General features: G+C 46.2%; 34 protein-coding genes and 1 other RNA gene. 18 read left to right on the plus strand and 17 right to left on the minus strand.

Annotation, left to right across the window (positions count from 1 at the left end):
* A partial coding sequence (locus tag BLR50_RS09860) for an integrase core domain-containing protein (RefSeq protein WP_143008092.1) occupies positions 1 to 297 on the plus strand: 297 nt, incomplete at its 5' end.
* Here BLR50_RS09860 and BLR50_RS09865 read toward each other — a convergent pair.
* From BLR50_RS09865 to BLR50_RS09875, 3 genes are all read right to left on the minus strand, one after another.
* Positions 294 to 968: a substrate-binding domain-containing protein gene (locus BLR50_RS09865; protein ID WP_242871740.1), complete on the minus strand. Its 675-nt coding sequence runs from the start codon at positions 966 to 968 to the stop codon at positions 294 to 296. The genes BLR50_RS09860 and BLR50_RS09865 overlap by 4 nt on opposite strands.
* A gap of 167 nt (positions 969 to 1,135) precedes the next feature.
* On the minus strand, positions 1,136 to 2,611 hold the full coding sequence (locus BLR50_RS09870) for a sensor histidine kinase (protein WP_092641398.1): 1,476 nt from the start codon (positions 2,609 to 2,611) through the stop codon (positions 1,136 to 1,138).
* A 40-nt stretch (positions 2,612 to 2,651) separates the two neighbouring features.
* Entirely contained in the window at positions 2,652 to 4,262 is a 1,611-nt protein-coding gene (locus tag BLR50_RS09875) for a response regulator (RefSeq protein WP_162840395.1), read from the minus strand.
* Positions 4,263 to 4,456: 194 nt separating this feature from the next.
* Here BLR50_RS09875 and BLR50_RS09880 point away from each other — a divergent pair, with 194 nt between their 5' ends.
* The gene (locus BLR50_RS09880; protein WP_092641404.1) at positions 4,457 to 6,019 is read left to right on the plus strand and encodes a ClC family H(+)/Cl(-) exchange transporter; all 1,563 of its coding nucleotides are present in this window, start codon (positions 4,457 to 4,459) and stop codon (positions 6,017 to 6,019) included.
* A gap of 259 nt (positions 6,020 to 6,278) precedes the next feature.
* Here the strand turns inward: BLR50_RS09880 and BLR50_RS09885 are convergent, their stop codons facing one another.
* The 4 genes from BLR50_RS09885 to BLR50_RS09900 all read right to left on the minus strand — a co-directional run bounded on the left by BLR50_RS09885 (position 6,279) and on the right by BLR50_RS09900 (position 12,502).
* Positions 6,279 to 7,121, minus strand: coding sequence for an Mrp/NBP35 family ATP-binding protein (locus BLR50_RS09885; protein ID WP_092641407.1), 843 nt, complete (start codon positions 7,119 to 7,121; stop codon positions 6,279 to 6,281).
* Positions 7,122 to 7,328: 207 nt separating this feature from the next.
* Positions 7,329 to 8,147: a putative ABC transporter permease gene (locus BLR50_RS09890; RefSeq protein WP_092641410.1), complete on the minus strand. Its 819-nt coding sequence runs from the start codon at positions 8,145 to 8,147 to the stop codon at positions 7,329 to 7,331.
* 58 nt (positions 8,148 to 8,205) lie between these two features.
* A complete protein-coding gene (locus BLR50_RS09895) occupies positions 8,206 to 9,537 on the minus strand; it encodes a 2-hydroxyacyl-CoA dehydratase (protein WP_092641413.1) in 1,332 nt (443 codons plus the stop codon).
* A gap of 67 nt (positions 9,538 to 9,604) precedes the next feature.
* Positions 9,605 to 12,502: an acyl-CoA dehydratase activase-related protein gene (locus BLR50_RS09900; protein ID WP_092641416.1), complete on the minus strand. Its 2,898-nt coding sequence runs from the start codon at positions 12,500 to 12,502 to the stop codon at positions 9,605 to 9,607.
* 447 nt (positions 12,503 to 12,949) lie between these two features.
* Here BLR50_RS09900 and BLR50_RS09905 point away from each other — a divergent pair, with 447 nt between their 5' ends.
* The 6 genes from BLR50_RS09905 to clpB all read left to right on the plus strand — a co-directional run bounded on the left by BLR50_RS09905 (position 12,950) and on the right by clpB (position 20,603).
* Positions 12,950 to 13,786, plus strand: a complete 837-nt coding sequence (locus BLR50_RS09905) for a sulfide/dihydroorotate dehydrogenase-like FAD/NAD-binding protein (protein WP_092641486.1) — start codon at positions 12,950 to 12,952, stop codon at positions 13,784 to 13,786.
* A 61-nt stretch (positions 13,787 to 13,847) separates the two neighbouring features.
* Positions 13,848 to 15,236: an NADPH-dependent glutamate synthase gene (gene gltA / locus BLR50_RS09910; RefSeq protein ID WP_092641419.1), complete on the plus strand. Its 1,389-nt coding sequence runs from the start codon at positions 13,848 to 13,850 to the stop codon at positions 15,234 to 15,236.
* Between the two features lie 146 nt (positions 15,237 to 15,382).
* Entirely contained in the window at positions 15,383 to 15,745 is a 363-nt protein-coding gene (locus tag BLR50_RS09915; RefSeq protein WP_242871741.1) for an ArsR/SmtB family transcription factor, read from the plus strand.
* 37 nt (positions 15,746 to 15,782) lie between these two features.
* Positions 15,783 to 16,004, plus strand: a complete 222-nt coding sequence (locus BLR50_RS09920; RefSeq protein ID WP_092641422.1) for a cation transporter — start codon at positions 15,783 to 15,785, stop codon at positions 16,002 to 16,004.
* A 12-nt stretch (positions 16,005 to 16,016) separates the two neighbouring features.
* Entirely contained in the window at positions 16,017 to 17,861 is a 1,845-nt protein-coding gene (locus BLR50_RS09925) for a heavy metal translocating P-type ATPase (protein ID WP_092641425.1), read from the plus strand.
* A gap of 141 nt (positions 17,862 to 18,002) precedes the next feature.
* Positions 18,003 to 20,603 (plus strand): ATP-dependent chaperone ClpB, encoded by a 2,601-nt coding sequence (clpB, locus tag BLR50_RS09930; protein WP_092641428.1) that lies wholly within the window; start codon positions 18,003 to 18,005, stop codon positions 20,601 to 20,603.
* Positions 20,604 to 20,675: 72 nt separating this feature from the next.
* Here the strand turns inward: clpB and BLR50_RS09935 are convergent, their stop codons facing one another.
* A complete protein-coding gene (locus BLR50_RS09935; RefSeq protein ID WP_092641431.1) occupies positions 20,676 to 22,124 on the minus strand; it encodes a glycoside hydrolase family 26 protein in 1,449 nt (482 codons plus the stop codon).
* A gap of 189 nt (positions 22,125 to 22,313) precedes the next feature.
* On the opposite strand from BLR50_RS09935, the gene sigG reads away from it, so the two are divergent.
* Both sigG and BLR50_RS09945 read left to right on the plus strand, forming a co-directional pair.
* The gene (gene sigG, locus BLR50_RS09940; RefSeq protein WP_092641434.1) at positions 22,314 to 23,084 is read left to right on the plus strand and encodes an RNA polymerase sporulation sigma factor SigG; all 771 of its coding nucleotides are present in this window, start codon (positions 22,314 to 22,316) and stop codon (positions 23,082 to 23,084) included.
* A gap of 656 nt (positions 23,085 to 23,740) precedes the next feature.
* A complete protein-coding gene (locus tag BLR50_RS09945) occupies positions 23,741 to 24,493 on the plus strand; it encodes an alpha/beta hydrolase (protein ID WP_092641492.1) in 753 nt (250 codons plus the stop codon).
* 209 nt (positions 24,494 to 24,702) lie between these two features.
* Here the strand turns inward: BLR50_RS09945 and BLR50_RS09950 are convergent, their stop codons facing one another.
* The 4 genes from BLR50_RS09950 to BLR50_RS09965 all read right to left on the minus strand — a co-directional run bounded on the left by BLR50_RS09950 (position 24,703) and on the right by BLR50_RS09965 (position 31,035).
* Positions 24,703 to 26,808: a HelD family protein gene (locus tag BLR50_RS09950; RefSeq protein ID WP_092641437.1), complete on the minus strand. Its 2,106-nt coding sequence runs from the start codon at positions 26,806 to 26,808 to the stop codon at positions 24,703 to 24,705.
* A 47-nt stretch (positions 26,809 to 26,855) separates the two neighbouring features.
* On the minus strand, positions 26,856 to 27,698 hold the full coding sequence (locus BLR50_RS09955) for a GNAT family N-acetyltransferase (protein WP_092641440.1): 843 nt from the start codon (positions 27,696 to 27,698) through the stop codon (positions 26,856 to 26,858).
* Positions 27,699 to 27,935: 237 nt separating this feature from the next.
* Positions 27,936 to 29,288, minus strand: coding sequence for an NADP-specific glutamate dehydrogenase (gdhA, locus tag BLR50_RS09960; protein ID WP_092641443.1), 1,353 nt, complete (start codon positions 29,286 to 29,288; stop codon positions 27,936 to 27,938).
* A 430-nt stretch (positions 29,289 to 29,718) separates the two neighbouring features.
* On the minus strand, positions 29,719 to 31,035 hold the full coding sequence (locus tag BLR50_RS09965; protein WP_092641447.1) for a D-alanyl-D-alanine carboxypeptidase family protein: 1,317 nt from the start codon (positions 31,033 to 31,035) through the stop codon (positions 29,719 to 29,721).
* 292 nt (positions 31,036 to 31,327) lie between these two features.
* Between BLR50_RS09965 and BLR50_RS09970 the strand changes: the two genes are divergently transcribed.
* Complete coding sequence (locus BLR50_RS09970; RefSeq protein WP_092641450.1) at positions 31,328 to 32,014, plus strand: metallophosphoesterase; 687 nt, start codon at positions 31,328 to 31,330, stop codon at positions 32,012 to 32,014.
* Positions 32,015 to 32,181: 167 nt separating this feature from the next.
* Here BLR50_RS09970 and BLR50_RS09975 read toward each other — a convergent pair whose 3' ends face one another.
* Positions 32,182 to 32,868, minus strand: coding sequence for a peptidylprolyl isomerase (locus BLR50_RS09975; RefSeq protein WP_092641453.1), 687 nt, complete (start codon positions 32,866 to 32,868; stop codon positions 32,182 to 32,184).
* Between the two features lie 863 nt (positions 32,869 to 33,731).
* Between BLR50_RS09975 and BLR50_RS09980 the strand changes: the two genes are divergently transcribed.
* The 4 genes from BLR50_RS09980 to BLR50_RS09995 all read left to right on the plus strand — a co-directional run bounded on the left by BLR50_RS09980 (position 33,732) and on the right by BLR50_RS09995 (position 35,170).
* Positions 33,732 to 34,031 (plus strand): DUF1292 domain-containing protein, encoded by a 300-nt coding sequence (locus BLR50_RS09980; protein ID WP_162840396.1) that lies wholly within the window; start codon positions 33,732 to 33,734, stop codon positions 34,029 to 34,031.
* A 30-nt stretch (positions 34,032 to 34,061) separates the two neighbouring features.
* Positions 34,062 to 34,260, plus strand: a non-coding RNA gene (ssrS, locus tag BLR50_RS09985) — 6S RNA.
* 155 nt (positions 34,261 to 34,415) lie between these two features.
* Positions 34,416 to 34,766 carry a sulfite exporter TauE/SafE family protein gene (locus tag BLR50_RS09990; protein WP_092641459.1) on the plus strand — a complete coding sequence of 117 codons (351 nt, stop codon included), beginning with the start codon at positions 34,416 to 34,418 and terminating at the stop codon, positions 34,764 to 34,766.
* Positions 34,763 to 35,170, plus strand: a complete 408-nt coding sequence (locus tag BLR50_RS09995) for a sulfite exporter TauE/SafE family protein (protein ID WP_092641462.1) — start codon at positions 34,763 to 34,765, stop codon at positions 35,168 to 35,170. The genes BLR50_RS09990 and BLR50_RS09995 overlap by 4 nt, the downstream gene beginning before the upstream one ends.
* 45 nt (positions 35,171 to 35,215) lie before the next feature.
* On the opposite strand, the gene BLR50_RS10000 is transcribed toward BLR50_RS09995, so the two are convergent.
* Positions 35,216 to 37,111 carry a glycoside hydrolase family 3 protein gene (locus tag BLR50_RS10000; protein ID WP_162840397.1) on the minus strand — a complete coding sequence of 632 codons (1,896 nt, stop codon included), beginning with the start codon at positions 37,109 to 37,111 and terminating at the stop codon, positions 35,216 to 35,218.
* 159 nt (positions 37,112 to 37,270) lie between these two features.
* The gene (locus tag BLR50_RS10005) at positions 37,271 to 37,648 is read right to left on the minus strand and encodes a YegP family protein (protein WP_092641495.1); all 378 of its coding nucleotides are present in this window, start codon (positions 37,646 to 37,648) and stop codon (positions 37,271 to 37,273) included.
* A 300-nt stretch (positions 37,649 to 37,948) separates the two neighbouring features.
* On the opposite strand from BLR50_RS10005, the gene BLR50_RS10010 reads away from it, so the two are divergent.
* A complete protein-coding gene (locus BLR50_RS10010; RefSeq protein WP_092641469.1) occupies positions 37,949 to 38,335 on the plus strand; it encodes a desulfoferrodoxin family protein in 387 nt (128 codons plus the stop codon).
* 49 nt (positions 38,336 to 38,384) lie between these two features.
* On the opposite strand, the gene BLR50_RS10015 is transcribed toward BLR50_RS10010, so the two are convergent.
* Both BLR50_RS10015 and metA read right to left on the minus strand, forming a co-directional pair.
* A complete protein-coding gene (locus tag BLR50_RS10015) occupies positions 38,385 to 38,978 on the minus strand; it encodes a VanZ family protein (protein ID WP_092641473.1) in 594 nt (197 codons plus the stop codon).
* Positions 38,979 to 39,004: 26 nt separating this feature from the next.
* Positions 39,005 to 39,922: a homoserine O-acetyltransferase MetA gene (metA, locus tag BLR50_RS10020; RefSeq protein WP_092641476.1), complete on the minus strand. Its 918-nt coding sequence runs from the start codon at positions 39,920 to 39,922 to the stop codon at positions 39,005 to 39,007.
* Between the two features lie 487 nt (positions 39,923 to 40,409).
* Here metA and BLR50_RS10025 point away from each other — a divergent pair, with 487 nt between their 5' ends.
* A complete protein-coding gene (locus tag BLR50_RS10025; protein WP_092641480.1) occupies positions 40,410 to 41,708 on the plus strand; it encodes an MFS transporter in 1,299 nt (432 codons plus the stop codon).
* A gap of 40 nt (positions 41,709 to 41,748) precedes the next feature.
* A complete protein-coding gene (locus BLR50_RS10030) occupies positions 41,749 to 42,564 on the plus strand; it encodes a glycerophosphodiester phosphodiesterase family protein (RefSeq protein ID WP_162840398.1) in 816 nt (271 codons plus the stop codon).
* The last annotated feature ends 538 nt before the right edge of the window (positions 42,565 to 43,102 follow it).

Genomic DNA, 43,102 nt, shown 5'->3' on the forward strand with positions numbered 1-43,102 from the left:
GGTTTTGAATTTACCAATCGTTTCTCCAGCAGCAAGCGAGATAGTTTTACCCTGTTTGAACAAACGGCACTGAAACTGGGTATCAGACATAAACTTATTCGTCCTTATACACCCCGACACAACGGCAAGGTAGAACGTAGCCACCGTGAAGACCAAAAGCGTTTCTATGACATACACCACTTTTATTCACTCGCCGATTTTGATGTGCAGCTAGCTGCACATCAAAATCGTTCCAATAACATACCGATGCGCCCACTTTGCTGGCTTTCGCCACTTGAAAAGCTTGCTCTTTCCTAACACTGTCCAAGATGTTTGACAAACCTACAGCCATCAGTACGGCCAATCTGAGCGGAAGAGCCCATGGTTCCCTGCAGTGTAACAATATTCAGTTCCTTAGTGGGGTCAACGCCCTTGGCTTTCAGTGCGCCTTCAAGAGCCTTAACGGCATCGTAGCCCTCTTGCTTGAAGTTTGAACCAACCCAAGCGGTGAAGAGACTCTGGTCAGCGGTTTCTACCATACGGTCAACGATAATAACGGGGATACCGGCATCCTTGGCTTCGCCCAGAACCGTGTCCCATCCGGCCTCGGTATTAGGGGCAAGTACTATGTAATCTACATCCTTTTGGATGAAGTCACGGATTGCGGTAATCTGCTTATCGGTTTTCTGCTGGGCATCAACCATCTCAAATTTATAGCCTTTTGCTTCTGTAAAGGTCTCCTGCATAGACTTGGTATTCGCCATACGCCAGTCAGACTCAGCGCCTACCTGAACGAAACCTACATAAATTAATTTCTTGCCGGCATCAGCTGAAGCTGCGTTCTCAGAAGGAGCGGCCGCTGCGGAAGATGCCTCTACGGAAGGGGTATTTGCCGATGAAGGAGCAGCTGGCGCGTTGGAACAGGCTGCCAAAGTAGTAAGCATAATAGCCGCCATAGCCACTGCGGTTATTTTCTTAAAAAGCCTCATTACATTTCTACCTCCACTTTTTATTTATAAACCTGAATTACCTTAGGTTTACAATTCAATTATAAAAACTGGGCTATCTTTGTTCAATGGATATTCTTTTGCTGTTGTTTCATTTTTTTACCCGATTTTATTGATGGTTTATTATTTTTAGATTCAATGTAATTTTTTTACGATTCTGACCTTTGAAAGGGAATTAGTATTCGTATTTGCGTTCCCTCACCGTAGGTGCTGGCAATAGAAATGCCGTATTTATCGCCAAACTTCAACTTAATCCGTTCGTTGACATTAAACAGTCCATAGGAATCGTGCTTTTGCTTTGCACCCGAGGCTTCCGGTGCCTTTAACTGAGCGGTTACCTCCGCCAGCCGTTCCGCCGTCATGCCGATACCGTTATCCTCAACAACGATGGATACATCATTATCCTTGGCCTCAGCACAGATATGTATCATTCCTCTGCCTCTGCGGTTCTTAATTCCGTGATAAAGCGCATTTTCAACGAGCGGCTGCAGTGTAATTTTGGGTATTACCACTTCACCCAGCTCTTCCGGAATATTGATTTGATAATCCAAAATATCCCGATACCGTACCTGCTGTATCTGAAGATAGCTGTGTACGTGCTTTTCCTCCTCGCGCAGCATAAACATGCCATTTCCGTGATTGAGCGATGTGCGGAAGAAGTCTGAAAGCGAGCCCACAATCTCCACAACCTCACCCTGCTTGCCGGCTTCCGCCAGCCAGATAATCGTATCCAGTGTATTGTATAGGAAGTGGGGATTAATCTGAGCCTGCAAAAGCTCAAGCTCAGCCTCGCGCAGGCTGGTTTGGTCTTTTTGCACGGCCGCAAGCAGATCTTCAGTTTTCTCAATCATGGTGTTAAGCGAAACCGCCAGCTTTTTTACCTCCGCGCCCCGAACCGAATGTACACGAACCGAAAGATCCCCCATGGCCACCTGATTGGTTACGCTGCTGAAGTATTGTATTGGCTTGGCTATACTGTTTGGAATAACAACGGACAGAAGTAGTGCCAAAATAGTCAACAGAGCAAATACGATGATACTGAAAAGTGTAATTCTCTCCAAGCTTTGCGATACCTGCTCGCGAACCTGCGACATGCCTTTGGTTTCGTAATAAACATATTCTAGCATGGTTGATTGAATTAGTGCCGTAACCGTCTGAACATCGCTTTCCCATATTTGAAAATTGTCGTCGTAATGCCCGCCCTCTACCTTGTTTTGTTCAATGTTCTTTACATACTTCTCGAGGTTGTTTAGAAGCTTCATGATGCTTTCGGCGCGGCGTTTATTATCCTCCATACTTGTATTGTTTATAAGATCAGACGCGATTTCGCGGGCTTGATCAATGTTTTTGTAGGGGTTCTCTGCCGAAAATGAGGAATGCCCCGCAATCAGCAGGTAGATTTTATAGTCAAATTCCTCTTTAAACTTAATACTGAAACGTCCGGCCTCCGAGGCATTGGCGATGATATGGTCATAGCTTTGGTTAAACCCATAGATATTAAAGAACAAGACTGCAAACAGGCCAAACAGTGGTACGATAATAAGTATGAGGGAAAGCTGAATCTTTCGGTTGAGCTTTAAGTCGCCGAAATAGTCCCTTATTCTATGTAGCAGACGGTTTTTCATGAGCCTTCCCCCTAACAAAAACGTTTTCATTATGTAAATGTTATCCCTTCGAGGCACGGTATTGTAACGGTGAACAGTTGTATAGCTTTTTAAACAGGTAAGAGAAATAGTGTGGATCTTTATACCCTACGTTCGCTCCGATTTCGGAGCAGCGAAGATCAGAGCATTTTAGCAGCTCCTTGGCCTTACCCATGCGCTGGTCGGTAAGGTAACGAATGAAGCTCTGGCCTGTCTCTCGGCTGAACACCGAACTGAAGTGGCTGGGGCTGATATTCACATGTTCCGCAACATCGTTAAGCGAAAGGTCTTCATCGGTGTAATGCCGGCTGATATACTCCTTTGCTTGCTCTATGATACGATGATACCGTTTGGTGCTTAACACTTCCCGGCGCTTAAGTGCCTCGGTAAAGATTCTTATCAGGTAACTTTTTGCCTTCTGCGGGTCGTTTATCAACTCGTTCATCTGCTCCGGTTTGGAAAACGGTTCCTGCGGCAATACCTCATCCTCGCCGATATCCTTCAAAAAGTTTATAACGGTAAGGTAGATGTCTACAAGAACATATTGACGGAAAAGGAGGGAACGTTCGCTTGTACTGCCGATATTGCTTAATAGCTTTTCCACAAAAAAGTCGATTTCACAAAGCTCCCCGCCCTTTAAAAAATCATGCACCATATTTAAGTTGAGACAACCGAGTTCCCGTACGTCTGAAAGCATTCTGTCGGTATCCTGCTTCTGCGCTGCCGGTGCTTCGCAGGAGATAATGTCGTTCTGTTCCAGTATAAACCGCTGTGCAAGGGCGCGCTGTGCGTCTTCAAACGATTCCGAGAGTCTCGCAAGCCTATCAACTATCAGGCCGATTCCGCCAAAATAGCGTACAGCAGGATATTGATTGAAAAGTGCCTTCACTTTTGCAAGATGCTCTTCCCGTACAGAATGAAGGTGCTCCGGCGAATCTCCTTTTACTAGCAGTGCCCAGCCTTCAATTGCACGGTCGAACAGAATGATATTATCACAACGATCAAGCTCACGGAATTTCTCTGTAAGCGACAGCAGCTCAGCAGAAAAGGCCTCGTCGTATGAAGCGAGGCTGTATTTGAGCAGCACAATTTGATAATTCTTTGCGCTCAACTTAAGCCCAAGCTCCCGCCCGCTTTCAAGAATCTTAAAACCGGAACGCGAACCGGAAACCATCTCATTAAACAGCTTAACCTTTAGTCCTTGTTCGTTTTCCGACATCTCGCGCTTGTACCGCTCGTAGTTATCTCTTTCTTCCCGTTCACGCACAATCTGCCATCCTGTTCGTTTTACAACATCGGTAAGCTCAGAGCTATTAATCGGTTTTAGAAGGTATTGAGCAACACCAATACTAATGGCCTCCTGGGCATAAGTAAACTCCTCATGGCCGCTTAGGATGATAATCTTGCATTGCGGCAGCTCTTTTTTGACAATCCGGCTCAGCTCAAGACCATCCATAAAAGGCATGCGGATATCCGTAATAATTATGTCTGGCTGCTCACTTTGAATAAGGGGAAGGGCAAGCTCCCCATCGGCCGCCTCACCGCAGAACTGAAAGCCCTCGCTGGCCCAGTCGATGTTCTTAATTCCTTCGCGAACAATGAATTCATCCTCTACCAAGAATATCTTTAGCATCAATAATCCCTCCAGTATGTATTCAGTATACATAAATAGTTATAAAGTGTCAAAAAATATGTGTACATTTACCGGTTCTAAACTTGCGCAGTTCGTTATTTCTATTTTGCAAACTACTTCAAGTGAATTTATATTCCATACACCGAAGGCAGGTGCTATAATAATACTATTTGAAAGTATTGCTGGTGTATTTAATGTCAGAACAAAAATCAAAGCTTTCTCATTTGCTTACCGACTTCAGCAGCCTGAAATGGAGTACGGCTCTAAAGGGTATTCTCTGCGGTGTGACAGCCGGCTTATTGGTGGTACTGTATCGGTTGGGAATCGAGTTTGGCACCGAAACGGCGGTGAAGGTGTTCGCTTATCTTCGGGAAAACCCGGTGCTAATTTTGCCGTGGATGCTGCTAGCTCTGGGCGTGGGCCTTGTGATTGCGTGGTTGGTAAAGCTTGAACCGATGGCAACGGGAAGTGGCATCCCGCAGGTTGAGGGGGTACTGCTTTATGGCCTGAAAATCAAGTGGTACACCGTACTTGCGGTGCGGTTTGGCGGCGGTATTCTTTCCTCCTTTTTTGGCCTCTCGCTTGGGCGGGAGGGCCCGTCCATACAGATTGGGGCGGCGGGAAGCCAGGCCGTTGCCAAGAAGATTAGTAAAAACAAGCTCGAAGAGAATTATCTGATTACCGGCGGTGCGGCGGCCGGACTTTCGGCGGCATTCAATGCGCCGTTATCGGGCATCGTGTTTGCGCTGGAGGAGGTTCACCGAAGCTTTTCGGGGCTGATTCTGCTAGCCGCCACTACGGCGGCACTAACCGCGGATGTGGTTTCCAAGCTGGTATTCGGGCTTAAACCGGTGTTAAGCTTTACCGCTACCCCCCAGCTGCCGGTTCACCTCTATCTGTGGCTGATTCCGCTTGGACTGCTTTCGGGTGCGGTGGGTGCTTTGATGAACCGGGCGCTGCTGCTGTTTCAAACACTCTACAAAAGACTGCCATGGTTTCTGCGCCCGATGATGGCTCTGCTGCTGGCGCTGCCCTGCGGGCTCTTTCTGCCGCAGGTGCTGGGGGGAGGCCAGAACCTGATTTATCAGGCTGAGACTGCCGATGGCAGCATTTCGTTCTTACTGGTACTGCTTGCCGTGAAGCTGCTGTTTACTTGTATCAGCTTTGGCAGCGGTACACCCGGCGGTATCTTTCTGCCCATCCTTTCGGTGGGCGCGCTCTCGGGCGGCATTATCGGGCTTGCTGCCGTGCAGTTTGGGCTGCCTGCCGAGTATGTTGCCGATTTTGCCATCTGCACTATGGCAGGGGCGCTGTCGGGCTCGGTGAAGGCACCGGTAACAAGCATCCTCCTGGTGGCGGAGATGACCGGCTCGCTCGTGCATCTGCTGCCGGTTGCTGCCTGCTCCTTCCTTGCACTGCTGGTATCAGACTTGTTGAAAACCACACCGATTTACGAGGCGCTGTTGGAACGTATGATGGATAAGTGCAATGTAAAGACGAGCGGCAAAAAGCGCAGAAGTGTGCTGGAGTTGCCGGTGGAGCTTGGATGCGGTATCTGCGGCAAGAAGATTAGCGAGGTACAATGGCCGCAGGGGATGCTGGTGGTAAGCATACGCCGTGGAGAAACGGAAATTGTCCCGAATGGGGATACTTTGATCCTGCAGGGGGATTATCTGATGGTGCTTTCCCATGAAGGCGAATATCGTGAGATTAGCAAAAGTCTGCGGGAAATCTCCCGTGCGCATACAGAGCAATAGCTTTTCAGTATAAGCGGGGAATATAACATATAGAGCTCAAAAAAAGAGTAAAAAAAGAGGGCTCTATAATAAATGTTGTGGTAGACAGCAAATAGAGCTCAAAAAAGAGTAAAAAAGAGAGCATATTTGTGGAAAAACCGATAGAATGGAATTGCTTAAAAACCATCATCGGAGGTACACAATATGCTCTCTACTAATATTACAGAAATACTGCTTAGATATGGCAGGTTAATTCATGGGCGCTATTTTTTATGAGGCTCTATTTTGTTATTGGAAGAGTCTTTTCAATTTCATCGGCACCCTGGTTAAGCCAATCGCCTTCAAATAATTCAAGTACACCGTCGTCGCATAGGCGGGCAAGCTCCGGGTTGATAGGCAGGCGGCCAAGAACTTTAGTCCCATTTTCGGCGGCCACCGAATCAATTCGGCTTTCGCCGAAGATACTGGTAATCTTACCGCAATCCGGGCACTGGAAGTAGCTCATGTTCTCAACAATACCTAAGATCGGGATGTTCATCATCTTCGCCATATTTACGGCTTTGGAAACAATCATTGAAACAAGTTCCTGCGGCGAGGTTACAATCACTATGCCATCCACGGGCAACGACTGAAATACTGTCAGCGGTACATCACCGGTTCCGGGAGGCATATCCACAAACATATAGTCTACATCCGACCAGATTACATCTGTCCAGAACTGCTTTACCGCCCCGGCTATTACCGGGCCGCGCCAGATAACCGGCGCATTTTCGTTTTCAAGCAGCAGGTTTACCGACATTACTTCAATACCGGTTTTGCTCTTGGCAGGAAGCATACCCCACTCATTAGTGTTAATGCCGGTGTGAATTCCGAAAATTTTCGGGATGGAAGGGCCGGTTACGTCGGCATCCAATACCGCAGTGTTATAGCCGCGCCGGTTGAATAACACCGCCAGCATGGAGGTAACAAGTGATTTTCCTACTCCACCTTTACCACTAACAACCCCGATAACCTTTTTAATACTGCTCATAGAATGTGCGGGTTCTATCATATCCTGAGGGCTTTTGCGTGAAGCACAATCTTGTTGGCAACTGGAACAATTACTTGTACAGCTTTCACTCATAATTTTCAAGTCCTTTCTTTGTATTATACTTGAAAAGAAGTATTCCGATTTTTAACAAGTATTTAGTACAATTTTAGTATACTTCTGCCCACAAGGTTTGTCAACTCAATAGAACTGGCAAGCAATATACCTTTACGCCAATAACAATAAGACTTTACTATTATCTGCAAAATATTTAAGAAATTGCGGCTAAATCTAAGCGAATGATTATTTTTTGTTTTTGATTGTCAGCCTGATACGCTCTAACATCGGTTGATGCTTTACAGAGGTCATATCCGGGAAGGCAGCAAGCAGACGGCGCACTAACAGCTTGTTCCTTGTTTCCAGCAAGTCGGCTTTCGCCTTTAAGCGTTCAAGAGTTTCTCTTGCTTCTACAATACGGGTATTTTCATGTTCCATCAGATGTTCCAACTTAGCCGAAAGGTTCTGCTGAGCAAGCGTTTTGTATACCTCTGTTTTTGCTTTAATTTCATCTAGTAGGGCAGTAAGCTGAGAAAGCCTGCCGTTAAACTGAGCAATTGTATGAACCGTAATTGCGCAGTCGGTTAGCAGCAGGGCTGCAAGGCTGCACCCCAGCAGTATTACTGCAAGGGAAGGAATATTATCTACCAAGCCTTTGATTGCAGGGTGCAGAAGCTTTACCGCGATTACAGACAGTATGCCGAATTCAATAGAGTTGAGCAAACATACTCGTCCATGCAGGTTAAATTTGTATCTGCTGTAGTCCCACCATTTCATATGAAACAGCTTCTCAAGCAACAATGCGGTAATATATTCAAGTACCGTAGTTATTATCATTCCGGCAACAAATAACAACGGAAGATTATCGCGCAGCGGCATAAGAAGCCCTATCACTGCCAGAGCACCAAAGCCATAAACAGGGCAGATGGGCCCGGTTAAGAAGCCACGGTTAACAAATTTGTGTTCAAATATTGAGCAATAGGCAGATTCACATACCCATCCTATAAAGCTGTAGGCTAGAAAAAGTAAAAACAGTCTAATAATCAGTATAAACAAGTATTCCATCCCTTATGTAAATACGCAAGCTTGCCGGTAAAGCCAAGCCTGCGTATCACAGTAATCTTTAATTATATGCGGTTGCCATTTCTTTTTGGGCTGTATGCGGAAGGATAACTTCCGTATCGGCCGCTTGCGCAAGTCTTTCACGCGCAACCGAAAGCATCAGCTTAATACGGTTTTCCTGGTTTACCCGTGTGGCACTTGGATCGTAGTCAATCGGTACAATATTTGCCCTGTCGTCAATCTCTTTGATGTTGCGAATCATTCCCTTGCCGCAGATATGGTTTGGCAGGCATCCAAACGGCTGTGTGCACACAATATTCTCGTAGCCAAGCTCTACAAGCTCCAGCATCTCAGCGGTAAGCAGCCAGCCTTCACCCATCTTGCTTCCGTAGCCGATAACTCCATTCACCAGCGACTTGGTATGTGCATAGGAGGATGGCGGCAAAAACTGCGGGTATTTTTTAATAGCGTCGATGAAAACGGTTTCCATCTTTACAAGATAATCCATAAAAATTTTAATAATCTTATACTTAATGCGGTTGCCGCCATAAAGGTTGATATCCTCAAGACGGTTATCGGTTTTAAACAATACAAACCCAAGGATTCCGGGAACCATAACCTCACAGTCCTGCTCGGATAAGAAAGCCTCCAAACTGTTGTTGCCCAGGCTTGAATATTTTACATAGATTTCGCCGACCACGCCTACCTTAACAATCGGGCGTTTGGTTGCCTTAATCTCCGCAAACTCACCGGCAATCTGGTCAAGATTTTCTTTTAACTGCTTTACGCTTAACCCTTTGCCATGGTTGTACTGTTCGGTAAGGCTGCCAATCCAGCTTTCCACAAGCCGGTCGCACTCTCCGTGGTTCAGCTCATAGGGCCGCAGCTGATTGCTCAGCAGCATTAACGCGTCCCCATAGATAAGCGAGGCAATCATCTTGCGTATCATGGGCAACGTCATCTTAAAGCCGCTGTTTTTCTCAAGGCCCGAAAGGTTAAGCGATACCACCGGAATGTTGCCATAGCCGGCCTTTTTAAGCGCCTTACGCAGCAGATGAATGTAGTTGGAGGCTCTGCACCCGCCGCCGGTTTGCGTAATAATCAGTGCCGTCTGGTTAAGGTCGTATTTGCCGCTGTTTAAGGCGTCTATCATCTGGCCGATTACCAGCAGGGCGGGGTAGCAGGTATCGTTATGTACATACTTTAAGCCTTGCAGCACCACTTCCGGGCCGGTATTGGTCAACAGCTCCACGTTATAACCACTGTTATGCAATACATTTTTAATCAATTCAAAGTGGATAGGCGCCATCATCGGTATTAAAATGGTATAGTTTTTGCGCATCTCTTTGGTAAAGAGCAGACGCCCGTTTTTATCCCTTTTTAACTCGCTCATAATATGGTCTAGCCTTTCCGGCCCACAGGGTAGTTTTGGGGCCCTTTAACGATAAAAGATCGGATGATTATTGCTCCTGAGTAGCGGCAAAAAGGCTGCGCAGCCTTATCTTAACCGCCCCAAGGTTTGTAATCTCATCAATCTTAATTTGAGTGTAAATGCGCCCTTCCTGCTCGAGAATCTCACGAACCTCGTCGGTGGTAATGGCGTCCACACCACAGCCGAACGAAACAAGCTGAACAAGATTCATGTTGGGCTTGTTGGCAATATACTTTGCCGCGGCGTAAAGGCGGGAATGGTAGGTCCATTGGTTTAGTACTGTGGTGGTGAATTTCTTAACCTCATAGCTTACACAGTCTTCCGAAACAATTGCCACACCGAAGCCTGCAATCAAACGATCAATGCCGTGGTTAATCTCTGGGTCTACATGGTAAGGCCTGCCTGCCAGCACGATAATCGGCCTGTTTTCCTTTTCGGCCTGTGCAATGATTCGGGCTCCCTGCGCGCGTACACATTTAAAGTAGTCTCCGTATGCCTTGTAAGCGCTTTTTGAGGCGGCCTCCACCTCTTTAAGCGAGATACCGTCAAAGTACTGAGCAAGAATCTTCTGCATCTTACCGGGGAAATCCTTCGGGCGGTGGATTCCGACATAATCCTTGATAAATGTCAGTTTTTTTACCGCAGGCATATTGGAGGTGATAACCTCAGGGTAGTAGGCTACAACCGGGCAGTTATAATGGTTGTCGCCAAGGCCTTCGTCGATGTTATAGGTTAAGCAGGGGTAGAAGATGGTGGTAATGCCGTCGTCTATCAACTGCTGAACATGCCCATGCATCAGTTTTGCGGGGAAGCACACCGTATCCGAAGGAATCGTGCTCTGACCGTTTAGATAAAGCTCGCGGCTGGAGTCCGGAGAGGTTATTACCTTAAAACCAAGGGTGGTAAAGAAGGTGTGCCAGAAGGGCAGAAGCTCGTACATATTCAGCTCCATCGGGATACCGATGATTCCGCGCTTTGCCTCACCGGGCGTAAACTCTTTTAACAGCTTTAGCTTATAATCATAGATATTCAGGCTGTTATCGGTTGCCTTCTTGGTAATCGGGCGTTCACATCGGTTACCGCTGATATACCTTCTGCCGCCGTCAAAACGGTTTATTGTCAACTGACAATTGTTACTGCACAAACCGCAGTTAACGTTTGAAACCTCATGGGTAAAATCGAGCAGTTCCTGTTTGTTAAGAATCGTGCTGCAACCCTTGCTGTGCTTTTTTGCATATAGAGCCGCACCGTAAGCTCCCATAAGCCCGGCGATACCGGGGCGGACAGCGTCTGTTTTCAGCTCCTGCTCAAATGCGCGCAGTACGGCGTCGTTTAAGAAGGTGCCTCCCTGAACTACGATATGCTTACCGAGCTCATCCGCGGAGGCGGCGCGAATTACCTTATAAAGCGCATTCTTTACAACACTAATCGAAAGACCTGCGGAGATATTCTCAATGCTTGCGCCGTCCTTCTGTGCCTGCTTTACCGAGGAGTTCATAAACACCGTGCAGCGCGAACCAAGGTCAACAGGGTGATCGGCAAACAGGCCGAGCTTAGCAAACTCCTCAATCGAATAACCCAATGCGTTCGCAAAGGTCTGCAGGAAAGAGCCGCAGCCGGAGGAGCAGGCCTCGTTTAAAAAGATGTTGTCGATAACACCGTTGCGTATCTTAAAGCATTTAATATCCTGCCCGCCGATGTCGATGATAAATTCCACGTCGGGCATAAAGCTTTTTGCGGCTGTAAAATGGGCAACCGTTTCAACAACGCCGCTGTCAGCACGAAAGGCGTTTTTAACAATCTCTTCGCCATAACCGGTAACGGTAGCACCTGCAAGCTGAATCTGCGGGTATTTTTCATAAAAGTCGAGCAAAAAGGCACGGATAATCGGCACGGGGTTGCCGTTATTGGGCTGATACGAAGAGGCGAGCAGTTGACCCTCTTTACCTAAGATAACAGCCTTAACGGTAGTGGAGCCTGCATCCAACCCCAGATATGCCTTGCCTTCATAGCCAGCGGGGTCGATCTGCGGCACATTATGTTTGGCATGTCTCTGCGCAAAGCGCTCATACTCCTCTTTATTTTCAAAAAGAGGGGTAATGGTAGCATAATGCTCGGAAGCATGGTAATTGTTTAGCTTCTCTATGGCTTTTTCGAGGTCAACAGTTGTATCGGATGCATAAGCGGCACCCAACGCAACATAGTATAATGAATCCTCCGGGCAAACGCCGGTGGTATGTAAGGTTTCATCAAAGCTCTTGCGCAGTTGGGAAAGGAAGGTCAGCGGCCCGCCAAGATATAGAATCTTACCGATAATCGGCCGCCCCTGCGCAAGACCGGCGATGGTTTGGTTTACAACAGCACCGAAGATGCTGGCAGCAATGTCGCTTTTCTTGGCACCCTGATTTAAGAGGGGCTGAATATCCGATTTTGCAAACACACCGCAGCGTGAAGCAATGGTGTAGAGCTTTTCATGCTGCTTGGCAAGGTCGTCCATCTCTTCCAGCGGTACGTTTAAAAGCGTTGCCATCTGGTCTATAAAAGCTCCTGTGCCTCCGGCGCAGGAGCCGTTCATACGAACCTCCATACCACCCGAAAGGAACAGAATCTTTGCATCCTCGCCGCCAAGCTCGATGACCACATCCGTGCCGGGTGCCAAACGGTTTGCGGCAATGCGGGTGGCGTAAACCTCCTGCACGAAGGGAATACCGCAACTCTCCGCAAGGCCCATACCGGCAGAGCCTGAGATTGTAATCTCGGTGCTGTGGTGGGTAGGAATAATATCGCCGATAGTCTGTAACAACTCAGCGGTTTTTTGCGTTATTTGCGAAAAATGTCGCTCATATGAGCGAAAAATTACCGTTTTATTATCGTCTACCACAACACTCTTTATGGTTGTGGAGCCTATATCAAGCCCTATTCTCAATGGTGCCTCCCATATGACTTCAGTCGGATTTATAATGTCGTCAGGAGCCTGTAACACGAATCTGCTGTTATCCCCCAAAGCTATTCATACTGATATTATAGCAGTATAAATATTTTGTGCAAGTTTTAAAACTTTGTCAAGTTGTTTTGGCCTTTTTTAGAAAATAGAAAAGTAAATGTTTGATATCATCCGTTAAATGATAGAGTAATGCAGCTTAATTCAAATCAGTTTTCATGCTAAGTATTTTTATTGAACACTGTAAATTATACATTATCGGTATTGTTAAATCAATGCTGATATTTGGCTTGTTAATATTCAAATAATACAATTTACAGATTATAAGAAAAAGTATATAATTTTAAAAGGTATTGTCTGCGTATTATGGTACACAGGCAGCTATGTGATTATAAAACAGGGATTCAGATTGAAGCAGAGGAATGGTGGGACATGTATAAAATTGTAAAGAAGAAATCATTAAACCCCACGGTATCTTTCATGGAGATTGATGCGCCGTTTATTGCCAAAAAGGCGGAACCCGGACAGTTCATCATACTGCGGGTAGACGAAAACGGGGAACGCATCCCGCTTACGATTGCCGATTTTGACCGTGAAAAGGGTACCGTTACGATTATCTATCAAATCGTCGGTGCTACCACTAAAAAGCTGGATAGCCTAAACGAAGGCGACTCGCTTCAGGACTTTGTAGGCCCGCTTGGTGTACCATCACACACTGAAGGGCTAAAAAGGGTTGCGGTGATTGGCGGCGGCGTAGGGTGTGCCATTGCATACCCCATAGCGAAGAAGCTGCATCAAAGCAATGCGGTTGTGCATTCGGTTGTGGGGTTCAGGACGAAGGACTTAGTAATACTTGAGGATGAGTTTGCCGCTGTAAGCGATGAGCTTATTATAAAAACAGATGACGGTACCTACGGCACAAAGGGTTTAGTAACCGATGCTCTCAAGCAGCTTATCGAGCGCGGAGAGCAGTATGATGAGGTGATTGCCATAGGCCCGCTGGTAATGATGAAGTTTGTGGCAAGGCTTACAAAGGAATACGGCATTAAAACCACGGTAAGCATGAACCCCATCATGATAGACGGTACAGGAATGTGCGGCGGTTGCCGCCTGACCGTTGGCGGAGAAACCAAGTTTGCCTGCGTAGACGGCCCGGACTTTGACGGCCATCTGGTAGACTTTGACGAGGCCATGGAGCGCAGCAGTATGTACCGCGATTTTGAAAAGCATCATTATGAAGCAGCCTGTCATCTTTTTGATAAGGCTTAAGCTGATGTATAAAATAAGTGAAAACCTTTGCTGAAGAATGTTTAGCGGAAAGGAATTAACCATGCCCAATATGTCTTTACATAAAAACCCCATGCCGGTTCAGGAGCCGGATGTGCGAAACCGTAATTTTAATGAGGTTGCGTTGGGTTATACCGAGGAGCAGGCTGTAGATGAAGCGGAGCGTTGCTTAAACTGTAAGCATAAGCCTTGCGTAAGCGGGTGCCCGGTTGCGATTGATATCCCAGCCTTTATCCAAAAGGTGAAAGAAAAAGATTTTGAAGCAGCCTATGAGGTGTTAAACCGTTCCACCTCGCTTCCCGCGGTTTGTGGGCGTGTATGCCCGCAGGAAACCCAGTGCGAGTGCAAATGTGTGCGCGGCATTAAGGGCGAGCCGGTAGCCATCGGGCGGTTGGAACGTTTTGTAGCTGACTACCACATGGCACACAATACTAAGGATGCTCAGATACCGAAGCCCAACGGGCATAAGGTGGCGGTGATAGGTGCGGGCCCCTCCGGGCTTACCTGTGCGGGCGACCTTGCAAAGCTTGGCTATGCTGTTACGGTATTTGAGGCCCTGCATCTTGCCGGAGGCGTTCTGGTTTACGGTATCCCGCAGTTCCGTCTGCCAAAAGAGATTGTGCGCAAAGAGATTGAAAACCTGAAGGCCATAGGGGTAAAGATTGAAACCAATATGGTTATCGGTAAGGTTCTTTCCATCGACGAGCTGTTTGAAAACGGATACGAGGCTGTCTTTATCGGTTCGGGTGCCGGACTGCCGAGATTCATGAAGATTCCGGGCGAGAACTTAAAGGGCGTTTATTCTGCCAATGAGTTTTTAACCCGTGTAAACCTGATGAAGGCTTACCAGCAAGGCAGCAACACACCCATTCAGAATGCCAGAAAGGTTGCGGTGGTAGGCGGCGGAAATGTGGCAATGGATGCTGCGCGCTGTGCCAAACGCCTGGGCGCCGAAACGGTTTATATTGTCTACAGGCGTTCCGAGGCCGAAATGCCGGCACGTCTGGAAGAGGTTGAGCACGCCAAGGAAGAAGGTATCATCTTTAAGGTTCTCACCAATCCTACCGAGATTACCGGGGACGAGCACAAGTTTGTAAACGGTATGAGGTGTGTGAAGATGGAGCTTGGTGAACCCGATGCCTCCGGCAGACGCAGCCCGGTAGAGAAGAAGGGCTCGGATTTCACTTTGGATGTAGATTGCGTTATCATGTCTATCGGAACCTCGCCCAACCCGCTTATTCGCAACACTACCAAGGGGCTTGATACCAATCGCCATGGCTGTATCATCACCGAGGAAGAAACCGGGCTTACCTCCCGCGAAGGGGTTTATGCCGGCGGGGATGCCGTAACAGGTGCCGCAACGGTTATTCTGGCAATGGGTGCGGGTAAAAAGGCGGCTCAATCTATCGACGAATATATTAAGAACAAATAGCCATAACTCAAACATAAAATAGCGGAAGAAGGGAGCTCTCTTTCTTCCGTTTATTTTTTTATGCAAAAGCCTTGACAATTGAACAGACATTCAACTATAATAACAGTAAAGGTTGAACAACTATTCAACTATAGGAGGTATATAAAGTGAATCACGGGGAAATATTCTGTGATTGTGATGTTATCCATGCTGAAGTAGTCGAAGCTGTTAAGCAGAAAATGCCCGATGAAGACGTATTATATGATCTCTCAGATTTCTTCAAGGTGCTGGGGGACAGCACACGGGCTAAAATCATGTGGGCACTGGATGAAAGCGAGATGTGTGTCTGTGACCTGGCGGTGTTGCTGAACATGACAAAATCTGCAATCTCGCACCAGCTGCGCGCTTTAAAGCAGGCGAATCTGGTAAAGTTCAGAAAAGAGGGCAAGGTTGTTTACTACTCCCTAAGTGACGATCATGTCACCCAGATTTTTGAAAAGGGATTGGAGCATATTAAAGAGACCAAATAAAATATTCTGAATAAGTATGAGAAAGGTATGAGTTACGATGAAAAAAACATTTAAACTTAATGGCTTGGAATGTGCAAACTGCGCGGCAAAGATGGAGCAAGCCATCGGTAAACTGGAAGGAGTACAGAACGCTACCGTGAACTTCATGACGACGAAGCTGGTAATCGAAGCTGAGGAGGATAAGCTTCCTGCAATCGTTGAGGCAGCAGAGAAAATTGTAAAAAAGATCGAGCCTGATGTTGTACTGATAAAGGCTTAAAGGAGTTCGTGAATGCGTAAACGGTTAATACGAATCGTTGCAGGCGGCGTGGTTTTGGCCGTAGCAATGATTCTTCGCTTAGAGAATCCGTTGCTTGATTTGGCAATATACCTTGTCAGCTACATAATCGTAGGCTGGGATGTTGTTTTTAAGGCTGTAAAAAACATCTTCCGCGGCAGGGTATTTGATGAGAATTTCCTGATGAGCATCGCTACCATCGGCGCTTTTTTTGTGGGTGAGTACCCCGAAGGCGTTGCGGTGATGCTGTTTTACTTGGTTGGAGAAACCTTTCAAAGCTATGCGGTGGATAGGTCGAGAAAATCCATAGCAGAGCTGATGGACATCCGGCCGGATTATGCCAATGTAAAGCACGGCGAGGAACTGGTTAAGACCGATCCTGACGACGTAAAGATCGGTGATATCATCGTAATAAAGGCTGGCGAAAGAATTCCGCTTGACGGCAGGGTGATAGAAGGAAGCTCCATGGTAGATACCTCGGCTTTAACCGGTGAATCGGTACCGCGTGAGATCACAGTCGGCAGTGAATTGTTAAGCGGATGCATCAATATAAGCGGTGTGATTACCGCAGAGGTTCAAAAGGAATTCAGTGAATCAACCGTCAGTAAGATACTGGACTTGGTGGAGAACGCCAGCAGCAAAAAGTCAAAGTCGGAACAGTTTATTACAAGGTTTGCACGTTACTATACCCCTGTTGTCGTCGGCCTAGCGGTATTATTGGCAGTAATACCGCCGCTGGTAATTCAAGGCGCGGCGTTCAGCGATTGGATCTACCGTGCACTGGCGTTCTTGGTGGTCTCCTGCCCCTGTGCACTGGTGGTTTCTATACCGCTTAGTTTCTTTGGCGGCATAGGTGGAGCGTCAAGAAACGGTATCCTGATTAAAGGCAGCAATTATCTTGAGGCGCTGGCGCAAACCGAGATTGTGGTGTTTGATAAAACTGGAACCTTAACTAAGGGCGTATTCAATGTACAGGAGATTCATGCCGAGCAAATGCCCGAGCAAGATTTACTGGAGCTTACGGCTTATGCTGAAAGCTACTCCAATCATCCTATTTCACTTTCGCTCAAACGTGCATACTCAAAAGACATTGATAATAGCCGGATTTCGGATGTGGAAGAGCTGTCCGGCTTTGGTGTAAAGGCAACGGTAGATGGCAAGAGGGTTTCAGCGGGGAATAAGAAGCTTATGGAGAGGCTTGGAATCCCTTGTGCCGCAGATGATTTAGGCGGCACAGTGGTCCATGTTGCGGTTGATAACAGCTATGCAGGGTATATCGTAATAGCCGACGAACTGAAAGAGGATGCGATAAAGGCGATTAGAGAACTGAAGGCAGCAAACATAAGGCAAACGGTAATGCTAACGGGGGATAATGAAAGCGCCGCGCAAAAGGCAGCGAAAGCTCTTGGCCTAGATAAATACTATGCCAACCTGCTGCCTGCTGATAAAGTAGCAAGATTAGAAGAGCTGTATAACGAAAAAACCGCAAAAGGCAAACTTGCTTTTATAGGCGACGGAATCAACGACGCCCCCGTACTGGCTCGTGCAGACATAGGAATTGCAATGGGCGGCTTGGGCTCCGACGCGGCTATTGAAGCCGCAGACGTTGTAATTATGACAGACGAGCCCTCAAAAATCGCCTCAGCAATAAGGGTAGCGAAAAAAACACTGGGAATAGCACGGCAGAACACAATATTCTCCCTGGGTGTAAAGATTGCGGTTCTTATATTGAGTGCTATGGGGCTGGCCTCACTGTGGTGGGCGGTATTTGCTGACGTGGGCGTAACAGTAATTGCGGTATTAAACTCTTTTAGGGCATTGGCTATCAAGAAAATATAGAAATTAATTAGCACTCTATGCACGAGAGTGCTAATTTTAATCTCTGTGTCTTAATCTGGACATTGTTTGGTAATAAATATAACTTAAAGTAAGTAGTGTAATACGGATAAAAATAATAGACGTATTAAAGGGGGTATTTACATGAACGAACAGAAGTTTACACAAAAGTCGATAGAGGCTATTCAAGCAGCGCAAAAGCTTTCGCTGGAATATCAAAATCTTCAGATAAGCGAGGAACACCTGCTGTATGCTCTGCTTACCCAAGAGCAAGGGCTTATTCCGCAATTACTGCTCAAGATGAATGTAGACACCGAAGGCCTAAAAACCCGGGTGCTGAATTTGGCTCAGAATCTGCCGCGTGTAACCGGCCCGGGTAGGGAAGCGGGCAAGGTATATGTTTCTGGTGCCGTAGATGCCGCGTTGATTGAAGCCGAAAAGACTGCCGAGCGCATGAAGGATGAATATGTTTCGGTAGAACATATATTCATCGCACTGCTCGAAAACCCGCAAAACAATTTAAAGGAGCTCTATAAATCATTTGGTATTACCAAGGATGCCGTTTTAAAGGTGCTTGCGTCGGTTCGCGGCAGCGCGCGTGTAACCAGCGATACACCCGAAACCACTTACGATGCATTAAAGAAGTATGGCAGCGACCTTGTGGAACGCGCTAAGGCAAATAAGCTAGACCCGGTAATCGGGCGTGACGATGAAATCCGTAACGTAATACGTATCCTTTCACGCAAAACCAAGAACAACCCGGTGCTCATCGGTGAGCCGGGCGTAGGTAAAACCGCTATTGCAGAAGGGCTTGCCCAGCGTATTGTTCGGGGCGATGTACCCAACAGCCTAAAGGATAAGACCATCTTTGCGCTGGATATGGGTGCGCTGATTGCCGGCGCCAAGTTCCGCGGTGAGTTTGAGGAGCGGCTGAAGGCTGTGCTCAATGAGATTAAGCAGAGCGAGGGCCGTGTCATTCTGTTTATCGACGAGCTGCATACCATTGTGGGCGCAGGTAAAACCGAGGGAGCTATGGATGCGGGCAACCTTTTAAAGCCGATGCTTGCACGCGGCGAGCTGCACTGTATCGGCGCCACCACATTGGATGAATACCGCGAATATATCGAGAAGGATCCGGCGTTGGAGCGCCGCTTCCAGCCCGTGCTTGTTACCGAGCCGGGTGTAGAGGACACCATCGCAATCCTGCGCGGACTAAAGGAACGGTATGAGGTTTACCACGGTGTAAAAATTCAGGATCAGGCGCTCATTGCAGCAGCCACCCTTTCCAACCGCTATATCTCAGACCGTTTTCTGCCTGATAAGGCAATCGACCTTGTGGATGAGGCCTGCGCCATGATACGCACGGAAATTGACTCTATGCCCACCGAGCTTGATGTTATCCAACGTAAGATTATTCAAAACGAGATAGAAGAAGCGGCGCTGAAGAAAGAAAAGGATGCCCGTGCGGTGGAGCATCTGGCCGAGATTCAGAAAGAGCTTGCGGAGCTTCGTGCCGAATTCAGCTCGATGAAGGCAAAGTGGGAGAATGAAAAGGCCGCAATCGGCAAGGTTAATGAGCTGCGCAAGAACATTGAACAGTTAAATAGCGAGATAGAAAAGGCTGAACGAGCTTACGATTTAAACAAGGCTGCCGAATTAAAGTATGGCAGGCTGCCACAGCTGCAAAAACAACTCGCCGAGGAAGAAAAGCTGGCCGAAAGCAGCGAGGAACGAAAAAACAGCCTGCTGCGCGATAAGGTAACCGAAACTGAGATTGCCCGTATCATTGAGCGTTGGACAGGTATTCCCGTCTCTAAGTTGATGGAGGGTGAGAAGGAGAAGCTGTTAAACCTCGAGGGTATTCTTCATAAGCGTGTTATCGGGCAGAGCGAGGCTGTTACCAAGGTAACCGAAGCCATCCTGCGATCGCGTGCGGGCATCCAGTCCCCCAATCGGCCGATTGGTTCGTTCTTATTCTTGGGCCCTACCGGCGTGGGCAAAACCGAGCTTGCCAAGGCACTTGCCGAAACCCTGTTTGACGATGAACACAATATCATCCGCATCGATATGTCGGAGTATATGGAGAAGTTCTCGGTTTCGCGTTTGATTGGAGCGCCTCCCGGATATGTGGGCTATGATGAGGGCGGGCAGCTTACAGAAGCGGTGCGAAGAAGGCCTTATTCGGTGGTGTTGTTTGATGAGGTTGAAAAGGCACACCCTGATGTATTCAACATCCTGCTTCAGGTATTGGACGACGGCCGGATTACCGATTCACAAGGCCGTACAGTCGACTTTAAGAACACCATTATCATATTAACCTCCAATCTTGGCTCAAATTATCTGCTGGAGGGTATTGATGCGGCGGGGGAGATTACCGATACCGCAAAAGAGCAGGTGGAGCAGCTGCTAAAACGCTCCTTCAGGCCGGAATTCTTAAACAGGCTGGATGAGATCGTATTCTACAAACCGCTTACTCGGGAGGACATTACGCATATCATCGATCTGATGATGGAGGACCTTAATAAGCGGCTTTTTGAAAAAGAGATTAGCTGCATATTAACACCGGCTGCTAGGGCCTTTGTGGTTGAAAACGGCTACGACCCGGTTTACGGTGCCCGCCCGCTGCGCCGCTATCTGCAGCGTAATGTTGAAACCCTGATTGCGCGTAAGATTATCTGTGACGACCTTTTGCCGGATACGGTCTTGAAAATTGATGTTATAAACGGCGAGTTTGTAATAAAATAACCCATACAACGTCATACCCCCTGTTATCCATGCGGATAAACAGGGGGTATGACGTTTTTGATATATATAGGTTTACTTTGCGGGCTCAACCGGTTCAAAGCGAATTCGAATATCGGGTATGGATGTTAGGGTAGTGTAGTAGTTTTCTGCCCAATCCTTACCCTGTGCAGGGTCGTTTTCACCGGTGGCGGGGGGTGCAAATATCTTTAAGGTTAACTCTGCCGAACCGGATAAAGGCTTCTCATAAAACGCGGGCATCAGATCAATAGTCTTTGCGTGGGGTGATTTATAAAACCACCGTCCGTTTAGCTCCAGCATCAGGTTATAAGGTTCGCTGAAGGTTACCTCACAGTAAACCGGGTTTTTTTCAAAATGCAGCGGAACGGCAAGTCCTTCAGAATCCTCGCTGCCGCCCCAGCGAAGGGTAACGGGGAGGTTTACTTCCTTTTTTATTTCTGTACTGGGGCTAAAATAATCATCGTGAATGATTTGCTTATAGGTTTTAAGCACCGGCTGCTCAATACCTACATCCGAGCAGTTTGGGTCTTCAATCTCCAGCCCTAAGCGCCCTCTGTCACGAAACTGATAAAACGTAATGCCGCTAAACCACGTTGCAGGTTCATTTTTAACGATGTTATAGAACTCCTTGACCATTTCAGCTTGTTCATATGCCCCCGTAACGTCGCCGTCGGCGTTGAGCTCGCTCGTTACCATCGGTTTCTCTTCTCCGTTGCATAATTCCTTAAACCGTTCATAGCTGCGCTTGGTCATTTGATATATTTCAGATACACTTTTTCGGTAGTGGCTGTTCCCGCCTTTTTCAGCGACATCATACGGCCACCCCCAATGCAGTGCCATGTACTTATCTACCGACCAGATGTCGGTAACACGCACTGCCTCGGAAAATTCAGCTTCTTTTACGATTTGCTTACTTTGTAAATCCTCAATACCGCCGATGCAAAGGATGGTTTTAATATTCGGTGCGTACTGCTTAATGATTTTGTGAAAGCGAACATAGAAATCTGCAACCTCCTGATAGGTGCAGCGTCTGTTAAAGGCGAACCAGTTGCCTGTTGCTTCATGGTTTATACGAAGCTGCAGTCTGCCAAAGGGGTGTAAATCCTTTGCTATAGCTATCAGCTGTTCATCGGTAACATGAGGGTCAATTGTCAGGGTGAGTATAACATCCTGCCCATGGCGCCGGACATCCCTTATATAGGTAAAAGGCTCCCCTTTAGTGTCACCCTCCAGACCGCCTTTGTAGGTAAAATAATCATCGTATGGGTAATCCCACTGAAAGCTAATGCCCTCGCCTGAGAAAGCCTTGCTGGCACGCTCCGGGAATCCCTTGTCTAAAGGGTAATAGCAGTACATCAGGTTAATACCTCTGTGGGGACGCCCGAGCTTATTCAGTATATAATCCTGATTTACATATTCGCCGCGCTCACTGCCGTCTCCCAGATCCACTGCACATCTGGCACGCCCTAAAATAACTGAGAATATTTTTGTGTTTTTGTCCATAATATACCTCGCATTGATCTTATTAGCAATAATAAGTGAATGTTTGCAAGACTACCAATACTGTAGCATAAGCTTCATGTTAATTCAACAAGGAATTGATGAAAGAAAATAATACCAACTATCACCCTTGCATTCATTATCATTGCCTTGCCAATACTGAGAATATCAGTTTGGTGGGGGTGTTTCAGGGTGCATTTAAATAAGGTTGAAATCTGCGGAGTGAATACCTCAAAGATTAAGGTGCTTAAGGAGGCCGAAAAAGAAAAGCTGTTAAAGCTGGTAAAACAGGGAGATATGAACGCAAGAGAAGAGCTGATTGCAGGTAATCTGCGGCTGGTTCTTTCGGTAATACAACGGTTTATTAATAGGGGCGAAAATCCCGATGATCTTTTTCAAATTGGCTGTATAGGCCTGATCAAATCGATTGATAACTTTGATATCACTCAAAATGTGCGTTTTTCGACCTATGCCGTTCCAATGATAATAGGAGAGATACGTCGTTACCTTCGGGACAATAACTCAGTTAGGGTAAGCCGGTCAATGCGTGACACTGCATATAAAGCCATGCAGGTAAAAGAGAGATTCATTAACGAGCATCTACGGGAACCGAAAATTGAAGAGATTGCCGAACTTATGGGCATTAGGCGAGAAGATGTTGTTCTTGCGCTTGAAGCGATTGTAGAGCCACTGTCGCTGCAGGAACCAGTCTATTCTGATGGCGGAGATACCATTTATGTAATGGATCAGGTAGGGGATAAGAGTGACGATTGGGATTGGCTTGAGGAGATTGCCCTTAAAGAATCCATTGCGCGGTTAAGCCCGCGTGAAAAGAATATCCTTTCGCTACGCTTCTTTGCAGGCAAAACTCAGATGGAGGTAGCATCAGAGATTGGAATCAGCCAAGCTCAGGTTTCACGTCTTGAGAAATGCGCACTTGAGAAGATTAAAAAGCAGATATAAAAAATAGCAGCCCATGAAATGATTTAACATCATATCATGAGCTGTTTTTATTATTCATTAACAATAAATCTGCTACATATAAGCGCAACTACGACTACCAAGCTAAACGAGAGATACCTCACAACTGCATCTATTATAACTCGGCAAATATTCTGATTTGGACTAATGACTGGTCACACTTAACATAGTGTGGCCCGATTTTAACTATATTAATACAATTTAAATTCCAAAGTAGCAGCCTTGATTGTCAGTCTAAAAAATTGCCGATTAAAGGCTAAACCAGTGTTTATTTGGGGGCTTTTGTGATAGAATTATATGCATTAACTGGAGATAGTCTCATCATGCCACAAGAATCGTACTGCCCCGACCTAAGTTTAAAAGACAAAGAAAACATCGAGTTTTCGTCAATTATTGCAGTATTGCTAAGAATTAATCCCAATTGATTATGAAATCGCCTTCATTGATGTTTATGGTGTCCGTCAAACTTGGTATGGGTCCCATCTCCGTGCAGAACGAACCAAACCCGGCGAGAATCGATTGGAAATGCTGACTATTGTCTGCCGAAGTTCATAACTGCTATGTGATAGCTATTGAGTGTGTTGGGATAAAAATCTGTGAAACAGGATTGAATACGGCGAATATACGGAGTGATGTTTATGAAGACTAAGGGAAAAACGAAAATAGGATTAAAGCTTGCAATAGGGTTTACAGTGCTTTTACTGGCTGTTACAGGCGCATTTTCAATATACATATCAGACTATTATCATGCCGACGCTACTGCGGTTAAGGCGGCAAGTATGGCTACAGACGTTGATATATCCAACCTCAATGGCGCCTTGTTATTTGATCCGGGCAATGCCGATACCGCCATGATCTTTTACCCGGGCGGAAAGGTTGAATATACAGCATACAAACCGCTCATGATTAAAATTGCACAGAAAGGAATCCTTTGTATCCTGCCCCAGATGCCGTTCAATCTGGCGGTATTTGATGAGAGTGCCGCGGACAAATACATCTCCGCATACCCAAATGTCCAGCATTGGTATGTAGGTGGGCACTCGCTCGGGGGAAGCATGGCCGCAAGCTATGCTTCAAAAAGTAACGGCAGGGTAGAAGGGCTTGTTCTGCTGGCGGCATATTCTCCGGTGGATATATCGTCCGGCGGGTTAAGAGTATTAAGTTTGTATGGCAGTAAAGACGGGGTATTGAACAGAAAATCATATCTTAAAAACAAAGTTAATCTGCCTGCGAATCTCACCGAGACAGTTTTGCAGGGCGGTAACCATGCAGGCTTCGGATGCTACGGGCCGCAGCAAGGGGACGGGAAAGCGGATATTACTTCCGAACAACAGCAGACGGACACCGCTCAAGCCATTGCTGAATTTTGCCTTGCGGCAAAGAATCACTGACCCAAATCAAAAAGAAATACAGATTCAGGAGGGATGATGTGGATTATAAAAATCGGTTTCCTGTTGGTTAGAAAAGGCCGCTAAGGGGTTTAAAAACGTCAAGCCCTTCAAGCATATTAGTAGTTTGTCACGTGGCCGATTATGTATGCATTTTGCAGAACAACACAAACAGAGTTTTAGCCTTTTGCCAGGCTTATTACATAGCCGGGTTACAAACCAATCAGCGGGGATAGTTCACCGGTATAGGTCAAGGTCAGCCGGTGCATTGCACGGGTGCAGGCAATATAAAGCAGGCTGCGGTCATATTCTCCGCAATAGGTGTCGGCGTTGGCCGAAGGAATGATAACCTCATCAAACTCCAAGCCCTTTGACATTTGAACCGATGTTATGGATATGCCGTTTGCAAACTTTGCGTTTTCGGGTGAAATCAAATTTACATCGCAGCTTTTGTTTAGAACATCATAAAAAGCTTTCGCCATACCATTCGTCTTCAAAATGATTCCAAGGGTGACATTACCGCTGCTTTTGAATGTGGTGATTCGTTCCTTGAGCTGCTCGTATTCTTCCGTTTCACTGCGGCAATAGATAATATCAGGTGTATCACCGTGGCGTTCAACCGGCTCCAGTGCGGCAACGTTTTGAATACGCTTTGCGAAGGTAATAATCTCATAGGTAGAGCGGTAGCTTTTATTCAGCGAGATAAATTCTGCGCCCGCATAAATTAACTTCAGGTCTTCAAGCGTATGCAGATGGTTCGGGTTAATAAACTGCCCGAAGTCTCCGAGAATCGTCTTTTGGCATTTAAAAATAATGTTGATTACTGCATATTGAACCGGTGTGTAGTCCTGCATTTCGTCGATCACCAGGTGACGTATTAGTTGGCTCTCCTGCAGGCCCTCAAACGCGGCATGAAAATACATAAAAGGGTATACATCTGCCCACTCAAGGGTGTCTTTGTCCGGCATTACAAATTTATCTGCAGCGTTCAGCCATTTGTAAAAATCCTTATAAAGAGCCAGAGTATTCTTTACCTTCAGCATCTCAATAAGGCTTTTTAGTACGGCTTTCGGCTTTGGCAGCGGCTCTTCTGTAAGGTTGTTTGTTTCAAACCGGTCGAGAATATCATCCGCAATCATCTGCAGGCGCTGCTTGATTGGGTGATTATAATAAACCTCAAAACGGCTTTGCAGCCAGTCTTTCTTGGCGGTAAACCGGCCGAAGGTACAGTCCGACGGTTCAAAGATGCTCTCAGGCATCTGCGCCAAATATTCATTCATTTTCTTTAAAAAATCCGGTGTGGATTTAAAGCGAACCCGTTGAGCCCACTGACAGTCTGCCGTTTCAAGCGCGTCTCTGTCCGATTCAAAATGGATGACGCCCTCAAGCTGAACCTCGGCAATATCCTCAAAGCCCGTTTCGTAAATTGGCTCTTCGCCTAATTCAGGCAGTACATTCGAGATATAGTCCCCAAATGCCTTATTGGGGGAAAGAATTGTCACGTTCTTTGCCGACAGCTTATCTTTAAAGCGATAGAGCAGGTAGGCGATACGGTGAAGCGCAATAGAGGTCTTACCGGAGCCCGCTACTCCCTGTATTAAGAGGGTTCCAGTGTTTTCATTTCGAATTATTTGGTTCTGTTCCTTTTGGATGGTCGCGATAATGGATTTCATCTTCTCGCTTGATGTTTGGCTCAGTTCTCGCTGTAAAACGTCATCCTGAATATTTACCGAGCTCTCCAGGGCATATTCCATCCTGCTGTTCTTAATCTTAAACTGCCGTTTACGCGTAAGTTTACCGTCGATTCGGCCAATCGGCGCGTCATACCCTGCAAAGCCGACTTCGCAATCATAAAACATACTTGCAACAGGCGAGCGCCAGTCAGAAATCAGCAACTCATTATTATGGGTGAAAGCAAACCGACCGATGTAAAATACTGCAGGTGCGGGCAATTCGCTTGCTTCTTCCAGAAAGTCGATTCGGGCGAAGTAGGGCGAATCGATAAGCTTTAAAAGCTTGTTTTTACTTTTAACCGCCAAGGCCCCACGATTGTCAATCTGCTTTAATGCAAGCCGGTTTTGGAACATCTCATGGGGGTCGATTTCACCGCGGTTTTGTACCATGTATTGCTGAGTCGCAGTGTATTCTTTGTCAATATGCCCGACAGTATCGTTTGCTTGCTTCAGCGCATCATTCAGCTTTTGCTTAATATCATCCAGATGGATAAGCTCATCAGGAAAAGCAGGTATTTCATCTGGCTTAACTTCGCTTCTTTTGGTATAACTTGCGTGTTCTTCCATTTGCTTTGCACCAGACATTTGAGTTCTCCTTATATAAATGAATATACTTGGCTGTAAAACATCCACTAACGGACGATGGGTAAAACCATCCGTTGTGTCGGGTATCCGAATTCCGTAAGCAACTCCGCTTCGGCAAAGCCCAGCTCCAGAAGCGCCTTGCGGTATCCTGTATCCGCCTTGTCGCCTTCGCGAAAGGTGGTAATGCTAATCGCTTTATTCTCCAGAAGTTCGATGAGTGCCGTGTTTAAAAAGTCCCGCGAAATCCCTTTTCGTCTGTAGAGCGGGTGCACCGAAAGAAAATCAATACTTCCGGTTTCGCGGTTTATCATCATGCCGCCAACAGGGATATCGCCTTCGGTCATTAGCAAAGCACTGTTGCCGGCAATATAACGCTTGAGCACGGATAAATGCTCTTCCTCTTCCAGATGAGGAAACCCGTCAATAGAAAGACGCACCAAATCCATCCACAACGGAATATCTGCCTTACTCACAAAGCGAATTTCTCTCGCAGCATTTCGCTGAACTGCCTCAGGCATTTCGTTATGCTCTTTAAAGTTATATTCCAGCTGCAACGGATAAAACACCTCGTTTCGTCTGAAATGATATGGAGACTGCTTATACATCACCTTAAATACATTGCTGAAGGCTTGCTGACTGTCGTATCCGGCTAAAACGGCAATCTCAATAATGGGTTTATCTGAGAAAATCAGCAGTTTTGCGGCCTCTGTTAGTTGTCTGCGCTGGATATAATCGTGTATGGTGAGGCCAACGGTATCGGTAAAGATATGATGAAGGTGATATTTTGAGTAATGCACCGCATCGGCGACGATATCCAAATCAATCTTTTCACACATCAGATGTTCTTCAATATAGTGGATTGCAGCCGTCACTGTTTCAAGATGCTTCATGATGCCTCCTCACCGGTGAAAATCTTAAGTGTTAATTAACAAACCCCGTTTTTAAATATTGTTAATATCCCATGCGGCGGTGTGACCGTATCCATTATACCAGATTCCAAGCTTATATTTTTGATTATTATTGCGAAATTACGTTCATACAGGGAAAAGCTAACGATTATTTTATAGGCAAAACAATAGGCGGCTAATCCTGTGTGATTAGCCGCCTTAAAAGTTATAATTCGCTAATTAGTATGCAATACCCTGTGCCAGCATAGCGTCGGCAACCTTTAAGAAGCCGGCGATGTTTGCGCCCATAACAAGGTCGCCCTCAGATCCAAACTTCTTGGAAGCATCATACGAGCTATGGAAAATATTAACCATAATATCGTTGAGCTTCTTATCAACCTCTTCAAATGTCCAGCTGTATCTGATGGAGTTCTGAGACATTTCAAGGCCGGAGGTAGCAACGCCGCCCGCATTGGCAGCCTTGGCGGGGCCAAACATAACGCCGTTCTTTTGGAATACCTCAACAGCCTCGGGGGTAGAAGGCATGTTTGCGCCTTCGGCAACAGCAATTACGCCGTTCTTAACCAGCATCTGAGCTTCGTCGCCGTTGAGCTCGTTCTGGGTAGCGCAAGGAAGAGCAATGTCACATTTAATGCTCCAGATGCCGCGGCAGCCCTCGTGGTATTCAGAACCGGGAACTCTCTTAGCATACTCACTGATTCTTGCACGCTCAACCTCTTTAATTTGCTTTACAACGTCAAGGTTGATGCCGTTCTTATCATAGATGTAACCGTTGGAATCTGATAATGCAACAACCTTGCCGCCAAGCTCGGTAGCTTTCTGGGTGGCGTAGATAGCAACATTGCCCGAACCGGAGATTACAACGGTCTTGCCCTTGAAGCTCTCGTTCTTCATACACTTGAGCATCTCGGAGGTAAAGTAGCACAGGCCATAGCCGGTAGCCTCAGTACGGGCAAGAGAACCGCCGTAAGTAAGGCCCTTACCGGTTAATACGCCGGTAAACTCATTGCGCAGACGCTTATACTGGCCGAACATAAAGCCGATCTCGCGGCCGCCCACGCCGATATCACCGGCAGGAACGTCGGTATCAGCGCCGATGTGCTTGCAAAGCTCGGTCATAAAGCTCTGGCAGAAGCGCATGATTTCACCGTCGGACTTGCCCTTGGGGTCGAAGTCAGAGCCGCCCTTACCGCCGCCCATGGGCAGGCCTGTTAAGCTGTTCTTAAAGATCTGCTCAAAGCCAAGGAATTTGATAACCGATGCGCATACAGACGGATGCAGACGCAGGCCACCCTTATAAGGGCCGATTGCAGAGTTGAACTGCGCTCTGAAGCCTCGGTTAACCTGAACATTGCCGTTGTCGTCTACCCACGATACTCTGAACTGGATAAATCTTTCCGGCTCAACGATTCTGTCAATAACACCAGCCTTCACAAGGTCGGGACGAGCTGCAACTACGGGTTCCAATGATGTAAGAACCTCTTTTACAGCCTGAAGAAACTCTGCTTCACCGGGATTCCGCTTCTCTACGCTGGCATAAACCTTAGCCAGGTATTCGCTCTTAAAAGCCATTAATAAACCCCCATTATATTTTTTATCGTATCCCTGTTTATAAATACGATTCATAGTTTTTTATAACATTATTTGAGCAAGATTGCAATAGATGAAACTTTAAAATTATAATAAATTCATGCAAAATAATAAATTGGTCTTGCATCCATATGTTAACTACTGTATTTATGCAGTTTAGTGCAATAATATTGGTGATGATTTCTGGGCGTATTGCAAGTTAAATTAAATCAGCCATCATTTCAAGAAGGGTTGATATTCAATTATTGCATGAAGTTGAAAGCTTCTCAAAAATCTTCTGTCTGGTAAAACGAAAGGTTTTTGTGAAGATTTTTTACTAAGGCTATAATGAGTAATTAGTATTTGCTGCAGAAAAACCAATATTCATCAAAAAAACAGCTATCAAAAACGATAGCTGTTTAAAAGCTTGTGATTAATACCTGGACTTCGAGCCAAACTTCGGGCCTCTTCGGCGGTTTACTACAAACGATCCGATAATCATTATGAGTAAAAGCAGCACAAACGCGCCGATGCCCACATAGAACCAAACCGATTTGGTAGCTGCTTTCAGCACCTCCAGGATATACAGTACATCGCTGCGGCTGGCGTCATTGTCGGCTAACAGATTTACGCTGCCTACTTTGTCGCCCATTACCATCAGTTCCACCGTACCGATAACGTCTCCCTTCTTAACGGGGGCGTTCACATACTTGGGGATATTCAGTCGCTGAATGATATCACCATCACTGGTGCTCTTGGGCACCAGCGCGGTAAAGGCACTTTCAGCACGCAGGTATAGAAAATCTCTATCCCAGTTTAACTTAAGCGGCACCTCTGTTACCGGCTTTTCGGCATTGATGAGCTCTTTTACCTCAAAGTTACTGAAAGCCCATTCATACAGCTTTTTGCTCTCTACAAACGCCATATTCGGCGGTTCATAATCGTTTAGAGGTGCGTTCATTACCACCAGCAAATAGGTGTAGCCATCCTTGGTGGCGGTGGAAACACAGCAGCGTCCGGCTTCATCGGTGGTTCCGGTTTTTATGCCTCGTGCATATTTATAATAAACATCCGGGCCGGAGCTTTGTACCATCATCTTGTTGGTGGTAAAGATATACTCTGTATCACGCTTGTTGGAGGGCTTAAGCTCATAGCTGGTTTTAGTACACATATCCATAAATCCGGGCATCTGCATGGCATACTTTGCAATCAGGTACATATCCTGCGCAGTCGTATAATGGTCGTTATCATGAAGACCGTGCGGGTTTACAAAGTTGGTGCTCACGGCACCGATTTCCTGTGCCTTCTTATTCATCATATCAATAAATGCCGCGCGTGAACCGCCGATATAGTCTGCCACCATGCTTGCGGCTTCATTTGCGGAAGGTAGTAGCATACAATAGATTAAATCCCGCATGGAACGTTCTTCACCGGCACGCATTCCTGCATTTGACGCGTTCATGCCATCAAATTCAGATAAGATGCTCGAGGTGCATTTTACCATGGTATTATCCAAATCCGGTGTTTTCTCCATAGCCAATATGGTGGTAACCAGCTTGGTAAGTGAGGCCGGGTATTCCTTTTTATTGGCGTTCTTTTGGTACACCACCGTTCCGGTATCAAGGTTTACCATGTATACCGCGTCGGCGCTGACCTCAAACGGGGGAGTATACTCCGCGTGAACGGTTGTAAGCGGGGCAATTATCATGATTATTAAACTGAAAATAACCGCGATGCTTATTTTTCTCATATAGACAATCACTCCACAAGTGTGTATTATATATATGTTGCCAAGATACCTGTCAGTTTCCGTCTAAATATCTGTTATCCAGTGCTATTTATAGGAATAGGCAGGGAATCGGTGAGTATAGCGATGAAAAACATCCGCATCTCATTATAGCAGAGTTTTGCACAAATAGGAAGTTTGTTTTTAAGTAAACTGGTATAAAAGATATATTTTTAGCCATACCGTGAAAGGGCCATTATTCAGGCCTCTGACGAGGCGGTAATTCTAGCATGGATTTTTAAGAGGGTGGTACTACTTGATTTATGTAACCGGAGATATGCACGGCGATATTGCCCGATTTAAGCAAAAGGCGATAAAGCGGCTGAAAAAAACAGATGTACTGATTATCTGCGGGGATTTCGGCTTTGTCTGGAACGGCAATGATCAGGAGAAAAAGCAGCTTGATTGGATAGGCTGCCGCCGTTTTACAACGCTTTTTATCGACGGTGTGCACGAGAACTTCGACCTTCTTGACCAGTACCCAGAACAGGAGCTGTACGGGGGAAGGGTGCGCTGCTTAGGAAAAAGGCTGTTTTACCTGCAGCGAGGGCAGGTTTATGAAATAGAGGGCAAGCGAATATTCGTAATGGGCGGCGGCGAGAGTATAGACAAAGAATCTCGCGCAAAGCTGTCCACCTACTGGGCGCAGGAGATGCCAACCACGGCGGAGATTGAAGAAGCGGCCTACCGGCTGGAGGATAACGATTTTACCGTTGATTACATCTTTACATACGAGGCTGCCACCACCATCCTTAGCTCCATCCACAAGGATTTTGAGAGCATCAGCCCGTTAAATGCGTTTCTGGAGCGTGTGCTTCGTCAGTGCAGCTATAAAAAATGGTTTTTTGGTTGCTACCATATCGACAGAAAACTCAGCACGGTACAGCATGCGGTATTTAAAGAGGTAGTTCCCGTTGAGGAAATGGTTACCCACAAAAAGTGAATAATACTAGTCTTCGTTAGAAATGCTACGGCAAATCCAGCTTCAGAATATCCCGCATATCATATTTTTGCTCAATTTTTACATCTCTCAGAATATAGTATAACAAACAAAACCGGAAGACGATGATTGTACGTCTTCCGGTTTCATATTCAATCATTAATATGCTATTATTTCGATGCTTCTTTTACTTCAATGCTGTTAATTAGGATATCCTCCAGCGGCTTGTCGTTGGAATCGGTTTTCACCTTTACCATTGCATCAATTACATCCATACCCTCGATTACCTGACCAAATACAGTGTGCTTTTTATCCAGCCACGGAGTACCGCCGTTTTCCTTATACTTGTCAATTACCTGCGCAGGCCAGCCAGCTGCCTTCATCTGGGACAGAAAATCCTCGGTGATTGTAGAAGCAGGAGCCTGAACAATAAAGAACTGGCTGCCGTTGGTATTTTCACCGCTGTTGGCCATTGAAAGTGCTCCGCGGAAGTTCCACAGGTTATCAGAGAATTCGTCCTCAAACGGTGTACCCCATTTGCTCTGGCCACCCATTCCGTCAAGGCCGTCGGTATCGCCGCCCTGAACCATAAAGTCGTTAATTACGCGATGAAACCGAATCCCGTTATATTTGCCGTCCTTGGCAAGGGTAATAAAGTTTTCAACAGCTTTGGGCGCTTCTTTGGGAAAGAGTACAACCTTGATATCGCCCATCGTGGTTTTAATGGTGGCCGTAGGGGCGTCGGCCGTAACCTCTTTGTATTGCTTTAGCACAATATTTCCTCCGCATCCTGATAATAAGAGTAAAGACATTGCAGCCAAAATCAGCACTGCCTTTAGGATATGCAGGCGTTTCATTATTAACCAATTCCTTTCTGTTAATTCGGCTATTCGTTATTATAACCTAATACGGGCATGCTGGCAAGCATAAAAAAGGATGCTGTGAGTATGAAAATAGGGTAGTTCTTCAATACAAAAATATACCCCGACCTACAAAGCCGGGGTATATCAGTATGTTGATATAAGGATAGAAACCTCAAAACATTGGAATCACCCAAACAATACAAATGAATATAACTTTATATGATTGCCTAATACCTTAATTTGGCCGCGCGGCCTGATTGCTTCTGGGAGTGTGCAATAAGATTAAGCACTCTTGGAAACTAGAAGAGAGAACAAAAGGGAAAACCGATGCCGGCACCAGATGTACGCTGGATATTGGCGCTGCTTGCATAACGATTACAAAGGTGATTGCCGGCTATTTGCAGGTATTATTGTATCTGCGGGGCAATACGCCAAGTGATGAAATGCATACGAGTGGTTTACTTACTTGTTCTCGCAGTCAATTACAGGGTAAAACACGAAGAATTGACACATCAAGCCACGAGGGGTGCTGTTTTAGCAATTTGCGGCAGGCTAAACTGCTTTTCTGGCAGCGAGCCTGCAATATAAGTGGTACATCGGACCCGCCTCCTAACTGTTATTTGAAAGAGGTTTACTATCTTTCCGTGATTTAAATATAGCATATAAATTGGTTAAAGTCAATATAATTTATCAACATTTTGTAGAAAAAATATATAGTTTGCAATAGCAATAATTGTTATTGACAATGCTCTGGATTTAGCATACAATCTAATCAAGCGAGAAAAACGCTTATGGCAGTTTGCTACTTGGCTTTTCTTCAATGTTATTAGGCTTATATCAGGCCGATGGAGGTTAACATGTCAGACGAAATGGAATTTGGCCCCAATATCCTTTCACTTACCGATGAAGACGGTAACGAGCACGAGTTTGAGATTCTCGACGAGCTTGATGTAGACGATAAGCATTACGTTGCATTACTGCCCGCAAACGAAGAAGATTTTGAAGATGAAGAAGACGACGGTCAGTTGATCGTTCTTAGAAGCGAGGAAGAAGACGGTGAAGAGTTCCTTGCTTATATAGAGGATGAAGAAGAGTTTAATAAAATTGCAGCTATGTTTGTTGAACGTCTTTCTGATGAGTACGACTTCGAAGAATAGGCTTTAAAACTAGGTTATAAAAAGCGGTTTCATATCCTGCCCCGTGCGACAGTGCGGCGTATATAAATCCAACAAGCATTAAACGGGAACGCGGCTCTGAAGGCAGCCTGCAGACCTCCCGCCCTACCTTGAGTAACGGCGGAAGAAGGGAGCGAAAACCCTCCAGGAGCGTACCCACCTGTCTGGTGACGGGTTTAATGTAGTCGTACAACGGCTGGGCGGGGGATTTTTAAAAGCGGAAACCCGCGGAATAATAACAATGAGCCATGGAACACTAGTTCCATGGCTCATTTCTGTATATAGAGAAAAGCATGAAAATTCATTTTCATGCTGCTGCGTTTTTGTGCCATTGCGGCGCAAACGCCGGAAAGGCACGATATCTGTATGAAAAAACTCACCGGAGCACTACTCGGCCTTGCGATAGGTCTGCTTAACGGCTTGTTTGGCGCAGGCGGAGGAATGATAGCCGTGCCGATGCTCAAAAGGGCAGGGCTGGAACCTAAAAACGCTCATGCTACCTCTATTGCTATCACCATGCCGCTTTCGGTGCTTAGCGGATATCTCTATCTGCAGGTTGGCGGGCTTACCTTCAGTGATGCGCTGCCGTTTATTCCCGCGGGCATCATCGGTGCACTGGCAGGAGGTTTTCTACTGAAGAAGGTTTCTGATACGCTGCTGCGCCGCCTGTTCGGGGCATTGGTAATCATAGCGGCTGTCAGGCTGCTGCTGCGATGACCAATTTAATTATACAATCCGTGGCAGGCTTTATCTCGGCACTTCTTGGCGCCTTGGGGATGGGCGGGGGTGGGGTGCTGCTCATCTATCTTACCGCCTTAGCACAGGTTTCTCAAACCAAGGCACAGGGAATCAACCTTCTTTTCTTTATTCCCATTGCGATAACCGCATTAATCCTTCACTGCAAGAACAAGCTGGTTAACTACAAAATGGCAGTCATCGGGGTACTCACAGGTGCGGCCGGGGTGTTTGCGGGCTTTGCCGTTGCCCGGCAGTTAGGGGATCAAATACTTTCAAAGGTTTTCGCCGTATTCCTGCTGATACTTGGTGCAAAGGAACTGTTCGGGGGAATAGACCTCAGCTTTCTTAAAAGAAGAACAAGTAAAGATAAAAAGAATCGATAAAAAATCGTGCGGATTGCGCCGCACGATTTTTTGGTGTAGTTTTAATTACTTTTGGTAGGTTAAACCATAGCCGAGTTCAAACATCGGTTTTTTGTCCTTGCTGCCGATATCGCCCACACTCTGGTACCATGGCATAGCCAGCTTACCGGTAAACGGCGTTTCGCCCACCAGTACCGATGCAATGCCATCCCCTTCGGTTCCGGGCAGGTAGCACGCTACCGTTGCGTCCCAGTCAGCCATATAATCACTGATAATAACGTTACGCCCGGTAACGAGCAGAGATACGGTAGGCTTATTTAAACCCTTCACAAATCCGATAGCGTCCTTGTTGCCCGCAAGAGCCAGCTTTCCGGTGATTGAAAGATCCTCTGTATCGCCGTTAAATTCGGCGTAAGGGGTTTCGCCAAGCGCCAGAACCACCACATCGGCGTCCTTTGCCTTGTTTTTATCGGTTATTAACTCAAGATTATAAGCAGACGCATATTCTTTAAAGCCCTCCAGAATGGTAGTGCCCTCCGTCAATTTGCCGCCAACCTTGGCATCGGTTTCACCCTGCCAGGTGATTGTCCAGCCACCGCACTGCACCCCGATATCCTCCAGCGCTGGGCCGGTTAAGAATACCTTCTGCCCCTTTTTAAGCGGCAGTACATTCCCTTCGTTTTTCAGCAGCACCAAGGATTTTTCCACTAAAGTCTTGGCAAGGCTGCGGTATTGCTCGCTGCCAAGCTTATCCACCTCATGCGTAAGCTTTTCCTGATAGGGGTCGTCAAATATCCCGGATTCCATCTTAACGGTGAGAATACGACGGCAGGCATCGTTCACGCGCTCCTCGGTAATGGCTCCGCTTTTGACTGCCTCGGTAAGCGTTTTGATTACCTTGGCATAATCATATGGCTCCATTAACATATCCACACCAGCGTTTACGGCGAGTATATAGTTCTCTTCAATAGTACTGCCGCTGAGCCCCTTCGTAGCCTCCCAGTCGGAGACCACAAACCCCTTAAAGCCCATCTGACCTTTCAGCACCTCGGTAAGCAGATGCTTATTTTCATGCATCTTTACACCGTGAAAGGAACTGAAGGAGGCCATAACGGTTTTGGCACCGGCATCAATTGCTGCCTTATATGGCTTCATATGCAGCTTCATCAGTTCGTCTTCACTGATGGTGCAATCTCCGCGGTCAATCAGGTTATCACCCTCACCGGTGCCGTATTGAGCACCACCATCGGCCAGAAAATGCTTCGCACAGGCAATAACCCCGTGTTCCTGCAACCCCTTAACATAGGAAGCCGAAAGGGCAGACACAATATCCGGGTTGCTGGATAGGCTCTCGTAGGTTCGGCCCCAACGGGGATCCTGCGCTACGGCTACACAAGGGCCAAAGCTCCATAGGGTTTTGGTAAGCTTCATCTCTTCAGCTACCGCACATCCCATCTTGTACATCAAATCTACATCGTTTGCCGCACCAAGCCCGACATTCTGCGGGAAGACCACCGCACCGTACAGCGTATTATGCCCGTGTACGGAGTCAATACCGTAAAGAAACGGAATCTGTGTTTTGCGGCTTAATGCAGCTTTCTGTAATCCATCAATGGTTTTCTGCCAGTTTTCTATAGTATTGATGCCGCCCGGTACCGAGCCTCCGCCGCTTAACACCGAGCCTAAACCGTATTTCTGCATTTCAGAGGCATTGGCGGCATACTGTTCGCCTTGAACCATCTGCCCGATTTTATCCTCCAGTGTCATACGGGCCATTACCTCGTCTACGCGTTCCTCTATACTATCACCGGCCGGTAAGCTTGAAGCGGCTAAAGTTTCACAGGCCGCACTTTCTGTGGTGGTTTGAGATGACGGCAGAGCGTCGGGCGTATTTGGAGCCGAGCAGGCAAATAGGCTCAGGCAGAATACCACCGATAATAGTAAAGCAAAACTCTTCTTCATGTTCATGACATCCCTTCATGGGTAAATTGGTGCAAGCTGGGTCACATTGCTGTAATATTATATCACTCAAGCCATATTTACTCAACAACACTGACGGGAGGTATAAAATAAAAAAGACGGAGCATAAACACTCCGCCTAAGAAGCCATAACTTATGCAGCTAGGGTTCAATAATCTCGGCTTCCGGTGCGTTCTTGCGAACCGAATCAATGCCGTTCTCGCAGCTCTGCTTACCCTTATAGCCTTCACTAACCGCAATGATTTCACCGTTTCGAGCCTTCAGGCGAAAACGAAATTCGCCGCCTTTATCTTGATATAATTCAAACTTGGGGTTTACCGTCGTTGCATATCCTTCCATCGTCTGATCTTCATAATAGGCAATCGGCGCATTCTTGATAACACTTTCAATGCCGTTTTTGCAGTTTGCCAGGGAAGTATAGTTCTCGCTGGTGGCAATCACTTGCCCGTTAGCTGCAATAAGGTTAAATCTAAAATCGCCTGAGGGGGTGATTTTAATAGCAAATTTACCTTTGGCCATATAATGCTCCATTCTGCCGCTCAAAGCCGGCCGAAATTGAATGAAAGGCTATCGCCGAAAAAATAAATGCCATATTCACATGAATGGCATAAAGAAGCGAGGACACCAAAGATTGGTTGTAAAATGAATATAGCACCAAAGAACAGAATAGTCAATATTCGTATATGTAAAATATCGGTTTATGGCAGATTTTAAAAATTCTTTATGGAATATTTGCTAAAGGTATTGAAAATAATAAAAAGATAGAGTATACTCAAAATATACCTAAAAGGTATAAAAACAAATAAAGGAGGCGTCATAATGAAAGGCGAACCTAAGTTTTTCTTATGCAAAGAGTGTAATAATCTTGTGGGCATGATATTCGAGGGCGGCGGTGCACTGAGCTGCTGCGGGCAGAAGATGAAGGAGCTTGTTCCCAATACCACCGAGGCGGCAGGCGAAAAGCACCTTCCGGTTATCAGCATTGACGGCAATACGGTTACGGTGAAGGTTGGCGAGGTTGCTCACCCCATGCTTCCCGAACACCATATAGATTGGATATACATCAACACCAGTAAGGGCGGGCAGCGTAAGAGCCTGGAAATTGGTGCGGAACCCAAGGCAGTCTTTGAACTGGCTGAGGGTGAGAAGTTGGTTTCGGCTTACGCTTATTGCAATCTGCACAGCCTCTGGGTAACTAAAGTTTGATTTAATAAGATTAACGGCACAAACGGAATCAATCCTCCGTCTGTGCCGTTTATTTATAATTATCTATTGTTACTTTCTTTTTAACGCATAGCTTTATTACTAATTTATATAACAGGTATCCGATTGCCGTACCTGCCGTATTAAAGATGATGTCATCGATGTCGCTGATACCCGTTACAAAGATATATTGGAGCAGCTCAATCGAAAGGGAACACAGTGCACCCATCAGAAGGCAGAACCAAAACCCAGGGCGCTTTTTCAGCACTGCGGGCAGCAGCGCACCCAGCGGAACAAACCATAGAATATTGCCCAGCAGATTATAGATAAAGTACCACTTGGTATGCGCAAAATAGAGCTTGATGGTATGCACAAACGGTGTGAGGTTTACCCCGTCCAGCAAAGAGCTTTTTTCGCGCCATAAATCAAACCGGATACCGTAGCGAAAGGCTGTAATCTGATACAGACAGATTAGATAGAATACCAATACCCACAGAAGTATTTCGGTAAACTTTTTTATGGGAGCGGCACCCTTTTTTCGCCTGTTGAGGAGCACCCATAACCGTACAGCCGCCCACAGTGCAAACAACACTGCGGCAACCGCCATGGTATGCAGCAAAAGATGCATAATACCGTTAAAGCTCAATACAATTCGCTCCCTTGACGTCGATGTCAGTTCAGGCTGGAAAGGTCGTAGGGGGTGTTCTGGTATACATAGTAGTTCAGCCAGTTTGAATATAATAGATTACCATGACTGCGCCAAGTAAATAGCGGCTGCTTTTTGGGGTCGTTATCCGGGAAGTAATTAACGGGCATCTCAATGGGTAAGCCCTTATTCAGGTCGCGAAAATACTCTTCGGCAAGCGTCATACGATCATATTCTGAATGGCCGGTAACAAAGATCTGGCGACCGTTGTTGGATATAACAATATGTGCCCCCGATTGCTCAGACCAGGTAAGCAGAGTTAAATCTTCTACTTTTGCAATATCACGGCGCTTAATCTCGGTGTGGCGGGAATGCGGTACCATAAATACCTCGTCGAACCCACGCAGCAGAGGCTGATTTTCAACCAGTATGCGGTGGGGGAAAACGCCGAACATCTTTGCTTTCAGTGGGTATTTAGGCACACCGTAGTGATAATAGAGCCCAGCCTGCGCCCCCCAGCAGATATGAAAGGTAGAGTATACATGGCTTTTGGTCCACTCCAGTATCTCACAGAGCTCGTCCCAATAGGTTACATCTTCAAACTGCAGCTGTTCTACCGGAGCACCGGTGATTATCATCCCATCGTACCGCTGATCCTTAACCTCGTCAAAGGTCTTGTAGAAGTTTAGAAGATGCTCTTGGGGGGTGTTCTTTGAGGTATGGGTAGCTGTCTGCAGCAGCTCCACATCTACCTGCAGGGAGGTATTTCCCAGCACGCGCAAGAGCTGTGTCTCGGTTTCTATTTTCTTGGGCATCAGGTTCAGGATAAGAATCTTTAACGGGCGGATATCCTGCGTTTTCGCACGGTCTTCGTACATGACAAATATATTCTCAGCCTCCAGCACCTTGGCTGCAGGAAGTAGATTTGGTATACAGATTGGCATGTTACGCTCCGTTCCGCCGTGCTTACCGTAAATATACAGTCAGCTTTCAGCAATCGTTATTTGGGTGTCCTTCCATTAAAGACATTGACTGTGTCTATAAAAAATAATTATAACAGAGAACAGCAGACTGCGCAATGTTAATCATTCGCTTTTTCAAATAAACCCTGAATTTGTATTCAATAAGAGGACAAATGTATCTCAATAATAAATAATCCGGATTAAGTTTTAAATAAGCACATCACATCCAAAAAACCTATGCATTATTCGTTATACTGTCCAGAATATCAATTTTAAACGTAAAAATTATGTGATATAATTGCTGAAATTTGCAATTAGTGATATAATCTCCTCTAAGGGCATTTCTGTTAAATAATGCTAATCTCTCATTAATACCTTTCTAACACATCTTCGTGAAAGCCGTAAGCCAAGCTTTTCGCTGAATATCTCTGAGGTTTTATAATCGAGATAAAGTATAAGGAGAGTAACCATGAAACTTGATTACAAACGCACCTTGCTGGTAGGCCTCGCATTTATGACTATCAGCTCCTTCTGGCAGCTATACGACTTTGTTATCCCTTTGATTATGCTCAAGGCTTTTCATATCGGCGATACCGTCGCTGGTGTAGTGATGTCGCTTGATAATGTACTGGCACTGTTTATGCTCCCCTTATTCGGTTCACTATCTGATAAAACCCATACCGGTATTGGCCGAAGAATGCCCTACATACTTATTGGTACCGCTGCCGCAACCGTTTCCATGCTGCTCATCCCGTATGCCACCAATGAGCGTAAGATTACATTGTTTATTGTAGCGTTGGGGCTGGTTTTGATTTCAATGGCACTCTACCGTTCCCCGGCTGTTGCACTGATGCCCGATGTTACACCAAAGCCCCTGCGCTCCAAGGGCAACGCGGTCATCAACCTGATGGGCGCTGTCGGCGGTATTATGGTGCTTGGGTTGATTTCTGTGCTGGCTCCCCAAAAAGACAATATCAACTACTGGCCCTTATTCCTCTGCACCGCGGGCATAATGATAGTAGGCATTGTGGTATTGGCCTTAACCATAAATGAACCGAAGCTTGTTAAAAAGATGCGCTTGGATAGTGCTGCCATGGGCATTGATGTCGAAGAGGCACAGGAGGGCAACGAAACTACAACGGTTCAGCAAAAACTGCCCCCCGAGGTAAAAAGAAGCCTGATCTTTATCCTCATATCCATTTCTTTATGGTTTATGGGCTACAACGCAGTAACCACGGCCTTTTCAAAGTATGCTTTAAAGGCGCTGGATATCGCCGAATCCCGTTCCGCGCTAATCCTAATGATAGCACAAATCACCGCAATTATCTCGTTTATACCCGTAGGCATTATCTCCTCGAAGGTTGGAAGAAAAAAGAGCATCCTGTTCGGCGTTACCGTATTAACTGTTGTTTTTGCTACCGCAGCCTTCTACAAAGCCTATTCTCCGCTGATGTTTGTATCCTTTGCGCTTGCCGGTATCGCTTGGGCTTCGATTAATGTTAATTCGCTGCCCATGGTGCTCGAGATGTCGAAGGGTTCAAACGTGGGAAAATATACGGGATACTACTATACCTTTTCGATGTCCGCGCAGGTGATTACACCCATCCTTTCCGGCTATCTGCTTGAAAAAGTGGGCTACTTTACGCTTCTTCCATATGGCGCCATTTTTATCGGCCTTGCGTTCTTTACCATGCTAATGGTAAAACACGGGGATTCCAAGCCTATCATGCCCGCAGCTAAAATCGAAGCATTCGATACAGCTGACTAAATAACAGTCTTAAGATTTCAATAGAAAGAATGATTCAACCATGACGATATTCATTGTAGCGGTTATTTTAATAGCATTGTTTCTGGTATATCTGTTTTTATTGGCTCCGCATACCCTGCCGAAGGAAGCCGATAACACACTTTGGAAGGCACGTTATGCACACCGAGGCCTGCACAGTAAGGATAAATCCGTACCGGAAAATTCAATGGCGGCATTTAAGCTGGCGGTTGAATCAGGATATGGCATGGAGCTGGACATTAACCTTACGACTGATAACCAGATTGTCGTATTTCACGATGACAACCTCAAACGTGTTTGCGGGGTAGATAAGCTGATTGCCGACTGTACCTACGAGGAGCTGCAGCAGTATCGCCTTTGTGGTACAGACGAGAAGATCCCGCTGTTTTCAGAGGTGCTGAAGCTAATTGACGGGCGAACGCCGCTGATTGTTGAATTAAAAGCGACAAAGTGCAACAATGAACTGTGCCAAATGGCGGCTGATATGCTTAGAGATTACAAGGGTACATATTGTATAGAATCGTTTCATCCGCTGTTGGTGCGCTGGTTTTATAAAAACAGGCCGGAGATTGTGCGCGGGCAGCTCTCGGCAGGCCGCAAGGAGTTTGGCAGCCTTCCGTTTTATCAAAGATTGATATTATCCTCTTTATTGACCAACGTAATGACCCGCCCGCATTTTATGGCCTATCGTCATCAGGATGCACATCATAAGCTTGGATTAAGCCTATTTAAATTACTCGGCGGCAAGCTGGTGGCCTGGACGGTTCGCGATAATGACGATATCGACTATTGCAAGAAGCGGTTTGATATAATAATCTTTGAATTCTTCAGACCGTAAGCCCCGTAATCAGAGTAGAGTGGCTCGTCCGCTTTACTCTATTTTTTAATGCGAAGTAATATTTTCCACTTTAGAATTTTCGACAGATAATTACTCAAATCTGCCGAAATAAAAGTCTCTAAACCCTAGCTGCGCCAACGCTTGCCCGCTGTTTAGTAACAAGCATGTAAAAAGGTAATCGAAAAAAGCAAAAAAGGTGTTGACAAGGAGGAGGTGCTGTGATATTATAAATAAGCGCCTTACGGACGGGGACGAAACAGGGAACCGGAAAACGGCGCAGATAAGCCAAAAACGAGCGAAAAGCGAGCGGTAAAACGGAAGCGAAAAGCAAGTTAAAAGCTTACGATGCCAACCGAAAGTTGGCTATATGAACCTTGAAAATTGAACAACATGAAAACAAGTACAAACCCTGAAAATTCCAAACTGACGTAACAGTCAGATTGAATATTTCAAAACAAGCGGCAGAGCAGAAATGCTTTGCAAAACGCAAGTATTCGTAATTGAAAGAGCTTTCAAAAGCTTGATTGATGCGGTTAGA

Origin of the sequence: Acetanaerobacterium elongatum (genome assembly GCF_900103835.1) — a bacterium.
Lineage (GTDB): Bacteria > Bacillota > Clostridia > Oscillospirales > Ruminococcaceae > Acetanaerobacterium > Acetanaerobacterium elongatum.

Coding starts and splice junctions, on each gene's coding strand:
- metA (WP_092641476.1), bottom strand. CDS start 39,922: ATGCCAATCTGTATACCAAATCTACTTCCTGCAGCCAAGGTGCTGGAG.
- BLR50_RS09945 (WP_092641492.1), top strand. CDS start 23,741: ATGAAGACTAAGGGAAAAACGAAAATAGGATTAAAGCTTGCAATAGGG.
- clpB (WP_092641428.1), top strand. CDS start 18,003: ATGAACGAACAGAAGTTTACACAAAAGTCGATAGAGGCTATTCAAGCA.
- BLR50_RS09925 (WP_092641425.1), top strand. CDS start 16,017: ATGCGTAAACGGTTAATACGAATCGTTGCAGGCGGCGTGGTTTTGGCC.
- BLR50_RS09965 (WP_092641447.1), bottom strand. CDS start 31,035: ATGAGAAAAATAAGCATCGCGGTTATTTTCAGTTTAATAATCATGATA.
- BLR50_RS09890 (WP_092641410.1), bottom strand. CDS start 8,147: ATGGAATACTTGTTTATACTGATTATTAGACTGTTTTTACTTTTTCTA.
- BLR50_RS09955 (WP_092641440.1), bottom strand. CDS start 27,698: ATGAAGCATCTTGAAACAGTGACGGCTGCAATCCACTATATTGAAGAA.
- BLR50_RS09870 (WP_092641398.1), bottom strand. CDS start 2,611: ATGAAAAACCGTCTGCTACATAGAATAAGGGACTATTTCGGCGACTTA.
- BLR50_RS09880 (WP_092641404.1), top strand. CDS start 4,457: ATGTCAGAACAAAAATCAAAGCTTTCTCATTTGCTTACCGACTTCAGC.
- BLR50_RS09905 (WP_092641486.1), top strand. CDS start 12,950: ATGTATAAAATTGTAAAGAAGAAATCATTAAACCCCACGGTATCTTTC.
- BLR50_RS09990 (WP_092641459.1), top strand. CDS start 34,416: ATGAAAAAACTCACCGGAGCACTACTCGGCCTTGCGATAGGTCTGCTT.
- gltA (WP_092641419.1), top strand. CDS start 13,848: ATGCCCAATATGTCTTTACATAAAAACCCCATGCCGGTTCAGGAGCCG.
- BLR50_RS09875 (WP_162840395.1), bottom strand. CDS start 4,262: ATGCTAAAGATATTCTTGGTAGAGGATGAATTCATTGTTCGCGAAGGA.
- BLR50_RS09995 (WP_092641462.1), top strand. CDS start 34,763: ATGACCAATTTAATTATACAATCCGTGGCAGGCTTTATCTCGGCACTT.
- BLR50_RS09895 (WP_092641413.1), bottom strand. CDS start 9,537: ATGAGCGAGTTAAAAAGGGATAAAAACGGGCGTCTGCTCTTTACCAAA.
- BLR50_RS09950 (WP_092641437.1), bottom strand. CDS start 26,808: ATGTCTGGTGCAAAGCAAATGGAAGAACACGCAAGTTATACCAAAAGA.
- BLR50_RS10030 (WP_162840398.1), top strand. CDS start 41,749: ATGACGATATTCATTGTAGCGGTTATTTTAATAGCATTGTTTCTGGTA.
- BLR50_RS09920 (WP_092641422.1), top strand. CDS start 15,783: ATGAAAAAAACATTTAAACTTAATGGCTTGGAATGTGCAAACTGCGCG.
- BLR50_RS10000 (WP_162840397.1), bottom strand. CDS start 37,111: ATGAAGAAGAGTTTTGCTTTACTATTATCGGTGGTATTCTGCCTGAGC.
- BLR50_RS09975 (WP_092641453.1), bottom strand. CDS start 32,868: ATGAAACGCCTGCATATCCTAAAGGCAGTGCTGATTTTGGCTGCAATG.
- BLR50_RS10005 (WP_092641495.1), bottom strand. CDS start 37,648: ATGGCCAAAGGTAAATTTGCTATTAAAATCACCCCCTCAGGCGATTTT.
- BLR50_RS09865 (WP_242871740.1), bottom strand. CDS start 968: ATGAGGCTTTTTAAGAAAATAACCGCAGTGGCTATGGCGGCTATTATG.
- BLR50_RS10010 (WP_092641469.1), top strand. CDS start 37,949: ATGAAAGGCGAACCTAAGTTTTTCTTATGCAAAGAGTGTAATAATCTT.
- BLR50_RS10025 (WP_092641480.1), top strand. CDS start 40,410: ATGAAACTTGATTACAAACGCACCTTGCTGGTAGGCCTCGCATTTATG.
- gdhA (WP_092641443.1), bottom strand. CDS start 29,288: ATGGCTTTTAAGAGCGAATACCTGGCTAAGGTTTATGCCAGCGTAGAG.
- BLR50_RS09935 (WP_092641431.1), bottom strand. CDS start 22,124: ATGGACAAAAACACAAAAATATTCTCAGTTATTTTAGGGCGTGCCAGA.
- BLR50_RS09980 (WP_162840396.1), top strand. CDS start 33,732: ATGTCAGACGAAATGGAATTTGGCCCCAATATCCTTTCACTTACCGAT.
- BLR50_RS09885 (WP_092641407.1), bottom strand. CDS start 7,121: ATGAGTGAAAGCTGTACAAGTAATTGTTCCAGTTGCCAACAAGATTGT.